At 71.0% G+C, this 56,176-nt stretch carries 47 protein-coding genes, 4 tRNA genes and 4 pseudogenes; 24 read left to right on the top strand and 31 right to left on the bottom strand.

Annotated elements, in window-relative coordinates; all coding sequences use genetic code 11:
- Positions 1-15 precede the first annotated feature (15 nt).
- The 4 genes from Tfont_RS08700 to Tfont_RS08685 are packed head-to-tail and all read left to right on the top strand — an operon-like array spanning position 16 to position 3,175.
- Positions 16-477 (top strand): DUF2069 domain-containing protein, encoded by a 462-nt coding sequence (locus Tfont_RS08700; protein WP_143969140.1) that lies wholly within the window; start codon positions 16-18, stop codon positions 475-477.
- Positions 477-1,928 (top strand): FAD-binding oxidoreductase, encoded by a 1,452-nt coding sequence (locus Tfont_RS08695; RefSeq protein WP_143969139.1) that lies wholly within the window; start codon positions 477-479, stop codon positions 1,926-1,928. The genes Tfont_RS08700 and Tfont_RS08695 overlap by 1 nt, the downstream gene beginning before the upstream one ends.
- Before the next feature lie 19 nt (positions 1,929-1,947).
- Positions 1,948-2,760 (top strand): thymidylate synthase, encoded by an 813-nt coding sequence (locus Tfont_RS08690; RefSeq protein ID WP_143969138.1) that lies wholly within the window; start codon positions 1,948-1,950, stop codon positions 2,758-2,760.
- A 16-nt stretch (positions 2,761-2,776) separates the two neighbouring features.
- On the top strand, positions 2,777-3,175 hold the full coding sequence (locus Tfont_RS08685) for a DMT family transporter (protein ID WP_143969137.1): 399 nt from the start codon (positions 2,777-2,779) through the stop codon (positions 3,173-3,175).
- Positions 3,176-3,316: 141 nt separating this feature from the next.
- Here Tfont_RS08685 and Tfont_RS15035 read toward each other — a convergent pair.
- Positions 3,317-3,583, bottom strand: a pseudogene (locus Tfont_RS15035) (calcium/sodium antiporter); the annotation flags it as partial.
- 130 nt (positions 3,584-3,713) lie between these two features.
- Between Tfont_RS15035 and Tfont_RS08675 the strand changes: the two are divergent.
- The 5 genes and pseudogenes from Tfont_RS08675 to Tfont_RS14760 form a co-directional block, all read left to right on the top strand.
- The gene (locus tag Tfont_RS08675; RefSeq protein WP_143969136.1) at positions 3,714-5,717 is read left to right on the top strand and encodes a helix-turn-helix domain-containing protein; all 2,004 of its coding nucleotides are present in this window, start codon (positions 3,714-3,716) and stop codon (positions 5,715-5,717) included.
- The gene (locus Tfont_RS08670) at positions 5,714-6,421 is read left to right on the top strand and encodes an AzlC family ABC transporter permease (protein WP_143969135.1); all 708 of its coding nucleotides are present in this window, start codon (positions 5,714-5,716) and stop codon (positions 6,419-6,421) included. The genes Tfont_RS08675 and Tfont_RS08670 overlap by 4 nt, the downstream gene beginning before the upstream one ends.
- Positions 6,414-6,755, top strand: a complete 342-nt coding sequence (locus Tfont_RS08665; RefSeq protein ID WP_185974504.1) for an AzlD domain-containing protein — start codon at positions 6,414-6,416, stop codon at positions 6,753-6,755. The genes Tfont_RS08670 and Tfont_RS08665 overlap by 8 nt, the downstream gene beginning before the upstream one ends.
- A gap of 179 nt (positions 6,756-6,934) precedes the next feature.
- Complete coding sequence (locus Tfont_RS14555) at positions 6,935-7,297, top strand: hypothetical protein (protein ID WP_221934282.1); 363 nt, start codon at positions 6,935-6,937, stop codon at positions 7,295-7,297.
- Positions 7,213-7,437, top strand: a pseudogene (locus Tfont_RS14760) (IS5/IS1182 family transposase); the annotation flags it as partial. The gene Tfont_RS14555 and the pseudogene Tfont_RS14760, both read left to right, overlap by 85 nt.
- 396 nt (positions 7,438-7,833) lie before the next feature.
- Here the strand turns inward: Tfont_RS14760 and dcd are convergent.
- From dcd to Tfont_RS08620, 8 genes are all read right to left on the bottom strand, one after another.
- Positions 7,834-8,400: a dCTP deaminase gene (gene dcd, locus Tfont_RS08655; RefSeq protein WP_143969133.1), complete on the bottom strand. Its 567-nt coding sequence runs from the start codon at positions 8,398-8,400 to the stop codon at positions 7,834-7,836.
- 134 nt (positions 8,401-8,534) lie between these two features.
- Entirely contained in the window at positions 8,535-9,599 is a 1,065-nt protein-coding gene (locus Tfont_RS08650; protein ID WP_143969132.1) for an adenosine deaminase, read from the bottom strand.
- A gap of 13 nt (positions 9,600-9,612) precedes the next feature.
- Positions 9,613-10,569: an aromatic ring-hydroxylating oxygenase subunit alpha gene (locus tag Tfont_RS08645; protein WP_058616445.1), complete on the bottom strand. Its 957-nt coding sequence runs from the start codon at positions 10,567-10,569 to the stop codon at positions 9,613-9,615.
- Entirely contained in the window at positions 10,569-11,729 is a 1,161-nt protein-coding gene (locus tag Tfont_RS08640; protein ID WP_143969131.1) for a BMP family ABC transporter substrate-binding protein, read from the bottom strand. The genes Tfont_RS08645 and Tfont_RS08640 overlap by 1 nt, the downstream gene beginning before the upstream one ends.
- A gap of 30 nt (positions 11,730-11,759) precedes the next feature.
- Entirely contained in the window at positions 11,760-12,680 is a 921-nt protein-coding gene (locus Tfont_RS08635; protein ID WP_068610308.1) for an ABC transporter permease, read from the bottom strand.
- Positions 12,680-13,735, bottom strand: a complete 1,056-nt coding sequence (locus tag Tfont_RS08630; RefSeq protein ID WP_143969130.1) for an ABC transporter permease — start codon at positions 13,733-13,735, stop codon at positions 12,680-12,682. Before Tfont_RS08630 ends, Tfont_RS08635 begins: the two co-directional genes overlap by 1 nt.
- Positions 13,722-15,251: an ABC transporter ATP-binding protein gene (locus tag Tfont_RS08625; RefSeq protein WP_143969129.1), complete on the bottom strand. Its 1,530-nt coding sequence runs from the start codon at positions 15,249-15,251 to the stop codon at positions 13,722-13,724. The genes Tfont_RS08630 and Tfont_RS08625 overlap by 14 nt, the downstream gene beginning before the upstream one ends.
- On the bottom strand, positions 15,248-16,270 hold the full coding sequence (locus Tfont_RS08620) for a LysR family transcriptional regulator (RefSeq protein WP_143969128.1): 1,023 nt from the start codon (positions 16,268-16,270) through the stop codon (positions 15,248-15,250). Before Tfont_RS08620 ends, Tfont_RS08625 begins: the two co-directional genes overlap by 4 nt.
- Before the next feature lie 71 nt (positions 16,271-16,341).
- Between Tfont_RS08620 and xdhA the strand changes: the two genes are divergently transcribed.
- Together xdhA and xdhB are read left to right on the top strand one after the other, a co-directional pair.
- Positions 16,342-17,952, top strand: coding sequence for a xanthine dehydrogenase small subunit (xdhA, locus tag Tfont_RS08615; RefSeq protein WP_143969127.1), 1,611 nt, complete (start codon positions 16,342-16,344; stop codon positions 17,950-17,952).
- Positions 17,949-20,327: a xanthine dehydrogenase molybdopterin binding subunit gene (gene xdhB / locus Tfont_RS08610; RefSeq protein WP_068610317.1), complete on the top strand. Its 2,379-nt coding sequence runs from the start codon at positions 17,949-17,951 to the stop codon at positions 20,325-20,327. The genes xdhA and xdhB overlap by 4 nt, the downstream gene beginning before the upstream one ends.
- A 49-nt stretch (positions 20,328-20,376) precedes the next feature.
- Here the strand turns inward: xdhB and Tfont_RS08605 are convergent, their stop codons facing one another.
- Together Tfont_RS08605 and dinG are read right to left on the bottom strand one after the other, a co-directional pair.
- Complete coding sequence (locus Tfont_RS08605; RefSeq protein ID WP_143969126.1) at positions 20,377-21,690, bottom strand: glycerate kinase type-2 family protein; 1,314 nt, start codon at positions 21,688-21,690, stop codon at positions 20,377-20,379.
- Positions 21,687-23,843 (bottom strand): ATP-dependent DNA helicase DinG, encoded by a 2,157-nt coding sequence (gene dinG, locus Tfont_RS08600; protein ID WP_143969125.1) that lies wholly within the window; start codon positions 23,841-23,843, stop codon positions 21,687-21,689. The genes Tfont_RS08605 and dinG overlap by 4 nt, the downstream gene beginning before the upstream one ends.
- Positions 23,844-23,960: 117 nt before the next feature.
- On the opposite strand from dinG, the gene Tfont_RS08595 reads away from it, so the two are divergent.
- Positions 23,961-26,963, top strand: a complete 3,003-nt coding sequence (locus Tfont_RS08595; RefSeq protein ID WP_143969124.1) for an EAL domain-containing protein — start codon at positions 23,961-23,963, stop codon at positions 26,961-26,963.
- On the opposite strand, the gene Tfont_RS08590 is transcribed toward Tfont_RS08595, so the two are convergent.
- A complete protein-coding gene (locus Tfont_RS08590) occupies positions 26,939-27,670 on the bottom strand; it encodes an N-acyl amino acid synthase FeeM domain-containing protein (RefSeq protein ID WP_143969123.1) in 732 nt (243 codons plus the stop codon). The two genes, Tfont_RS08595 and Tfont_RS08590, sit on opposite strands and share 25 nt — an antisense overlap.
- 157 nt (positions 27,671-27,827) lie before the next feature.
- Between Tfont_RS08590 and Tfont_RS08585 the strand changes: the two genes are divergently transcribed.
- Both Tfont_RS08585 and Tfont_RS08580 read left to right on the top strand, forming a co-directional pair.
- Positions 27,828-27,915 (top strand) — tRNA-Ser (locus tag Tfont_RS08585).
- A gap of 118 nt (positions 27,916-28,033) precedes the next feature.
- Entirely contained in the window at positions 28,034-29,446 is a 1,413-nt protein-coding gene (locus Tfont_RS08580; RefSeq protein ID WP_185974503.1) for an RCC1 domain-containing protein, read from the top strand.
- A gap of 21 nt (positions 29,447-29,467) precedes the next feature.
- Here the strand turns inward: Tfont_RS08580 and Tfont_RS08575 are convergent, their stop codons facing one another.
- From Tfont_RS08575 to hrcA, 10 genes are all read right to left on the bottom strand, one after another.
- On the bottom strand, positions 29,468-30,676 hold the full coding sequence (locus tag Tfont_RS08575) for an ABC transporter permease (protein ID WP_068610345.1): 1,209 nt from the start codon (positions 30,674-30,676) through the stop codon (positions 29,468-29,470).
- 1 nt (position 30,677) lies between these two features.
- Positions 30,678-31,424: an ABC transporter ATP-binding protein gene (locus tag Tfont_RS08570; protein ID WP_143969121.1), complete on the bottom strand. Its 747-nt coding sequence runs from the start codon at positions 31,422-31,424 to the stop codon at positions 30,678-30,680.
- Positions 31,421-32,722: an efflux RND transporter periplasmic adaptor subunit gene (locus tag Tfont_RS08565; RefSeq protein ID WP_143969120.1), complete on the bottom strand. Its 1,302-nt coding sequence runs from the start codon at positions 32,720-32,722 to the stop codon at positions 31,421-31,423. Before Tfont_RS08565 ends, Tfont_RS08570 begins: the two co-directional genes overlap by 4 nt.
- 10 nt (positions 32,723-32,732) lie before the next feature.
- Positions 32,733-34,163: an efflux transporter outer membrane subunit gene (locus Tfont_RS08560; protein WP_185974502.1), complete on the bottom strand. Its 1,431-nt coding sequence runs from the start codon at positions 34,161-34,163 to the stop codon at positions 32,733-32,735.
- An 18-nt stretch (positions 34,164-34,181) separates the two neighbouring features.
- Complete coding sequence (gene guaD / locus Tfont_RS08555; RefSeq protein ID WP_143969118.1) at positions 34,182-35,549, bottom strand: guanine deaminase; 1,368 nt, start codon at positions 35,547-35,549, stop codon at positions 34,182-34,184.
- Between the two features lie 61 nt (positions 35,550-35,610).
- On the bottom strand, positions 35,611-36,501 hold the full coding sequence (locus tag Tfont_RS08550; protein WP_143969117.1) for a metal ABC transporter permease: 891 nt from the start codon (positions 36,499-36,501) through the stop codon (positions 35,611-35,613).
- Entirely contained in the window at positions 36,485-37,264 is a 780-nt protein-coding gene (aztA, locus tag Tfont_RS08545) for a zinc ABC transporter ATP-binding protein AztA (protein WP_143969116.1), read from the bottom strand. Before aztA ends, Tfont_RS08550 begins: the two co-directional genes overlap by 17 nt.
- Before the next feature lie 58 nt (positions 37,265-37,322).
- Positions 37,323-37,399, bottom strand: a tRNA-Arg gene (locus tag Tfont_RS08540).
- Between the two features lie 67 nt (positions 37,400-37,466).
- Positions 37,467-37,543: transfer RNA gene (locus Tfont_RS08535), tRNA-Ile, on the bottom strand.
- A 28-nt stretch (positions 37,544-37,571) separates the two neighbouring features.
- A complete protein-coding gene (gene hrcA, locus Tfont_RS08530) occupies positions 37,572-38,594 on the bottom strand; it encodes a heat-inducible transcriptional repressor HrcA (RefSeq protein ID WP_143969115.1) in 1,023 nt (340 codons plus the stop codon).
- Positions 38,595-38,630: 36 nt separating this feature from the next.
- On the opposite strand from hrcA, the gene Tfont_RS08525 reads away from it, so the two are divergent.
- The 3 genes and pseudogenes from Tfont_RS08525 to rapZ all read left to right on the top strand — a co-directional run.
- Entirely contained in the window at positions 38,631-39,563 is a 933-nt protein-coding gene (locus tag Tfont_RS08525; RefSeq protein ID WP_143969114.1) for an NAD kinase, read from the top strand.
- On the top strand, positions 39,560-41,206 hold the full coding sequence (recN, locus tag Tfont_RS08520) for a DNA repair protein RecN (RefSeq protein WP_143969113.1): 1,647 nt from the start codon (positions 39,560-39,562) through the stop codon (positions 41,204-41,206). The genes Tfont_RS08525 and recN overlap by 4 nt, the downstream gene beginning before the upstream one ends.
- A pseudogene (rapZ, locus tag Tfont_RS08515) lies at positions 41,203-42,066 on the top strand (RNase adapter RapZ); the annotation flags it as partial. The gene recN and the pseudogene rapZ, both read left to right, overlap by 4 nt.
- On the opposite strand, the gene mutY reads toward rapZ, so the two are convergent.
- The 3 genes from mutY to mutM form a co-directional block, all read right to left on the bottom strand.
- Entirely contained in the window at positions 42,051-43,178 is a 1,128-nt protein-coding gene (gene mutY, locus Tfont_RS08510; protein WP_143969111.1) for an A/G-specific adenine glycosylase, read from the bottom strand. The pseudogene rapZ and the gene mutY overlap by 16 nt on opposite strands.
- Positions 43,175-45,169, bottom strand: coding sequence for a dynamin family protein (locus tag Tfont_RS08505; RefSeq protein WP_143969110.1), 1,995 nt, complete (start codon positions 45,167-45,169; stop codon positions 43,175-43,177). Before Tfont_RS08505 ends, mutY begins: the two co-directional genes overlap by 4 nt.
- Before the next feature lie 95 nt (positions 45,170-45,264).
- Positions 45,265-46,077, bottom strand: coding sequence for a bifunctional DNA-formamidopyrimidine glycosylase/DNA-(apurinic or apyrimidinic site) lyase (mutM, locus tag Tfont_RS08500; RefSeq protein WP_143969109.1), 813 nt, complete (start codon positions 46,075-46,077; stop codon positions 45,265-45,267).
- 75 nt (positions 46,078-46,152) lie between these two features.
- On the opposite strand from mutM, the gene Tfont_RS08495 reads away from it, so the two are divergent.
- The 7 genes from Tfont_RS08495 to pth all read left to right on the top strand — a co-directional run bounded on the left by Tfont_RS08495 (position 46,153) and on the right by pth (position 51,653).
- Positions 46,153-47,586, top strand: coding sequence for a tetratricopeptide repeat protein (locus Tfont_RS08495; RefSeq protein ID WP_143969108.1), 1,434 nt, complete (start codon positions 46,153-46,155; stop codon positions 47,584-47,586).
- On the top strand, positions 47,583-48,077 hold the full coding sequence (locus tag Tfont_RS08490) for an outer membrane lipoprotein LolB (RefSeq protein WP_143969107.1): 495 nt from the start codon (positions 47,583-47,585) through the stop codon (positions 48,075-48,077). The genes Tfont_RS08495 and Tfont_RS08490 overlap by 4 nt, the downstream gene beginning before the upstream one ends.
- A gap of 3 nt (positions 48,078-48,080) precedes the next feature.
- Positions 48,081-48,977: a 4-(cytidine 5'-diphospho)-2-C-methyl-D-erythritol kinase gene (locus Tfont_RS08485; RefSeq protein ID WP_143969106.1), complete on the top strand. Its 897-nt coding sequence runs from the start codon at positions 48,081-48,083 to the stop codon at positions 48,975-48,977.
- Between the two features lie 64 nt (positions 48,978-49,041).
- Positions 49,042-49,118: transfer RNA gene (locus tag Tfont_RS08480), tRNA-Gln, on the top strand.
- A 26-nt stretch (positions 49,119-49,144) separates the two neighbouring features.
- Entirely contained in the window at positions 49,145-50,131 is a 987-nt protein-coding gene (locus Tfont_RS08475; protein WP_068610373.1) for a ribose-phosphate pyrophosphokinase, read from the top strand.
- 149 nt (positions 50,132-50,280) lie between these two features.
- Positions 50,281-50,907 (top strand): 50S ribosomal protein L25/general stress protein Ctc, encoded by a 627-nt coding sequence (locus tag Tfont_RS08470; RefSeq protein WP_068610374.1) that lies wholly within the window; start codon positions 50,281-50,283, stop codon positions 50,905-50,907.
- A 137-nt stretch (positions 50,908-51,044) separates the two neighbouring features.
- On the top strand, positions 51,045-51,653 hold the full coding sequence (gene pth / locus Tfont_RS08465; protein ID WP_068610376.1) for an aminoacyl-tRNA hydrolase: 609 nt from the start codon (positions 51,045-51,047) through the stop codon (positions 51,651-51,653).
- Here the strand turns inward: pth and Tfont_RS08460 are convergent.
- The 6 genes and pseudogenes from Tfont_RS08460 to Tfont_RS14755 all read right to left on the bottom strand — a co-directional run.
- Positions 51,650-51,934 (bottom strand): YfhL family 4Fe-4S dicluster ferredoxin, encoded by a 285-nt coding sequence (locus tag Tfont_RS08460; RefSeq protein WP_143969105.1) that lies wholly within the window; start codon positions 51,932-51,934, stop codon positions 51,650-51,652. The genes pth and Tfont_RS08460 overlap by 4 nt on opposite strands.
- Before the next feature lie 38 nt (positions 51,935-51,972).
- The gene (gene coaD, locus Tfont_RS08455; RefSeq protein WP_143969104.1) at positions 51,973-52,482 is read right to left on the bottom strand and encodes a pantetheine-phosphate adenylyltransferase; all 510 of its coding nucleotides are present in this window, start codon (positions 52,480-52,482) and stop codon (positions 51,973-51,975) included.
- Positions 52,479-53,147, bottom strand: a complete 669-nt coding sequence (gene rsmD / locus Tfont_RS08450) for a 16S rRNA (guanine(966)-N(2))-methyltransferase RsmD (protein WP_143969103.1) — start codon at positions 53,145-53,147, stop codon at positions 52,479-52,481. Before rsmD ends, coaD begins: the two co-directional genes overlap by 4 nt.
- Positions 53,087-54,427: a M16 family metallopeptidase gene (locus tag Tfont_RS08445; protein ID WP_143969102.1), complete on the bottom strand. Its 1,341-nt coding sequence runs from the start codon at positions 54,425-54,427 to the stop codon at positions 53,087-53,089. The genes rsmD and Tfont_RS08445 overlap by 61 nt, the downstream gene beginning before the upstream one ends.
- A complete protein-coding gene (locus Tfont_RS08440; RefSeq protein ID WP_143969101.1) occupies positions 54,424-55,866 on the bottom strand; it encodes a M16 family metallopeptidase in 1,443 nt (480 codons plus the stop codon). Before Tfont_RS08440 ends, Tfont_RS08445 begins: the two co-directional genes overlap by 4 nt.
- Positions 55,867-55,909: 43 nt before the next feature.
- Positions 55,910-56,176: pseudogene (locus tag Tfont_RS14755) on the bottom strand (hypothetical protein); the annotation flags it as partial.

Here is a 56,176-nt window from a genome sequence, read left to right as displayed (position 1 = left end):
CTATCATGCCAGCCGATGTCCGCGCCGTCCCCCTCCCCGTCCGCCCCCCTTGCCGGGCCCGCTGCGCCCACTGCATCCGCCGTGCCCGTTGCCCTGGCGCAGGCGCGCTGGACGCGGGCGCTGGCCGTGGCCTGTGTGCTGGGCCTGATCGTCCTGGGGCTGGCGTGGGAGCTGTGGCTGGCGCCGCTGCGCCCGGGCGGGTCGTGGTGGGCGCTCAAGGTCTTGCCGCTGGCCTTGCCCTTGCCCGGCCTGCTGCGCCACCGCATGTACACCTACCGCTGGCTCAGCCTGCTGGTGTGGCTGTACTTCACCGAAGGCATCGTGCGCGCCACCAGCGAAGGCGGGCTGTCGGCCGCACTGGCCTGGGGACAGGTCGTGTTGTGCATGGGGCTGTTTGCGGCCTGTGCCCTGCATGTGCGGCTGCGGTTGCGCGCCGCCCGCATCCCGCAACCTGCGGACAGCGACGGTTCCGAATGATGGACCTGCCAACCGCTCCTCTCGATCCACCCGCGCGGGCCGCCCTGCTGCGGGATCTGCACGCTGCCGTCGGCCCGGCGCACGTGCTCACCGCCGCCGACGCCGACCTGGAGCCGTGGGAGCGCGACTGGCGCCGCCGCCACCGGGGCCGGGCCCTCGCGGTGGTGCGCCCCGGCAGCACGGCGGAGGTGGCCGCCGTGGTGCGCGCCTGCGCCGCGCACGGCGCGCCGATCGTGCCGCAGGGCGGCAACACCGGGCTGGTGCTGGGCGGCGTGCCGGACGGCAGCGGCACGCAGGTGGTGCTGAGCACCGCGCGGCTCAACCGCATCCGCGCGCTGGACGAGAAAAACCTCACGCTGACGGTGGAGGCCGGCTGCGTGCTGCAGGCCGCGCAGCAGGCTGCCGAGGCCGCCGGGCTGTGGCTGCCGCTGAGCCTGGCGGCCGAGGGCAGCTGCACCGTCGGCGGCAACCTGGCCACCAACGCCGGCGGCACGCAGGTGCTGCGCTTCGGCAACGCGCGCGACCTGTGCCTGGGGCTGGAGGTCGTCACCGCCGACGGCCGCGTCTGGAACGGTCTGCGCGGCCTGCGCAAGGACAACACCGGCTACGACCTGCGCCACCTGTTCATCGGCAGCGAGGGGACGCTCGGCATCATCACCGCGGCGGTGCTCAAGCTCGTGCCGCGCCCGGCCGCGCAGCTGACCGCCTGGGCCGCGGTGCCGGACTTGGCCGCCGCAGTGGCGCTGCTGGGGGTGGCGCAGCGCGGGCTCGGGCCGGCGCTGACCGGCTTCGAGGTCATGAACCGCTTTGCGCTGGAGCTGGTGCGGCGCCACTTTCCGCAGCTGTCGGTGCCGCTGGCGGACGTGGCCCCCTACGCGGTGCTGCTGGAGACCAGCGACGCCGAGGGCGAGGCGCACGCGCGCGCGCGGCTGGAGGCCGTGCTGGGGCAAGCACTGGAGGACGGCTGCGCGGTGGACGCGGTGGTGGCCGAAAGCCTGGCGCAGGCGCGCACGCTGTGGCACATCCGCGAGAGCATCCCGCTGGCGCAGGCCGAGGAGGGGCTCAACGTCAAGCACGACATCAGCCTGCCGGTCTCGCGCATCCAGGCCTTCTGCGCCGAGGCGGAAAAGGCACTGGCGAACGCCGTGCCCGGCGTGCGGCTGGTCAACTTCGGCCACCTGGGCGACGGCAACCTGCACTTCAACGTGCAGTGCCCTGAGGGCGCGGATGCCGCCGCCTTCCTGCACGAACAGGAGGCGCGCATCCACACGGTGGTCTACGACGCGGTGCAGCGCCACGGCGGCTCGATCAGCGCCGAGCACGGCATCGGGGCGCTGAAGGCCGCCATCCTGCCGCGCTACCAGGACCCGGTGGCGCTGGACCTGATGCGCGCCGTCAAGCGCGCGCTGGACCCCGCCAACCGGCTCAACCCGGGCAAGCTGCTGGTCTGACGGCGGCGATAATCCGCCCATGACGCCGCGCCCCATCCGCCACCAGTACGAAGACTTCATGCGCCATGTGTATGAGCATGGCGTGGTCAAGGCCGACCGCACCGGCACCGGCACGCGCAGCGTGTTCGGCTACCAGATGCGCTTCGACCTATCGGAGGGCTTTCCGCTGGTCACCACCAAAAAGGTGCATCTCAAAAGCATCATTCTGGAGCTGCTGTGGTTTTTGCGCGGCGAGCGCAACGTGCGTTGGCTGCAAGAGCGCGGCGTGACCATCTGGGACGAGTGGGCGCGCGCCGACGGCGACCTGGGCCCCATCTACGGCGTGCAATGGCGCTCGTGGCCAAAACCCGACGGCGGCCACATCGACCAGATCAGCGAGGTGTTGCATACCCTGCGTACCAACCCCGACTCGCGACGCATCATCGTCAGCGCCTGGAACGTCGCCGACCTGCCCCAGATGGCGCTGGCGCCGTGCCATGCGTTGTTTCAGTTCTACGTGGCCGACGGCCGACTGTCGTGCCAGCTCTACCAGCGCAGCGCCGACGTCTTTCTGGGCGTGCCGTTCAACATCGCCAGCTATGCGCTGCTGACGCACATGGTGGCGCAGCAGTGCGATTTGGGCGTCGGCGACTTCATCTGGACCGGCGGCGATTGCCACATCTACCACAACCACGTGGAGCAGGTGCAGTTGCAACTGTCGCGCTCGCCCTACCCCTACCCAACGCTGCGCATCCGCCGCCGCCCGCCGACCCTGTTCGACTACGAATTCGACGACTTCGAATTCCTGGACTACCAGCACCACCCGGCCATCAAGGCGCCCGTGGCGGTGTGAGCCGCCCCTACCCGTGATGCTGTCGCGCGCCCAAGCCCTGGGACTGGTGCCCTTGACGCTGATGTGGGGCGTCAACTGGCCGGTCATGAAACTGTCGCTGCAGGAGCTCTCGCCCCTGTTCTTCCGCGCCGTGACGATGACCGGCGGCGCGCTGTGGCTGTTCGCGTTCTATCACTGGCGCGGTGTGCGCCTGCCGCCCCGGCGCAGCGAGTGGCGCAGCATCGTCACGCTGGCACTGCCCAACATGCTGGGCTGGCACACGCTGGCCATCTTTGGCGTGGCCGCCCTGGCGTCCGGGCGGGCGGCCATCCTGGGCTTTACCATGCCGGTGTGGACGGTGCTGCTGGGGGCACTGTTCTTCGGCCAGCCGCTGACGCGGCGCACCTCCGTGGCGGCGCTGGCGGTGGTGCGGTAGGCCAGCAGCACGCCGTCTTCCCAGCGCGCGATCTCCCGGCCGCTCATGAAGATGGGCAGGCAGGCCAGCAGCGTGGCCACCCACCATCACCCACAGATCGAAGTTCAGGACAGCTTCGGAAATGGGCAGGCCACGGGGCGCCACCACGCCGGCCAGGCCCAGGCAGACAAGGATGTTGAAGATGTTGCTGCCCACCAGGTTGTCCACGACCAGATCGATGGTGCCGTTGGCGGCTGCGCCCACCGACACCGCCATCTCCGGCGCACTGGTGCCGAGGGCCACGATGGTCAAGCCTACCACCAGGGGCGAGATCCCCCAGGACAGTGACGACCGCGCGGCGCCGCGCGTGAGGCCCTCAGCCCCTGCCACCAGGACGACCACGCCAACGATGAGCAAAACGATGGACATAGCGTGGACCTCCTTCCCCGGATGCAATGTGGCGCCATCGTGCCATAGAGGCACACCTGGCCGCAGACCGACAGAACGAACCGTTTGTTTGTTATAATGAACTCACATCGATATCTATCAGGAAAACCTCGTGAGCACCGTCTCAGCCATCGGCAGGAATCTGCTGCGATTTAGGGAACAGCGAGGGCTCACGCTGGCGGGCTTGTCCGAGCGCAGCGGGGTGGCGAAATCGACCTTGTCGCAGCTGGAAAACGGCGAGGGCAACCCCACGATCGAGACCCTGTGGGCTGTGGCTAACGCCCTGGGAGTGCCCTTCGGCCAGCTGGTCAACGAGGAACTGAGCGACGGCGGCGAGCTGTCGGACAAGGGGGTGATTGTTCGATTAATCGAAAAATCGACCGACGACCCCGAGATCGAGGTCTATCTGATCGAACTGCGGCCAGGCTGCCGCAAGGACTCCGCCCCGCATCCGGAAGGGGTGAAGGAACGCATCACGGTGCTGTCCGGGGCCATGCTGGTGGGGCAGGCCGACCGGCCGCGCATGGTGAGGGCTGGCGACACTCACACCTTCGACGCCGATGTGCCGCATGTGTACGCAGCCACCGAGCAAGGCGGGCGGGCCATGGTGGTGATCGTGTATCCGCCCAAGACGTATTCGGCCAGTGCCTCCACGCTCTACCTAGAGTGGCCCCAGGCCCCGAGCGCCTGGGAGGGAGTGCGCAGCGTGATGGAGCGCGCCCTGCTGGAGGTGTCCAACGGCCTGGGCGCGCGCATCCTGCGACTGCGCGGTGAGCCGCTCAATGGGCGTGACGGCCTGCTCAAGCTGCGCCAGATGCAGCACGAGGCCACCGCCGGTCCCTGGCGCTGGCCGGTGCTGTCGCTGGTGGAAGACGACGCCCAGGGGCCGTATGTCGCCGTGGTGCCCATGCCCCTGACCGGAGCCTTTGCCCAACCCGACCAGGCACCGCCCGCCTGGGCCAACGCCGACCTGCCGGCTGCCGCCATCCGCCTAGCCCGGCTGGCGGAATCGCCCTTCATCGAGCTGGGCGCGCCCGAAACGGCTGCGATCCAGGCTCATTTGGAGGGCCACAGCTGGGTGCTCAACAGCCTGGCCGCTGAGGTGCTGCTGCAGCGGGGGCGCATGTGCATGCCGCGGCAGCTGCATCACGTGCGCCCGGCGCCCGCAGCGGCGCAGCGCGGCGGCCGGGACGGGCCGTTCTCCAGCCGCATCGACGTGGAGCAGTACGATACCTTCGAGCTGCTGCACCCCGCCTACGCCCGCCAAGTAGTGGCCGCCGCCCAGGATATCGCAAGCTTCGCCGGACCGCAGCCCGCCTTGCAGGCCATCGACGTGGGCGCAGGGCCGGGTCTGCCGTTGCTGATGCTGCACGAGCTGCATCCGGGTTGCCGTTTCCTGGCCGTCGAACCCGACGAGGCGGCGTTTGTGTGCCTGCAGCGCAATGCCCACGGGGTTGAGGGCATCGAGCTGCATCACGGCGGCTTCCTGGAGCTCGACCTGCCGAGCGGCGAGACACCGCTCATCACCTCTTTCGGCGCCTCGCACCACTTCAACACAGCCTTCATGCTGCAAAAGGCCATGCAGCTGCTGCAGCCCGGCGGGCTGCTGGTGGTGGCCGACGAGTTCCTGCCCGAATTCGCCAGCGTGGATGAACGCAACCTCGCCCTGGTGCGCCACCACAGCGCCTACCTGCTGGCCAGCATGGCCTGGGTGGGTGAGCCGCCGGCCTCCGAAGGGGGGCTGGACCTCAGGCTCTACCGCGACTTGCGCCGCTCCATCATCATGGCCATGGTCGCGGCCACCGAGGGCAAATCGACCCAGGCGGTGAGCCTGTGCCGTAACCTGTATGCGCGCCTGTGCGAGTCCGGTTTGCGCGAGCGCCCTGCACATGAGATCGGGGCCTTCGTGCGCTTCTACTGGCTGGAGCTGCAGGCCATGGTAGCCGGCTTCGACTACGAGGTCGAGCGCAAGACCTTCCCGCGCCGCTTTGCCGGGCTGGCCGCGCTGGCCGGGCTGGAGTTGCGCCGCCATCGCCGGGTGTTTGCCACCACCGGCAGCGACGACTGGGGTGGGGGCACCCATGTCTTCACCTTTAGCAAGCCGGAGGGCGCATGACGCGGCAGGTGCTGCGCGGCCTGGGCGACAGCCTGGCCATTGCAGCGGGCTACGTGCCCGTGGCTTTTTCTTTCGGGCTGGCCGCCGTTCAGATGGGTTTGGGGGCTCCATGGGCCGTGGCCATCTCAGCCATCGTTTTTGCAGGGGCCAGCCAGTTCGTGCTGGTGTCCCTGCTCGCCGCCGGCGGCGGGCCGCTGACGGTGGTGCCCACCATCTGGCTGCTCAATGCCCGCCATCTGCTCTACGGTCGGGTGGTGGCCGAACAGCTCGCGCAGGCGCGCCCGGCCCGCGTGCGCCCGGCCCTGGCCTTTGGCCTGACCGACGAAGTCTTCGCCTGCGCGGCCGCGCGTTTGCCCACCCTGGCCCCGGCCCAGCGCGCGGGCTGGCTGGCTGGCCTGCAGGCCGGGGCTTATGGCGCGTGGATCGCTGGCACCTGGCTGGGGGCCGAGACCGGCGCCCAGCTGGTGGACCGGATCCCCCTGCTGCAGGAGGCTTTGCAGTTCGTGCTGCCGGCGCTCTTCCTGTCGCTGCTGCTGCAGATGGGGGTGCACGGACGTGGCCGGGCGCTGTGGGGGGCGGCGGGTGTCACGCTGCTGGGCCTGGCCCTGGGCCCGGCCCATGTGGCCATCCCGGCCGGCATGCTGGCCGGTGCGGCCCTCCAGTTGCTGCAGGCACACGTGGACGAGGACGGCGACGATGAGTGAAGCCGGCTGGATACAGCTGCTGACCGTGCTGGCCTGTGGGCTGGGCACCTTCCTGCTGCGCGCCTTGCCCTTCTGGTGGGGGCTGCGTCAAAGTACCGAGCGTTCGAACCTTATCCGCCGCTGGTCCTCGGCCATCGGCCCGGCCGCCATCGCCGCCCTGCTGGTGGCCTCGCTCTTCCCCCTGCTGTGGCCAGCCGCCGGCCCCACCCGCGCCCTGCCCACGGCCGTTGCCATCGCCGCCGTGATCCTCCTCCAGCGCCTGCGCGGGGGGCTGGCGGCCTCCACGCTGCTGGGCACGGGGGTGTATGCGTTGATGTTGTGGGTGAGCGGGTGACGCGTTGTACCCAGCCACCCCCTGATTTACTCTTGACTATTTGATTTATCTGTGGTTTTCGCGCTTTCTCGGCTCAAATATCTCCCCATTTCACATCCTCATATGCGCGAGCTCTGGGAGTTTTTGTCAAGTTTGCCTGCCCCGTCACCGACGATTTCTTCCGCTCTCGCATCGACCACATGATCGATCTGCGCCACCCGCTGGCGGTGCTGGCCTCTCGCATGCCCTGGCAGCAAATCGAAGGATCGGTGGCGCATCTGTTGTCGCGCAAGGCGCGCTCGGGCATCGCCATGCCCGATCTCGATCTGTTTAGTGAACAAGTCCAGCGCAGCGAACGCTTGAGCCACGCGGGGCGTCCTCGCGTGCCGCTGCGCATCATGATCAGCCTCCTGTATCTCAAGCACGCCCTCAACGAGTTGGACGAAGGGGTGGTCCAGCGCTGGCGCAATGCTGGCGCGACTGTATCAGCAAGGGCAAGGCCCGAACACCCGACGAATTCGGTGTCAAGGTGGGCATTGCCAGCACGCACAAGGGCAACCTGATCGTGGGCGCGCGGGCCTTCCATGGCCATCCGTATGACGGACACACCCTGCGCGAACAGCTCGAGCAGGCCACGATCCTGATGCAAGACTGTGCGGTCGAGCCCGCGACGGTGTTCGTCGATCGGGGCTACCGGGGGGTGGATGCGCTGCAACTCGGATGTGCGCATCGTGCACCGAGGCAAGACCCCACAGATCAGCAAGCAGGAGAGTAAGCTGCTCCGGCCACGAAAACATCGAGCCCATCCCCTCTTTTGCGCCTGTTGCGGCAGGCCGAGGCGGGGGTGGGGGCGATATCGCTCAGGCCAGGCTCGATGCACGCAAAACTGGGGCTCGGGTGAAAATTTCAGGGGCGACTGAGTGTACCTGGCTTATAACCTAGGCTCACAGCATCGGCGTAACTCTGCACCCGTGTACCGAGTCAACGAAAGCAGAGTTTTCAGACCCCTTCCTGTTTGCGGCTGATAACCGCCGTCTCGCGAGGGATTCGACCGAGAAATTCGTATCCGCGACCTGCCCGCCCCTGAACCGCGCGTTCCTCACGCCCGCGGCAGCGTCACGCCCCGCTGCCCCTGGTACTTGCCGCCGCGGTCGCGGTACGAGACGTCACAGACCTCGTCGCTCTCGAAAAACAGCACCTGCGCGCAGCCTTCGCCGGCGTAGATTTTCGCCGGCAGCGGAGTGGTGTTGGAAAACTCCAGCGTCACATAGCCTTCCCACTCGGGCTCGAAAGGCGTGACGTTGACGATGATGCCGCAGCGGGCGTAGGTGCTCTTGCCCAGACAGATGGTCAAGACGTTGCGCGGGATGCGGAAGTACTCCACCGTGCGCGCCAGCGCGAAGCTGTTGGGCGGGATGATGCAGTGGTCGCCGTGGAAATCGACGAAGCTCTTTTCGTCGAAGTTCTTCGGGTCCACCACCGTGCTGTGGATGTTGGTGAAGACCTTGAATTCGGGCGCGCAGCGGATGTCATAGCCGTAGCTGCTGGTGCCGTAGCTGATGACCTTGCGGCCCTCGACCTCGCGGATCTGGCCTGGCTCGAACGGCTCGATCATGCCGTATTCCTCCGCCATGCGGCGGATCCATTTGTCGCTCTTGAGGGTCATGGTGCGCAGGGGTGCCTGTGGGTGATCGGCGCATTGTACGAAGGCCGCTTCGCCCCCAGGCCTTGGCGCTCGGTCACGACAAGGCCGCTGGGGTCCAGGCCCTGGCTGACCACGAAGGGCCCGCCAGCGCGCCGTCAGGTCTGCGCCGCCGCGTCGGCGAACGCGCGCTCCAGGGCCGCCAGGTGCCGCGCGCGCGTGGCGTCGTCGAGGAACGCCGCCTCGAAGCCGTTGGCCAGCAACCGCCACGCCGCGCGCGCGTCCAGCCCCAGCGCCTGCACCGTCTGCACCAGGTTGTCGGCGACGTAGCCGCCGAAGTAGGCCGGATCGTCGGAGTTGACGGTGACGCACAGGCCAGCCTCCAGCAACGTGCGCAGGTTGTGCGACGCCAGGTCCGGAAACACGCACAGCCGCACGTTGGACAGCGGGCACACCGTCAGCGGCACGCGCTCGCGCGCCAGCCGCTGCAGCAGCGCCGCGTCGTGCACCGCCTGCACGCCGTGGTCGATGCGCTGCACCTGCAGCAGGTCCAGCGCCTGGCGGATGTAGTCGGGCGGCCCCTCCTCGCCGGCGTGCGCCACCCCGTGCAGCCCCAGCGCCCGGGCGCGCGCGAACACCCGCTGGAACTTGGCCGGCGGGTGGCCCAGTTCGCTCGAGTCCAGCCCCAGGCCGATGAAGTGCTCCCGCCACGGCAGCGCCGCCTCGAGCGTCGCCAGCGCCTCGTCCTCGCTCAGGTGGCGCAGCACGCACAGGATCCAGCGCACCGTCAGGCCCAGCTCCGTCTCGGCGCGCCGCTGCGCCGCCACCAGCCCCTCGAACACCGCCGCCAGCGGCACACCGCGCGCGGTGTGCGTCTGCGGGTCGAAGAAGCACTCCGCGTGCACGACGCCGTCCGCAGCCGCGCGCTGGAAGTACGCCCACGCGAGGTCGTGGAAGTCCTGCGCGTCGCGCAGCACGCCGGCGCCGGCGTAGTACAGATCCAGAAAGCTCTGCAGGCTGGTGAAGGCGTAAGCCGCGCGCACCGCCTCGACGTCGGCGTACGGCAGCGCTACGCCATGGCGGCGCGCCAGGGCCAGCATCATCTCCGGCTCCAGCGTGCCCTCGATGTGCAGGTGCAGCTCGGCCTTTGGCGCGCGCTTCAGCAGCTCGACGAGCCGCCCGGGGCCGATGCGCTCGAAAGCCAGGTCGGGTTCAGGGATCATCGCGCGCCCCTGTTCAGCAGACGCCGAAGGTGATGCCGGCCGCGCGCAGGTAGCGCCGGTAGGCGGCGCTCAGGCGGTCGGCGGCGCACATCGCCTCGCCGCCGAAGAGCGGCAGGCGCTTCGGAGTCTGGGACTCGAGGATCGGGCGGTCCTGCGCGAAGATGGCGCTCTGGAACTCGCGCAGCGCCGCGTCCGGGGTGGTGGTGTCGGTGGTGTGCTGCACGAACCAGACGCGGCAGGTTTCCGGCGTCGTCGGGCAGGCCCACATGACGTAGGCGTCGGCCGGGGCGTCGCCCTCGGGCTGCTTCTGCAGCAGCGCGGCGTAGGGACTGAGCACCTCGTAGCGGTAGCGCACCCAGGCGCCGCCCTGCGCGCGGGCAGTGGCGCGCGGCTGCCAGGCCGGGTAGTCCGGCACGACCGGGCGGCCGTCGGCGGTCAGCGTCACCTCGTACGGCGGCACCTCGGCGTGCGTCGGCGCGCCGAGCCAGCCTTCGTGCACGTAGGCAAAGTGCGCGGTGTCGAGGAAATTCTCGATCGCGCGCGGGGCGCTGGTGGCCACGTCGAACGGCCCGTGCACGACGCGCCGCGGCGGCAGAGGGGGCAGCGACGGCGGCGCGGGCGCGACGGGGGTGCCCAAGCACACCCACAGCAGCCCGTGCGCCTGCGCCACCGCATGGCGGCAGGCGGCGTGACCGTCCGGTGGCGCAAAGCCCGGCAGCGCCGGGATCGCGCGGCAGCGGCCGTCGCCGTCGAAGCGCCAGCCGTGGTACGGGCACCGCAGCTGCCCCTCCACCACCGCGCCGAGGGACAGGCGCGCGCCGCGGTGCGGGCAGCGGTCGGCGAACGCCTGCACCGCACCCGCGCCGTCGCGCCACAGCACGAGCGGCTCGTCCAGCAGCGTAACCGGCACCGGCGCCGCGCCGACGTCATCGGCCAGCGCCACCGGCCACCAGTGGTCGCGCTCGACCATCACTTGCCAGCCGGGATCTTGCCTTCCACGCCCTTGACGAAGAAGTTGACCTTGTCCTTCCAGTCCTGGTCGGCCTTGACGCCCTTGGCCAGCACTTCCTTGCCGGTGTTGTCGACGATCGGGCCGGTGAAGACCTCGAACTCGCCGCTCTTGAGGCCCGCTTTGACCTCTTCGACCTTCTTCTTGGCCGCCTCCGGCACCACGTCGGCGATCTTGATCAGGTCGTTGAGGCCTTCCTTGACACCCCAGACGGTGCGCTTGGTCTGCCACGTGCCGTCCAGCACCTCCTGCACGGCCTGGACGTAGTACGGACCCCAGTTGACGACCGCCGAGGCCAGGTGCGCCTTCGGACCGAAGCTGCTCATGTCGCTGTCCCAGCCGAAGGCGTACTTGCCGTTCTTCTCGGCGGTCTGCAGCACGGCGGTGGAGTCGGTGTTTTGCAGCAGCACGTCAGCGCCCTGGTTGATCAGGCTCTGCGCGGCCTCGGTCTCCTTCGGCGGGTCGAACCAGGAGTTGACCCACACGACCTTGAGCTTGATGTTGGGCTTGACGGTCTGCGCACCCAGCACGAAGGCGTTGATGTTGCGCAGCACCTCGGGGATGGGGAACGAGCCGACGAAGCCCAGCGTGCCGGTCTTGCTCATGTGCGCGGCGATGATGCCGGCCATGTAGGTGTCCTGGTAGAAGCTGGCGTCGTAGATGCGCATGTTCGGCGCGGTCTTGTAGCCGGTGGCGTGCTCGAATTTCACATCCGGAAACTCTTGCGCCACCTTCAGCATCGGCTCCATGTAGCCGAACGACGTCGCGAAGATGATCTTGTTGCCCTGCGCGGCCAGGTCGCGGATCACGCGCTCGGCGTCGGCGCCTTCCGGCACGCTCTCGACGAAGGTGGTCTGCACCTTGTCACCAAAGTGCGCCTCCACCGCCTTGCGGCCGAGGTCGTGCGCAAACGACCAGCCGGCATCGCCCACCGGACCGACGTAGACCCAGGCGGCCTTCAACGGCTCGGGCTTGGGCGCCTGCGTGGCCGGGGCGGGGGCCGGGGCGGGGGCGGCCTCCTCTTTCTTGCCGCAGCCCACGAGGGCGCTGCCCGCCACCAGCCCCAGCGCCGCGGCCTTGGCCGCGGTCTTGAGCCATTCGCGCTTGTTCGCATCGATCATGGAAGTACTCCTGTGTGAAAAAGGGGGATGTTACGACCCGGGATAAAACGGCTTGCCCAGGGACTGGGGCATGTGGGTGCGGATCCACAGCGGGCTGCGGGAAATCAGCACCAGCACCACGATGGTGGCCAGGTAGGGCATCATGGTCAGGAACTGGCTGGGCACCTGAACCCCCATGCCTTGCAGGTGAAACTGCAGCATCGTCACGCCGCCAAACAGATACGCACCAAGCAAAACCCGTGCCGGCCGCCAGGTGGCAAAAGTGGTCAGCGCCAGCGCGATCCAGCCCTTGCCGGCGATCATGCCTTCGACCCACAGCGGCGTGTAGACGGTGGACACATAGGCCCCGGCCAACCCGCACAGCGCGCCCCCGACCACCACCGCCAGCAGCCGAATGCGGCGCACCGGGTAGCCCAGGGCGTGGGCGGACTCCGGGTTCTCGCCCACGCTGCGCAGCACCAGTCCGGTGCGTGTGCGGTCAAAAAACCACACCAACCCTATCGCCAGCGCAACCGCCGCATACACCAGCGCATGCTGGCGAAACAGCGCGGCGCCCAGAAAGGGCAGATCCCCCAGCAGGGGTACATGGGGCGCGACCAGCTCCGGCAGCTTGTACTGGGTGTAGGGCTGCCCCCCGAAAGCGGACAGCCCGGCGCCAAACAGGCTGAGCGCCAGCCCGGTGGCGTACTGGTTGGTGTTGAGGTAGATGACCAGCCAACCGAAGACCAGCGACAGCAGCGCCGCCACCCCCATGCCGGCCAGAAAGCCCAGCGGATGCGCCCCAAAGTGCACCACCGCCGCAAAACCGGCCAGCGCGCCGCACAGCATCAGCCCCTCGGCGCCCAGGTTGACGACGCCCACCTTCTCGTTGATCAGCAGCCCCAGCGCCGCGATGGCCAGCACCGTGCCGGCGTTGAGCGAGGCCGCAATCAGCAGGGCAACGGACTCCATCAGCCCTTCCTCCAGCGCAGACGATAGTGGATGAGCGTGTCACAGGCCAGCAGCGCAAACAGCAACAGGCCCTGGAACACCCCAGTGATGGACTTGGGCAGCCCCAGGCGGGACTGGGCCAGTTCGCCACCGATGTAGAACATGCTCATGAGGAGGGCCGAGCCGACGATGCCCACGGGGTGCAAGCGCCCGACGAAGGCCACGATGATGGCCGCAAACCCGTAGCCCACCGGCACGTGGGGCGTGAGCTGGCCCACCGGACCGGCCACCTCCAACGCCCCGGCCAGACCCGCCAGCGCCCCGGTGACGCCCATGGCCACCCACAGCGCCGTGCGCGACGAAAACCCCGCATAGCGGGCGGCCGCCGGCGCCAGCCCGCCGACCTGCTGCGCAAAACCCGCGCGCGTGCGGAACAAAAAGAGCCAGACCGCCACCACCGCCCCCAGGCCCAGCAGCAATCCCAGGTGGACGCGCAGCCCCTCGAACAGCCGCGGCACCTGTGCCGTGGCGTCGAAGCGCTGTGTCTGCGGGAAGTTGAAGCCCATCGGATCCTTCCACGGGCCATAAACCAGGTAGTTGAGCACCTGCACGGCCACATAGACCAGCATCAGGCTGACCAGGATCTCGTTGGCGTTGAAGCGGTCGCGCAGCAGCGCCGTGAGGCTGGCCCACGTCAGCCCGCCCGCCACGCCCGCCAGCAGCACCAGGGGCCAGACCGCAAAACCCGCCCCCTGCAAGGCCAGGGCCGTGCCGCTGGCGCACACCGCGCCGATGACGAACTGCCCCTCGGCCCCGATGTTCCACACATTGGAGCGAAAACCGATCGCCAGGCCCAGGCCGATCAGCAGCAGGGGCGTGGCCTTGAGCAGCAGCTCGCTCCAGGCGCGGGCGTTGCGCACCGGCTCCCAGAAAAAGACGCGCAGACCGGCCACCGGGTCCTTGCCCAGCGCGGCAAACAGGGCCATGCCAATCAGCACGGTCAACGCAATGGCCAGCAGCGGCGAGGCGTAGCTCCACGCCGCCGAGGGCTGGGGGCGCATCTCAAGCCGCAGCATGGCGCGCCTCCTCGGCCTGGGGCCACAAGCCGGACATCCACTCGCCGATGCGCTCCACGCTGGCCTCGGCCACCGGCACCGAGGGCGAGAGCCGGCCGCGGGCGATCACATACAGCCGGTCGCACAGCTCGAACAGCTCGTCCAGCTCCTCGCTGACGACCAGGACCGCGCAGCCCGCCTCGCGCAGGGCGACGATTTCGCCGCGAATCTGCGCGGCCGCCCCCACGTCCACCCCCCAGGTGGGCTGCGAGACGATGAGCACCGAGGGGCGGGCCTCGATCTCGCGCCCGACGATGAACTTTTGCAGATTGCCCCCCGACAGCGACTTGGCCGCGGCATCCGGCCCCGCGGCCTTGACCCCGTAACGCGCGATGATGTCGTTGGCCTGGGCCCGCAGCGCCCCCAGGCGCAGCCAGCCGCCGCGCCCCACGGCGTCGCGGCGCGTCAGCAGCAGGTTGTGCGCCAGCCCCAGCGTGGGGACGGCCCCGCGGCCCAGGCGCTCCTCCGGCACGAAGTGCAGGCCCTGCCGGCGCCGCCGCCCCGGACCGGCGCGGGCGATGTCGCGCCCCGCCAGCCGGACCGAGCCCGCGGGGGCCGACGTCGTTTCGCCCGACAGCGCATAGAGCAGCTCGCGCTGGCCGTTGCCCGACACCCCCGCGATACCGACGATCTCGCCCGCGCGCACCTGCAGGGCGATGTCGTGCAAATCGGTGCCGAACGGCTCGCCGCTGGGCAGCGTCAGGCCGCGCACGTCCAGCACCACATCCCCGCTGGGCGCGCGGTGGGGCGGCAGGGTGGGCGGCTCGCTGCCGATCATCAGGCGCGACAGGTCCGCGTTGCTGGCCTGCCGCGGATCGCACACGCCGGTCACGCGCCCGCCGCGCATCACCGTGCAGGTGTCGCACAGGGCGCGAATCTCGTGCAGCTTGTGGCTGATGTAGAGGATGCTGCAGCCCTCGGCGGCCAGTTGGCGCAGCACGACGAACAGGCGCTCGACCGCCTGCGGCGTGAGCACCGAGGTCGGCTCGTCCAGGATCAACAGTTGCGGCTGGGTCAGCAGCGCGCGCACGATCTCCACCCGCTGGCGCTCGCCCACGGACAGTGTGTGCACGGGCCGGCGCGGATCGATCTCCAGACCGTACTCGTGGGCCTTCATCTCGATCGATTCGGTCACCTCGCGCAGCGACAGCGTGGCGTCCAGGCCGAGCCAGACGTTCTCGGCCACGGTCAGCGTCTCGAACAGGCTGAAGTGCTGGAACACCATGCTGATGCCCAGCGCACGCGCCTCCTGCGGATTGCGCACATGCACCGGACGGCCGTTGAAGAGCATCGCGCCGTCGTCGGGTTTGACGGCCCCGTAGATGATCTTCATCAGGGTGGATTTGCCGGCGCCGTTTTCGCCCAGCACGGCGTGGATGCTGCCCGGCAGCACCTCCAGCGAGACGCCGTCGTTGGCCACCACGCCGGGGTAGCGCTTGGTGATGTGGTGCAGTTGCAATCGGGGCGGAGGGCTCATGGCGCGGGGTCGGTGCCGATCATGGGCGCGCGGGCCGGATCGCGGCGGCGCGAAGGTGCGGATGGTAACGGGGTTTGGCCGTCGGGCGGCGGATCGGCCAAGCCCGCGGCCACTTCGCGGATGGTCTGGCGCAGCCACTGGGCGGCGGGCGAACCGTGCGTGCGGTCGTGCCAGAGCTGGTAGTACAGCAGGCGCGGAAAGGCCAGCGGGGGCTCGACGATGGCCACCGGCAGCGCCTGCAAAAACCGCTGGCAGTACTGCCGCCCGGTGGTCAGCACCAGCAGACTCTGGCTGACCATGGCCGGAATCAGTCCGAAGTGCGGGCAGCGCACGACGATGTTGCGCGTCAGCCCCTGCCGGGCCAGGTGCTCGTCGATGGCGCCGCGCGCGCCAGGGGCCAGCGGCGTGGGGGCCACGTGGTCGGCCTGGAGCCAGTCTTCCAAGGTCCAGCCCCGGCGCAGGGCCGGATGGCGGGTGGACACCAGGCAAACCACCTCGTCCCCAAACAAACGCCCCTGGTGCAGATCGTCCGGCACCGCGGGCCAGTTGCCGATCACCACGTCAACCTCGCCCAGCGCGAGGCGCTGCCGGTAGTCGGTGCTGCCGGCCAGGGGCTGGATGTCCAGCCGGGCCAGCGGCGCCGCGGCCTTGACGCGCGCGACCAGCCGCGGCAAAAACCAGGGGTCCAGATAGTCGCTCGCCGCCACCGCGAAGGTGTGCGGGCTGCTGGCCGGATCGAAGGCGCGCGCGCCGCCGAGCATGGTCTCGGCCTGGCGCAGGATTTCGGCAGCGGGGGCGATCATGCGCTGGGCGACCGCCGTGGGCACCATGGCCGCACCGGTGCGCACGAGCAGCGGATCGCCGGTGAGCCGCCGCAGGCGGCGCAGCGCGGCACTGACCGCCGGCTGGTGCATCCCCAGCCGGACGGCGGCCCGCGTGACACTGCGTTCGGTCAACACCGTGTGCAACACCCGTATCAAATGGATGTCGATGCTGTCCCAGGGAACCGGTCGTGACATACTGCATCGATTATGCCTTGCATAATCCCGACGGCATGACGGGGCTCGCCCGTGCGCGTACTCTGTCGGCCATGAGCACCGACACCGCCGCCCCCGCGGGCGCCCACGGGGCGCCGCCCAGTCCCCCGCCGCCCCTGCGCCTGGTGCACCGGGGGCGGGTCCGCCAGCTCGACGCCGTGCCGGCCGACCGCACGCTGCTGACCCTGCTGCGCGAGGACCTGGGGCTGACCAGCGTCAAAGAAGGCTGCGCCAGCGGCGACTGCGGAGCCTGCACCGTGGCCGTGGCCGACCACGGACCGGACGGCGCACTGCGCTGGCGCGCGCTCAACAGTTGCATTCGGCTGGCCCATGCGGCCAACGGCTGTGCCGTCTGGACCGCCGAGGATCTGACGCAGGATCCGCTGATCGCGCGCACCGGCCCCCTGCACCCCGTGCAGCAGGCACTGGTGGACGCCCACGGCTCGCAGTGCGGTTTTTGCACGCCCGGCTTCGTGATGAGCCTGTTCGTGCTGTACCAAGGACGCCCCGCGGGCACCCCGGTGACCCGCGACGAGGCGGTGGAGGCCCTGTCGGGCAACCTGTGCCGTTGCACCGGCTACCGGCCCATCCTGGACGCCGCCCAAGCCATGACCGCGCTGCCCCCCGCCACCGTGGACACGGCCGCGCTGCACACCCTGCTGGCGGCCGCGCAGCCGGCGGCGCAGCCCCCCGCCCCCCTGCCCGACACGGCGGCCCCGGCCTACCTGGCGCCGCGCGATCTGGACAGCTTGCTGGCCGCGCGGGCACGCTGGCCCCACGTCCCCGTGGTGGCCGGCGGCACCGATGCCGGCCTGTGGATCACCAAGCAGCACCGCCGTCTGACCCAGGTGCTGGATGTGTCGCGCTGCGCCGCGCTGCAGCGCATCGATACGCAGGACGGCCCGCATGGGCGCACGCTGCGCATCGGCGCGGCGGCGACGCTGCACGACGCCTTTGCCGCCCTGCAGGCCCACTGGCCGAGCCTGCGCGACTTTTTCGGCCGCTTTGCGGGCCAACCCATCCGCCACGGGGGCACCCTGGGGGGCAATGTCGCCAACGGCTCGCCCATTGGGGATTCGATGCCGCTGCTGATCGCCCTGGGCGCCTCCGTGGTGCTGCTGCGCCACGGAGCGCGCGGCCCGGAAGAACGCCGGCTGCCGCTGGAGGATTTCTACCGCGGTTACCGGCAAACCGCGCTGGCCGCGGACGAGCTGGTGGGCTACCTGGACATCCCGCTCGGCAACGGCACCGCGTGGCCCGAGGTGCATGCGCACAAGGTGTCCAAGCGTTTCGAGGACGACATCTCCGCCGTCTGTTTGGCGCTGGCGCTCTGGCGCGATACGGAGGGCCGGGTGGTGCAGGCCCGCATCGGCGCCGGCGGCGTGGCCCCCGTGCCGACGCGCGCACGCGCTGCCGAAGCCGCGCTGCGCGGCCAGCTCTGGCAGGCCGACACCGTGCGCGCCGCGATGGACGCGCTGCAATCGGAGTTTGCACCGCTGAGCGACGGGCGGGCCAGCGCGGCGTACCGTCGCGCCGTGCTCGGCAACCTGCTGTGGCGCACCTGGCTGGCCACGGCGGCGGCGCCGGATGCGCCCCCGGTGCGGCTGGATGAACACGCCCCGTGGCAGGCACTGCTGCAGACCACGGCGGAGGAGCGCGCATGAACGCCGCCCTGCCCCTCGATACCGGGACCGGGCCCGCCTGCGGGTCCCCCATCGCCCACGAGAGCGCCCACGCCCAAGTGGCCGGCCGCGCGCCCTATGTGGACGACCTGCCCGAGCCGCGCGGCACCCTCCACGCGGCCCCCATCCTGTCGCCGGTGGCGCATGGGCGGCTGCGCGGCCTGGACGTGTCGGCCGCCCTCGCCCTGCCCGGGGTGCGCGCCGTGGTGACGGCCCAGGACATTCCGGGCGATCCGGTGCTCGCGGCCTTCGCGCACGACGAGCCGGTCTTGGCCCGCGACACGGTGCAGCACGTGGGCCAGGTGATCGGGCTGGTGGTGGCGGACGATGTGCGCACGGCCCGCGCGGCAGCCCGCGCGGTGCGAGCGGACATCGAGCCGCTGCCCGCGGTGCTGGACCCGCGCACCGCCCATGCGCAAGGGGCGTATGTGCTGCCGCCGGTGCATGTGCGGCGCGGGGACGCGGCTGCCGCCATCGCACAGGCGCCGCACCGACTGCAGGGGGCCTTTGCGGTCGGTGGGCAGGAACACTACTACCTGGAGGGCCAGATCGCGCTGGCCATCCCGCAGGAGCAGGACCAGTGGACCGTGCTGTCAAGCACCCAGCACCCGGGCGAAGTGCAGCACTGGGTGGCGCATGCGCTGGGCCTGGCCACCCACCGTGTGCGGGTGGAGTGCCGGCGCATGGGCGGGGGCTTTGGCGGCAAGGAAACGCAGGCGGGCCATGTCGCGGTCTGGGCGGCGCTCGCGGCGCACAAGGTCGGCGCCCCCGTCAAACTGCGGCTGGACCGCGACGACGACATGCTGATCACCGGCAAACGCCACCCCTTTGCCTACGACTACGCAGTGGGCTTCGACGACGGTGGCCGCATCCTGGGGTTGGAGCTGTCGATGTACGTGGACTGCGGCTTCTCGGCCGACCTGTCCGGACCGGTGGCCGACCGGGCCGTCTTTCACAGCGACAACGCCTACTTCGTCCCTCATGTGGCGCTGCACAGCTACCGCTGCCGCACCCACAAGCAAAGCGCCACGGCCTTTCGCGGATTTGGCGGCCCGCAGGGCATGATCGCCATCGAGACGCTGATCGGTGACATCGCGCGCCACCTGGGCCTGGACCCCCTAGAGGTGCGCCACCGCAACCTGTACGACGACGCCCCCGCGCCGACGTGGACCGTGCCGCTTCCGGCCGGCAGCACCCCCCTGCCCCCGCGGCGCGACACCACGCCCTACCAGATGCGGGTGGAGGACAACATCCTGCGGCCGCTGATCGACACGCTGGCCGAGCGCTGCCGCTACGCCCAGCGGCGCGCCGCCATCGCCGAGTGGAACGCGCGCAGCCCCGTGCTGCAGCGGGGCCTGGCGCTCACGCCGGTCAAGTTTGGGATCAGCTTCACGGCGACGCTGTTCAATCAGGCCGGCGCGCTGGTGCATGTGTACACGGACGGCAGCGTGCTGGTCAACCACGGCGGCACCGAGATGGGCCAAGGCCTGCACACCAAGGTGGCCCAGATCGTGGCGGACGAACTGGGGGTGCCGGTGGCACGCGTGCAGGTCAGCGCCAGCGACACCGCGCGCGTGCCCAACGCCAGCGCCACCGCGGCCTCCAGCGGCACCGACCTCAACGGCCGCGCGGCGCAATACGCCGCCGCCAGCGTGCGCCAGAATTTGGCCGCTTTCGTCTGCGGGCTGGACGGCTGCGGCGCGGGGGAAATCCGCTTCGAAGGCGGCTGGGTCCTCTCGCCCAAGGCGCGCCGGCGCTTCGACGATGTGGTGCGCGAGGCCTACGCCAACCGCATCCAGCTCTGGAGCGACGGCTTTTACCGCACGCCCAAGATCCACTACGACAAGACCACGCTGACGGGGCGGCCCTTTTATTACTTCGCCTACGGGGCGGCGTGCACCGAGGTGGCCATCGACCCCCTGACCGGCGAGCTGCGGGTGCTGGCCGTGGATGTGTTGCACGACGTGGGCCGCAGCATCAACCCGGCGATCGACGTCGGGCAGATCGAAGGGGGCTTTGTGCAGGGCATGGGTTGGCTGACCACCGAAGAGCTGGTCTGGCGCGACGACGGGCGCCTGTGGACCACCGGGGCCAGCACCTACAAAATCCCCGCCGCCGGCGACCTGCCGCCGCACTGGCGCATCGACCTCTGGCCCGAGCCGAACCGCGAAGACAACGTGTTTGGCAGCAAGGCGGTGGGCGAGCCGCCGTTCATGCTGGCCATCAGCGTGTGGGAGGCGGTGCGCGACGCGGTGGCCAGCGCGCGGCGCCGCGCCGGCCTGCCGGCCGATGGCCCGCTGCCGCTGGACGCCCCCGCCACGCCGGAGCGGATCTGGCGCGCCTGCCAGGCAGGGTAGCGAGCGGCCAGTCGGGCGGGCGTTCGGCGGCGTCACGGCGGGCGCCCCATCAGCGCAGCCACAGCGCGCGAAAGTCGTTGACGTTGGTGTGCGTGGGCCCGGTGACGAGCAGGTCACCCAGCGCGGCAAAAAAACCGTAGCTGTCGTGCCGGTCCAGGTGATCGCGCGCCGACAGACCCAGCGCCCGGGCGCGCGCCAGCGTGTCCGGGGTGACGAAGGCGCCAGCGTTGTCTTCGGTGCCATCGATGCCGTCCGTGTCTGCCGCCAGCGCCCATACCCCCGGGGCGCCGTCCAGCGCCAACGCCAGGCCAAGGGCGAATTCGGCCGCCCGCCCGCCGCGCGGGCGCTGGCCCGGTGCTTGTGCCGGGGCGCGCACCGTCACCGTGGTTTCGCCGCCCGACAGGATCACACACGGCGGACGCAAGGGCCCGTGCCCCTGCAGGGCATAGCGGGCCAGCGCGGCGTGCACCCGAGCGACCTCGCGCGATTCGCCCTCCAGCGCATCGCCCAGCACATAGGCACGCAGCCCCAGGCGCTCGACCTCGGCGGCGGCGGCCTGCAAGGCCGCGTGCGGCGTGGCGATCAGGCGCACCGTGCACATGGCCCAGCGCGGATGGTCGGGCTTGGGTGTCTCGTGCCGCCCCGCGGCCAGATCCGCCCGCACGGCGGGCGGCAGCGCGATGCCGTAGCGGTCCAGCACCGCCAGCGCGTCGGCGTCGGTGCTGGCATCGGCCACCGTCGGGCCGCTTGCGATCACGGCGGGGTCGTCCCCCGGCACATCGCTGATGGCCAGCGTCCAGACGGGGGCCGGCGCCGCGGCCAGCGCCAGCCGCCCGCCCTGGATGCGGGAGAGGTGCTTGCGCACGACGTTCATCTCGTGGATCGACGCGCCACTGGCCAGCAGCGCCCGGGTGATGGCCTGTAACCCGGGCAGATCCAGGCCCGGCACCGGCAGGCCCAGCAGGGCCGAGCCCCCGCCGGAGATGAGCGCGATCACGAGGTCGTCGGGCCCCAGCCCCTGGACGGAAGCCAGCAGCCGTTGCGCCGCGTGCACCCCGGCCGCGTCGGGCACGGGGTGCGCAGCCTCCAGCACGTCGATGCGCGGCGGCACGCCCGGGGGCCGCGGAGGCGTGTGGCCGTAGCGCGTGACCACGCAGCCGCTCAACGGGGCCTGCGCGGGCCAGGCCGCCTCCAGGGCGTGGGCCATGGCGCCCGCGGCCTTGCCGGCCCCGACGACGACCGTGCGCCCGCGCGGCGGAGGTGGCAGGTGGGCGGCCAGTTGGCGGGCAGGCTGGGCGCGCTCGACGGCCGTGCGGTACAGGTGGGTCAGCCACTCACGGGGGGTGTCGGGGGTGGGGGTCATGGCGCCTCCAGTCGGCGGGTGAAGGGTGGCAGCCCCTGGAGGATGAGGCGGCCATACCCGGTGGACAGCAGCCGGGGGTCGTAGCACACGATGCGGGCCCGATCGTCCTCGGTGCGGATGGCGCGCCCCACCCACTGCAGCAGCCGTGTGGCGGTGGCGGGCACGACCAGATCCAGAAACGGGTCGCGCCCCCGGCCGCGCAGCCACTCGGCGCGGGCCTCGCCCACCGGATCATCCGGCGGCGCAAAGGGCAGCTTGGTGATGAACAGGTCCTCGCACAGGCGGCCCGGCAGGTCCAACCCCTCGCCAAAGGACTGCAGGCCGAACAGGATGGACGGCTCGCCCGCGGCCACCCGCTCGCGGTGGCGCGCCAGCAGACGGGACCGCGGCAGCGTGCCCTGCACCAGCACGCGATCGCGCCACTCGGCGGGCAGCGCCGCAGCCAACCGTTGCATGTGTGCGCGGGCGGTGAACAGCACCAGCGCCCCATGCCGCACGGACGGCAGATCGCGCAGCAGCGCGGCCTGCACGGCCTCCTGGTAGGCGGCCGCATCGCGGGGGTCCACCGACACGCCGCCCAGCACCAGCGCCCCCTGCTCGGCATAGTCGAAGGGGCTGGCCACGGCCAGGGTCTCGACGTCGGGATCGTCCGCCAGCCCGGCCTCGCGCAGAAAAAAGTCGAACTGCCCGCACGGGGTCAGCGTGGCCGAGGTCAGCACCGCGCCGCGCACCCCGCTCCACAGCCGGGTCCGCAGCAGCCCGCCCGGCTGGATGGGGCTGGCATGGGCCTGCACCCGCACCGTGTCGCCGGCCGCCCCGGCGCCGGGGGCCGACAGCGTGAACCACTTGGCCAGGGGCGCTTCACCCTCGGGGGGCTCGTGCAGCAACCAGCGCACGGTGTCGTGGGCGGCCTCGAGCCTCGGGGCCAAGGTGCCGAGCTGCGCGTACAACTGGGAGAGCCGCCGCGCCTCGTCCGGCCGCTCGCGCAGCGCCGCACGCAGCGCGGCACTGACGGCGCGCAACGCATCCAAAAAGGCCGCGCTGGCCTGGGCCGCCTCCTGCAGCGGGACATCGAAGCCGTCGGGCAGGCGGCCACGCGGCAAGCGCACGCACAGGGGCTGTCCGTCGCCGACCACCTCGCGCAACCGCGCGCCCCAGGTCTGCACCGCCAGCCGGGCCACCTCCTGCAGCGCCTGGCGCAGCCGCGCGGCGGCGGGCGGCACATCCGCCAGGGCATTCAGCTCCACCTCCTGCCCCGCCTTGAGCGCCCGGCTGGCGAGCTGATCGATCCATGCCAGCCGCGTCAAACCCGCCCGGCAACCAAACTGCTCCAGCGCGATGGCCGGCAGGTGGTGCGCCTCGTCCAGCACCAGCAGGCACTGATCCAGCTCCGGCAACTGGCGCGAGCCCAGCGTGGACAACAGCAGATCGTGGTTGACGACGATGACCTGCGCGCCCACCAGCGCCTTGCGCTGCTCGAAATAGACGCACCCCCCGTACAGCGGACAATGGCGCGCCGTGCACGACGCCGCCTCGGCAGCGATGGCCGACCACCAGGCGGGCTCCGGCGGCTCCGGCAGGCTGTCCCGATCGCCATCCCAGCGGCCGTGGGCCAGATCGTGCGCCCGGGCACGCAGCCACGCCAGCCGCTCACCGCTGGGGGCGCCCGCCGCGGGGACTTCGTCAACGTCCGCCAGGTCGGGCTCGGCGTGCGGATCGGCCAGCCAGCGCTCGAGCTTGAGCCGGCACACATAGCGGCCGCGCCCCTTGGCCAGCGCGTAGCGAAAACCCACCGGCAGCCGCTGCGCCAAGGCCGGCAGGTCCTGGTGCACGAGCTGCTCCTGCAAGGCCACAGTGGCCGTGGACACCACGAGCCGCGTTTGCTTGGCCACGGCCGCCACGATGGCCGGTGCCAGATACGCCAGCGATTTGCCGACCCCGGTGCCGGCCTGGATCACCGCCACGCGGCGCGTGACGGGGGCCGCCTCATCGTCCGGCTTGCCCAGGGTCACGGGGGCCAATGTGCAGGCCACATGCCGCGCCATCTCCCGCTGCCCCGGACGCGGCCGCAAACCGTCTTGGCCCGCGATCAGGTCGTCGAACGCTTCCAGCGCCTGGGCGGCCAGGTCCTCCGTTGCCTCCGTCGTGTTCATGGAGGCCGAGTGTGACACACGCACCGGGTTTCACCCCCATAATCCGCGTCATCGGAGAGGGCGACGCCCCACGGATCAGGGAGAACACTTCACACACTGCCGCTCCCCCGCCTGTCCATGACCTCCGGCCCGTCGTCGCCCGCTGCCCCGTCCGGCGCCACCGCGCGGATCGAGCACGGCCTGCAGTTTCTGGCCGCCTACCTGGTCCCCGTGCTGGCCGCGCTGCTGTCGGTGTGGGCATTGTGGTCCTGGCCCGACGAATACCCCGTGGGCGACGGTCGCCCGCTGGCGTTTACGGCCATGGCGGTGGACACGCCCCGATCCCCCGCCGAGGTTCTGGACGGCCTGGCCCGCCACACCCCACGCACCGAGTGGGACACCCACCTGTCCGAACACCCGTTGTGGGTGAGCCTGCGGCTGGCGCCACCGGACCGCGCGCCGGGGCGTGTGATCGACTTTCCGTCCCGCCACGCGACTGCCATGCGGTGCTGGGACGGCGATGGGCTGCAACCGCTGGGCCAGATCGACCGCAGCGCGGGCCCGGGCGGCGACGGGGCCCTGCGCCCCTCGCGCACCGGCTTCGTCCTGACCATGCCGCAACTGCCGGCCCATGTGCTGTGCGAGGCCCGCTTCACCGGCCCCGCCCGCTTCAGCGCGATCGGCCGCAGCACGGCGGATCTGGCCGTCCTGGAGCGACAGTTCCACCGGGATGCAGGCTGGCTCGACGGGGGGCTGCTGCTGCTGGCGCTGTTCACGCTCGTCGCCGGCATCATCAACCGGGAACGCAACTACCTGATCTTTGCCGCATGGCTGGTCATCAACCAGCGCATGGCAGCCCTGTCGGGCGGATGGGACTACCAGTGGCTCGGGTATCTGGTACCGGCGGATTGGCTGACGCCGCTGCGACAGATGACCGTCGCCCTGTATTCCACCGTGACGGTCGTGTTGTTCCGCTTCTTGTTCGGCACCGATCTCGAGCGGACCGGCACGCTGGCGTGGGTGCGCGGAGTATTGTGGGCGTGCCTGCCCGTGCTGGTCGGCGGACTCGTTCTGCCATTCGCCCTGTTTTTGCCGTTCATTTGGGTGGCAACCGCGCTCGGGGTGTGTGTGCTGGGCTACGCGCTGGCCGTCATCCTCGTGCGGACTCGATCGCCGGTGGCCATGTGGTATGCGGCCTCCATGGCCATCGCGCTGGGAGCCAGCCTCTACGAGGTGATCGCCGCGGCGCTCGGCCTCAAGGGCCTGATCGGCGCCGTCAACAGCATGACGGCGGCGTTGGCGTCCAGCCTGCTGGCGTCCCTGGCGATCGCCGAGCAGTTTCGGCAGGAGCATCTGCAACGGCTGGCCCTGCAGGCCGAGTTGCAGCACACCTTCGACTTTTTGCCCATCGGACTGTTCACCCTGGACACGCAGGGCCAGTTCATCAGCGCCAACCCGGCGGCACACGCCCTTGTCGGCCCGGGCCTGGACGTGGGCCGCACCCGCTGGGACAATCTGTTCCCCGCCCACGACTGGGCGCAGCTCCAGCACGGCGATGGCGCGGAGCCCTGCGTGGAGTTCGAAACCAGTCTGGCGCGCGAAGACGGCATGACGCGCCGCTTTCTGGTCCGTGCCGCGCGCGCCGGCGACAAGATCGAAGGCACGCTGCAAGACATCACCGACAAAGTGCGGGCGCACGAGCATCTGCAGTTCCTGGCCGATCACGACCCGCTGACCAAGGTGATGAACCGGCGGGGGGTGGAAGCCTGCCTCAGCCGGGGCCTGCAGCGGCTGCGGCGCGGCAAGCCCCTGGCCGTCGCCTATCTGGACCTCGATCGCTTCAAACTGATCAACGACCTGTACGGCCACGTAGCGGGCGACGCCGTGCTGCAACAGGTGTGCGAGCGCGCGCAGGAGCCGCTGTCGCCCCATATGTACCTGGGCCGCATCGGCGGCGACGAGTTTTTGCTGGTGATGCTGGACACCCCCTTGCACCGCGCCGAAACCGTCTGCCGCGACGTTCTCCTGCGCCTGATGCACGAGCCGTTCACCGTCGGTGACCGCGCCTTTCAGGTGCGCGGATCGATCGGCCTGATCGAGGTCTCACCCGGCGCCTCCCCCAAGGACGTGGTGGCCACGGCCGACCGCGCCTGCCGCGAGGCCAAGCGCGCCCACGCCAGCGGGCTGGTGGTGTACGAGCACGGCTCGCGCGCCTTTCGCGACCACGAGGCCGAAATGCAACTGGTCGAGCGCCTGGCGGCCGGGCAGAACATCGAGGGTCTGTTCCTCGAGATGCAGCCCATCGTCTCGCTGCGGCACCCGCACCAGTCGCTCAACTTCGAGGTGCTGCTGCGCATGCACGACGAACACGGCAGCCGCGTGCCCACCGAGCGGCTGATCCGCGCCGGCGAGAACGCCGGCCGCATGAGCGTCATCGACCGCTGGGTCGTGGAATCCACGCTGCGCTGGCTGACGGAGCACGAGGCCCGGCTGCCGCAGAACCAGTTCGTCTGCCTCAACCTCAGTGGCGCGTCGCTCAACGACGAGCGCTTCATCGAGGACATGTACGACACGCTGGAGCGCCACCGCGGCGTCGCGCACCGGCTGTGCTTCGAGGTGACCGAGAGCGTCGCGCTCAACGACATCGCCAACACGCGCCGCTTCATCGACCGCGTGCGCAGCCACGGCGCCAAGGTGGCGCTGGACGACTTTGGCGCGGGCTACACCTCGTTCTCGTACCTGAAGGATCTGCCGGCCGACATCCTCAAAATCGACGGCAGCTTCATCGTCAACATGAACCGCCACCCCGCCAACGTCGCGATCGTCGAGGCGATCGTGAGTCTGGCGCAAAACCTGGGCATGAAGACCATCGCCGAATGGGCCGAGGACTTCGAGACGGTCGAAACCCTGGCCGAAATCGGGGTGGACTTCGTGCAGGGCTACGCGCTGTCGCGCCCCGTGGCGGCGCAGCAGATTCTGGCGGCCCAGTCGGGGGCGGACTTCATCGCCGACGCCCGCCTGGGCGACTACCTCAACAGCCTGCCGCCGGACGACGACCTGGCCAACGTCGATTGGGTGCTGGGGCACCCCGAACCGGACACGACGCGCCAGCCCGGTCAATCGAGGTCGATGTCCGGGTGATCGGTGTTGAACCAGAAGTCGTACAGCGGATGCTCGGCGCCGTCGTCGCGCGCCGTCGCGATCTGGCAGTACATGACGCGATGGGGCAGGTTGAACGCGTACGCCAAAGGAACGAAACCCTGGCCAGGATAAATATCTCGGAACATCAGGCGAGCATATTGTCTGTCCAGCGGCGTGCGCGCCGCCACAAGCACGAAGCGCACCCCTTCGCGCAGGCACCAGAAGTAGGCGGCCTTGAGCATCACCGTCTTGACCACCCGGCTGTGCACGGCCTGGGCGACCGCCAAGCGGGTGACCTCGGCACAGGGGGCGCCGGCCATCCAGTCGGGCAAGTCGAACGACTGCTCCAGCGCCAGCGGCTGGTAGCGATTGGTCTGGATGCGCGGGGTCCCCAGCGCCGAGCCGTCCACCTTGGACTCGGCGAGCAGCACCGCCACACCCGGGGCATGGTCCATGGGCTCGGGGCTGCGCAGCCCCTGCGTGATTGCGGCGGGCAAGTGGCGCGCGTAGGCCGCGTGCCGCACATCGACGGCCTTTTGCAAGTCCTGCGCGGCGTGCGCCACGCGGACGGTAAACGGCAGCCGTTCGACCTGACGCGCCGCGGACGCCGCGCCGGGCACCTCCCATGACAGGGACGATGGCACGGCATACCAGCCGTCGACGGCGGCGCGGGCGCGGGGGCCAGACGCAAGGGTGGGCGTGAGCATCGTGCGATCCTCCGGGGCGAGCGCCCCACGTGTCGAGACGCTTTTCACTGTAGGCACCGCCCAACGCCCCTGTAGTCGGCAACGCGCCGTTTTGCGTGTCAGCGGTTTTCCGACACGGCCGTCGGCGGCACGCCCCGCTTACAATCCCGACCGCGCCGGAAGCGTGGCAGAGTGGTCGATTGCACCGGTCTTGAAAACCGGCAACGGGCAACCGTTCGTGAGTTCGAATCTCACCGCTTCCGCCAGGAGCCTCTCCAGAACCGGGGCGGAATGTCCCGCAATTTGCGCCTTCACCCCGGTGCAGACGCGCTACAGTCCCGGCAGAGAACATCCCGCGGACCGACGTTTCTGGAGAACCCACCCGTGAACCGACGCGATTGCCTGCTGCATCTGACCGCTGCCCTGGGCGCCCCCGTGGCGGCGGGGCTGACCGCCTGCGGTGGCGGCAGCGACACCCCGACGACCACCACGCCCACGCTGATCGACATCACGGTCACCCCTGCGGCGCCGACCATCGCCGTGGGCACGACCCAAACCTTCAGCGCCACGGGTCGATATTCCGACGGCTCGTCCGCCCCGCTGGACAAGGGCGTGACCTGGACCAGCAGCAGCACGACCGTGGCCACCATCGTGGCGAGCACCGGGGTGGCCACCGGCGTGGCGGTCGGTGATACCGACATCACCGCGACCGTGGGCACCGTCAGCGGCAAGACGCGCCTGTCGGTGAAGGCCGGCTACCAACAGATCGCTGCCGGTGGCGCCCACGCGGTCGCGCTCAAAGCCGACGGCACGCTGTGGGCATGGGGAGAAAACCGCTTTGGGCAGTTGGGGGATGGCTCTCTGGTCGACCGCCTGACCCCCGTGCTGATCGGGACTGCCAAGAACTGGACCCAGGTCGCCGCTGGCGAGGCCCACACGCTGGCCATCCGCAGCGACGGCACGCTGTGGGCCTGGGGCTCCAACCTCAACGGGCAGCTGGGCGATGGCACGCAAACCGACCGCGCCACGCCGGTCAAGATAGGCACCGCCACCAACTGGGTGGCGGTGGCCGCCGGCGCCCGCCACTCACTCGGCATCCAGAAGGACGGCACGCTGTGGGCCTGGGGCCGCAACTTCGAGGGGCAGCTCGGTGACGGCAAGGACGCCGATCTGCTGGTCCCCACCAAAATCGGCACCGACAAGGACTGGATACTGGCGGTGGCGGGGGCCTACCACACCGTCGCCCGCAAAACCTCCGGGCGGATCTTCGTGTGGGGGTCCAACGAATTCGGGCAACTGGGGCTGGACAACAAAGGCGCCAACGTCCGCACGCCCACGCCCATGGATACCACCACCTGGCTGGCCATGGCCGCCGGGGAGCGCCACACCCTGGCCATCCGGTCCGATGGCACGCTGTTTTCCTGGGGTGACAACGGCTCCGGGCAATTGGGCACGCCAGGTGGCAGCCGGATTTTTGCCGCGCCGGTGGACGACTCCATGGATTGGGTGGCCATCGCGGCGGGCAGTCGGCATTCGCTGGCGGTCAAGAAAGATGGCTCGCTGTGGGCCTGGGGGGACAACGTGCTCGGCCAACTGGGTGACGGCACCACGGCGTCGCAGCGCGCGACCCCGACACGCATTGGCGACGCCACCGACTGGCTGCGCATTCGCGCCGGGGCCGAGGCGTCGTACAGCATCCGCACCGACGGTACGCTGTGGTCGTGGGGGCGCAACCACAAGGGGCAGCTGGGCCTGGGCGATCTGATCACCCGACGGGCCCCCGAGCGCGTGGCCTGACCGCCCACCCACGGGGGGCGCTCACTCGTGGCGCAGCGCCTCGATGGGGTCGAGGCGCGCCGCCCGCCGCGCGGGCACGTAGCCAAACACCACCCCGATCGCCGCCGAGAAGGCAAACGCCACCAGGTTGATCGCCGGGTCGAACACGAAGGGCACGGACATCGCCCGGCTGATGACCACGCTGGCCCCCAGGGCAAGCGCCAACCCCGCCACCCCGCCCAGGGCGGCCAGCACGACCGCCTCGATCAAAAACTGCCCCATCACCTCGCGCTCCAGCGCCCCGATGGCCAGCCGCAGACCGATCTCGCGCGTGCGCTCGGTCACGCTGACCAGCATGATGTTCATGATGCCGATGCCGCCCACGAGCAGGCTGACCGCCGCGACGGCCCCCAGCAGCATCGTCATCACGCGCGTGGTGCCGGACATGGTCTCGGCCAATTGCTGGGTGTCCAGGATGTTGAAGTTGTCCTCTTCGCCTTCGGGGATGCCGCGCCGCTCGCGTAGGATCTCGCGGATGCCGGCCTTGACGGCCTGGGCATCGGCACCGTCCAGCATGGAGACGTGCAGCGTAAAAACCCGCGTGTGCCCGACCACGCGTCGGTGCAGGGTGTTGATGGGCATGAGCACGACATCGTCCTGATCCTGCCCGAACGCGCCCTGCCCCTTCGGCGCGAGCACGCCCACCACCTCGCAGGGGATTTGGCGCACGCGCAACGTATCCCCGACGGCCGGATTGGGGCCGTAGAGCTCGCGGCGCACCGTCTCGCCGATGATGCAGACCGCCGCCCCGATGCGGTACTCGTCGTCGCTGAACGGCCGGCCATCGGCCAGGGTCCAGTTGTTGGTCAACATCCAGTCGGGCGAGCCGCCAATCAGGCTGCTCGTCCAGTTGCGGCCATTGGCCACCACGGTGCCGCTGCTGCGCGCCTCGGCGGCCACCGCCAGCACCCCGGGCGTCTGCGCGGCGATCACCTGGGCGTCGGTCAGCTTGAACGAGGGCGCCCCAAAGCCAAAGCCCCCCGGCCCCAGGCGCTGCCCGGGGCGCACCTGCAACAGGTTGGTGCCCAGGCTGGCGATCTGCTGCTGGATGGCCAGGGTGGCCCCGTTGCCCACCGTCACCATGGTCACCACCGCCGCCACGCCGATCACCACCCCCAGCACGGTCAAAAACGAGCGCATCAGGTTGCGGCGGATGGAGCGCAGCGCCAGCACCAGCGTGTTGAGCCACATGTCAGCCCCCTTCCCGCTCGGTCACGGTGCCCTCCGCCGGGGCCAGCGCCGGCGGAGGCGCCTCCTCGCGTTCGATCACACCATCGCGAAAATGCAGCACCCGGCGGGCGTAGGCGGCGATCTCGGCCTCGTGCGTGACCATCAGCACGGTGATGCCGCGCTGCTCGTTGAGCTGGCGGATCAGGGCCATGATCTCGTGGCTGCGGCGCGAGTCCAGGTTGCCCGTGGGCTCGTCGGCCAGCAGCACCCGCGGCTGGGTGACGATGGCGCGCGCGATCGCCACGCGCTGCTGCTGCCCGCCCGACAACTCGGCGGGGGTGTGGTGCTCCCAGCCCGTCAAGCCGACGTCTGCCAGCGCCGCGCGGGCCGCGCGGTGGCGCTCGGCCGCGCGCTCGCCCCGGTAGACCAGGGGCAGTTCCACGTTCTCCTGCGCGGTGGTGCGCGGCAACAAATGAAAACCTTGGAACACGAAGCCAAAGTAGCGCCGCCGCAGCCGGGCCCGCTCGTCCCGGGCCAGGGTCTGCACCGGCACGTCCAGAAACCGGTACTCCCCGCTGCTGGGGGTGTCGAGCAGGCCCAGCACATTCATCGCCGTGGATTTGCCCGATCCGCTCGGCCCCATGATGGCGACGAAGTCACCGGCGCACACCTCCAGATCCACGCCGCGCAGGGCCTGGAAGGCGGCCGCGCCCTGACCGTAGGTCTTGGTCACGCCGCGCAGCCGGATGAGCGGGACGGCGGCATTCATGGCGCGCGACCGTTGCTACGCTGCTCGACGATCACCGGCAGCCCCTCGCTCAGACCTTCGCCGCTCACCTCGGACTGGCGGCCGTCGCTGATGCCGACGGTGACGGGGATGGCCTGGGGCTGTCCATCGCGCAACACCCAGATCTGGCGCGGGCCAGCGCGCATGTCCACGCGGGCGGTCTTGCGGCCGGCGGTGGGGGGCTTGGGCATCAACAGTCCCGCCAGTCCGCCGCCAGACGCCTGCGGCGCCGAATCGCTGGGGGTGAAGCGCAGCGCGGTGTTGGGCACCAGCAGCACGCCCTTGCGCTCCACCGCGCGGATGTTGGCGGTGGCCGTCATCCCGGGCCGCAGCGACAGATCCTGGTTGTCCACGTCCAGCGTGGCCGTGTAGGTGATGACGTTGTCGGTCTTGGTCGCGCCAAAGGCCACGCGCCCGACCGTCGCCGGGTAACGCCGGCGCGGGTAGGCGCTGACCGTGAAGCTGGCGGCCTGCCCCTCGTGCACCACGCCGACGTCGGCCTCGTCCACGGCGACATCGAGCTTGAGTTGCCGCAGATCGCGCGCGATGGTCAACAGCGTCACCGCCTGCAGCGACGCGGCCACCGCATTGCCCGGATCGACGTTGCGCGACAGCACCACCCCGTCGATGGGCGAGCGAATCGAGGCCTTGGCCAAGTTGGTCTCGTTGGTGGACAGCGTGGCGCGCGCCTGCTCCACCGCCGCGCGGGCCGTCGCCTGCCCGGCCTGCGCCCGCTCCAGCGCCGCACGGGCCGCGTCCAGCTCGGCCGCCGACGGCACCTTGCCGCCCGACAGGCGCGCGACTTCCTCCAGCCGCCCCAACTGGATCTGCGCCTCGCGCGCCGACGCATCGGCCTGCGCCACCTGGGCCAGCGCCGCGGCCACCGCCGCCCGGGCGCTGTTGACCTGGTCCTGCAGCTTGGCCGTGTCGAGCACGACCAGCACCTGCCCGCGGGTCACGCGGTCGTTGACGTCGACCAGCACCTCGCGCACGGTGCCGGACAGCTCGCTGCCGATGTTGACCGACCGCACCGGCTGCAGCGTGCCGTTGGCCGAGACGGTCAGGGTCAGATCGCCCCGTTTGATCGGCTCGGTCACGTACACGGGCTGGGCCTGACGCGCGCTGCGCGCCTGCCAGGCCTGCCAGCCAAAGGCGGCCGCCACCACGAGCACCAACAACACCCACCACAGCGGGCGCCGCCACCAGCGGGGGGGACGATCATCGCCCAGCAGCGCATCGACGGCGGCGGGCGAGGCAGACTTGCGTCGGAACGGGTTCATCGCAGAAACGTCAGGGTTGAACGGTGGCAGCAAGCGGACCGGGGCCGGCATCGGTCGGGGACCAGCCGCCCCCAAGCGCCTTCACCAAGCGGACATGATCCACGGCCCAGGCGGCGCGGGCCGCGGCCAAATCGCCCTGCAACGCCAGCAAGGTCCGCTGGGCGTCGAGCAAGGCACGGTAGTCGATCAAGCCGGCGGCGTAGCGCTGAGTGGCCAGTTGTTCGGCCTGCCGGGCGGCCGCGACGGCGTCCTGCAGGCGCAGCAGCCGCTCCCGGTCCCCCGCCAGCGCGACCAAGGCATTTTCGACGTCGCGCAAGGCCTCCAGCAAGGTGGCGGCCAGGGCCGCGCGGGCCTGCTCCGCCGCGGCTGCCTGGGCACGCGCCTGGGCCTGTGCGGCGCCGCCGTCGAACACGGTCGCGGCCAGATTGAGTGCCAGCGCGCGCGTCAGCGCGGTCACATCGAACAGGTCCGACACCCGGGGGGCGGCCAAGCTCAAACTGCCGCCCAGGCGCAGGGTGGGCCAGCGCGCCGCCTCGGCCTGGTCGGCGCGCGCAAAAGCGGCCTGCAACCGGGCCTGTGCCGCCGCCACGTCCGGGCGCTGGCGCAGCACGTCGGCCGGCAGCGGCAGCGTCCAGGCGGTCGGGGGCGCCGGGGCGGCTGCGGGTGGATCGGGCAGCTCGGCCCCCGGCGCACGCCCGGTGAGCACCGCCAGCGCATGCATCGACTGGCGAACCGAAACCTCCAGCACCGGCAGGCTGGCGCGGGTCTGCTCGACCGCCGCGCGCGCCGTCTCCAGGTCCAGCGCCGAGGCCAGCCCCGCCTGCACGCGCCACTGGGTCAGCTCCAGGCTGTCGAGCTGTGCGGCCAGGCTCTGCTGAGCCACCCGCAGCCGCTCGCGCGCGCCCCAGCCCTCGAAATAGGTGGCGGCCACCTCCGCCGCCAGGGTCAGGCGCACCAGCCCCAGATTGGCCTCGCTGGCAGCCACGTCGGCATCACCCGCCCGCAGGGCCGCCGCGCGCCGGCCAAACCAGTCCACCTCCCAGCCGGCGTCCAGCCCGGCCCGCACGGTGGTCCCGGCAGGGGCGGAGCCAACCCGGCCGCGTTGGACGGCCGCGCTGGCATCGACCGCCGGCCCGGTCGCCGCACGCGCCACGTCACGCAGCGCGCGCGCCTGCGCGACGGCCGCCGCCGCACCGGCCAGGTCGGGGTTGGCCGCCAGCGCGGCTTCCACCAGCTCGGTCAGCCCGGGGTCGCCAAACGCGGTCCACCACCGCTGCAGGGGCACGGCCCCGTCCACCTCGGGCGTGCGGTCAGCCGCGCTCCAGCGCTGCAGGGTCAGCGGCAGTTCCGCGGCCGGGCGGGGTGGCGACACGCTGCCGCAGCCGGCCAGCACCAGAACCAACGCCCCGACCGCAGCCCGGGCCGTCACCGGGACAGACATCCAGTTTCGATCCATGATTCAGCGCAATGGTGGGGGCCCGGCATGAACGGCGGATGCACCGCCGGTAAAGATCTGTGTACCGGCCCCCTGGGCCACGACCACCTCGGTCACCGCGCGGTCGTCGGCCAGCATGATGAGCGCGAACAGCCATTCGGCCAGTGACTCGGCCTGCGCCGTGCGGCGCGCCAGCAGCGGGGTCGCCGCGGGGTCGAGGACGACGAAATCCGCCTCACTGCCGGGCGCGAGCGACCCCACCACGCCCCCCAGCCCCAGCGCCCGCGCCGCGCCCGCCGTGTGCTGCCACCACAGATCGAACGGGCTCAGGCTCACCCCCGTTTTGGGCCGACCATCGCCCCGCACCGCCGCCCGGCCGACCGTGTAGGCCGCCCGCATGGTGGCGAAGGGGCTGAAGCTCATGCCCCCGCCCACATCGCTGGCCAAGCCCAGGCGCACCCCGCCCGCGCGCGCAGTGGCGTAGTCGAAAAAACCGCTGCCCAAAAACAGATTGCTCGTCGGCGACACCGCGATGGCCGCACCGCTTTGGGCCAGCGCCCGCTGGTCGTCCGCGTCCAAATAAATGCCATGGGCGTACACCGCGCGCTCGCGCAGCAGGCCAAAGCGCTCATAGACGGCCAGGTAGCTGCGGTCGTGGGGATACAGCTCGCGCACCCAGCGCACCTCGTCCACGTTCTCGGCCACATGGGACTGGATCCAGACGTCCGGGTAGCGGGTCGCAAGTTCACCGGCGCCGCGCATCTGGGCATCGCTGCAGCTCGGCGCAAAGCGCGGGGTGATGGCATAACCCAGCCGGGCGCGGCCGTGCCAGCGGATGATCAAGGCTTCGGTGTCGCGCAAGGACTGCTCGGTGCGGTCGCGCACACCGTCTGGGCTGTGCCGGTCCTGCAGCACTTTGCCGGCGATGCAGCGCAGCCCGCGCGCTTCGGCCTCGGCCATCAGCGCGTCGACCGAACCGGGGTGAGAGGTGGCGAAGGTCAGCGCCGTCGTGACCCCTTGGCGCAGCAACTCATCGCAAAAAAAACGGGCCACGGCGCGGGCATGGGCCGGGTCGGCAAAGCGCGACTCGTGCGGAAAGGTGTACTGCGCCAGCCAGGGCAACAACCCCTCGGCGGGCGAGCCGATCACATCGGTCTGCGGGTAGTGGATGTGCAGATCGATGAAGCCGGGCGCGATCAGCCGGCCGCGGCGCTCGGTGAGCGGAACGTCCGGATACGCCGCCCGCAGCGTGTCGAAGGCGCCCACGGCAACGACCCGGCGTACGCCGTCGGCGCCAGCGGCCGTGACCAGCAGGCCGTCGGCTTCGTACCGGGGATGGGGCTCGTCCGCGTGCGGATCGAACCAGAGCAGGGAGGCACGCCACGCTTGCATGGGATGCTAGCTTAGCGGCTTCGCGCGACGCGGCGGTGACACGCCGCGCTTGACCCCAGGTTTACCCCTTGAGATGCCGGTGCGGCACCCGCCGCTGGCGCCACCAGCCGTAGCGGCCGACCAGCATCGACACCGCATACCACCCCCCCAGCAGCAACACGATGGCCGGGCTGGTGGGCCAGTCCGTCACATACGACCACCACAATCCCAAAAGGGACCCCACCGCCGCGGTCGCCACGGCCGCCACCAGCATCGGCTGCAGGCGCCGAAACCAGAACCGCGCGCTGGCCGCCGGCAGCACCATCATGCCCACCGCCATCAGCGTGCCCAGAGCGTGGAACGCCGCCACCAGATTGATCACCACCAGCGCCAAAAACCCGTGGTGCGCCACGGCCCCCCACGGGCTGATCCCACGCAGAAATGCCGGATCCACGCACTCCATCACCAAGGGCCGCCACAGCAGCGCCAAGCCCATGACGGTGAGGAGCGCCACGGCGCCGAGCAGCGTCAGCACCGACCCTTCCAGCGCCAGCACCGAGCCGAACAGCACATGCAGCAAATCCACCTGGCTGCCGCGCACCGAAAGAATCAGCACCCCCAGCGCAAGTGAGACGAGGTAGAACCCCGCCAGGGCGGCGTCCTCGCGCATCACCGTGTGCCGCGCGACCACCCCGGCCGCCGCCGCCACGACGAGGCCGCCCAGCACCCCACCCAGCGTCATGGCGGGCAGCGACAAGCCAGCCAACCAATACCCGATGGCCGCGCCGGGCAGGATGGCGTGCGCCATCGAGTCCCCCATCAGGCTCATACGGCGCAACATCAGAAACACGCCCACCGGGGCCGACCCGAGCGCCAGCAGCAGGCAGCCCAGCGCGGCACGGCGCATGAAGTCGAACTCCAGCCCCGAGGCCGTGCCCAGCCACGTCAGCAACGCGTCAATGCCGGTGCCCATGCGGTGCCTCCCCGGCTGTGGCCGCCTCGTCGATGTCGCACAGCTCGGCCCGTTCGTCGAAGGCCTCCTGCAGCCGGCGGGCGCGCAACAGATGGGCGTCGGTCAGCACCTGCGCGGTCGGGCCATGGGCGACCAGCTCGCGTGCCAGCAGCGTCGCCGTCGGGAAAACCGCCCGCACCAGCTCCAGATCGTGCAGCACGGCCACCACGGTGCGCCCCTCCTCGTGCCAGCGCCGCAGCACGCACACCAAGTCCTCGAGCGTACGGGCATCGACGCCAGTGAAGGGCTCGTCCAGCAGCACGACCGGGGCGTCCTGCAGCATCAGGCGGGCAAACAGCGCCCGCTGAAACTGCCCGCCCGACAGGGTGTCGAGCGTGCGCGACTCGAAGCCCTGCAAGCCCACCGCCGCGATGGCCGTCTGTACCCGCTCGCGCTGCGCACGCGAGGGCCGACCCAACGGGCCCAGCTCGTGCCACAGGCCCATCGCGACCAATTCCGCCACGGTGACGGGGAAAGACCGATCCACCTCGCTGATCTGCGGCAGGTACGCCACCCCGCTCGGGCACAGCCCCCGCACCTCGCCGTGCATGGGGCGCAGCCGCCCGGCCACGCACTTGAGCAGGGTGGATTTGCCGGCCCCGTTGGGACCGACGACCGCGGCCAGCTCGCCACGCCGCCAGCGCAGGCTGACATGGTGCACGGCCGGATGGCGCTCGTAGCCGGCGGTCAGGTCCAGCAGTTCGATGTCGGCCGGATCGGGCATGCGATGTCCAGGGCTCAGACAGAAAAAAGGCCAGTCGCTGGGACTGGCCTTTGGTGTATGGCGCGGCTGGCAGGATTCGAACCCACGACCCCTTGGTTCGTAGCCAAGTACTCTATCCAACTGAGCTACAGCCGCTTGCTGAAGCCGAAAGTATACACAAATTTTTGGCCCTTTCGGCTGCCGTCGCGAATTTTCGGCGGCTTGGTAGGGCGTGCAGGGCTCGAACCTGCGACCAAGGGATTATGAGTCCCCTGCTCTAACCGACTGAGCTAACGCCCCAGCCAGCGCGGGATTGTAGCGGTCCCCTTCACTCCGGCCGGGTCTGGCTCAGGGCGTTGCCCACCAGCTTGGCCGTGATGTCGACGATCTGGATCATGCGGTCGTAGGGCATGCGCTGCGGGCCGATGACGCCCAGCGTACCCACCACCTGGCCGTCCACCTCGTACGGCGCGCTGACCACGGACAACTCCTCGTACGGCACCACCTGGCTGTCGCCGCCGATGAAAATCCGCACGCCGTCGGCCTGACTGGAGATGTCGAGCAGGCGCATCACCTGGGTTTTTTGCTCGAACAGATCGAACAGCTTGCGCAGGTTGCCCATGTCGCGGGCAAAGTCGTCTACCGCCAGCAGGTTGCGCTCGCCGGCGATGACCACTTCGTCGGCCTCGGCCGCCTCGCTGCCGGCTTCGACGGCCTTGACCATCAGGCCCGCGATCTCGCCGCGCAGGGCATCCACCTCGTGGCGCAAGCGCTCGCGCACCGCGTCCAAGGTCAGTCCCGCGTAGTGGGCATTCAGAAAGTTGGCCGCTGACTGCAACTGGTCCTGCGTGAACTCGTTGTGCGGATGCAGGATGCGGTTTTGCACATCCCCGTCTGGCGACACCAGAATGACCAGGACCCGCCGCTCCGACAGCCGCAGGAACTCGATGTGCCGAAACACCACCGGCCGGCGCGGCACCTGCACCACCCCCACGAAGTGCGAGAGCTGCGACAACAATTGCGCGGCCTGGCTGAGCACCTGCCGGGGCTGATCGGCCGCCAGCGCCGGTGTCGGCAGGGCGTCGATGGCGGACAGCTCGCCGCGCCGTACGGTCAGCATCGTGTCCACGAAGTAGCGATACCCGCGCGGCGTGGGGATGCGCCCGGCCGAGGTGTGCGGACTGGCCACCAGACCCAGGTCCTCCAGGTCGCTCATCACGTTGCGGATGGTGGCCGGCGACAGATCCAGCCCGGCCGCCTTGGACAGCGTGCGCGAGCCCACCGGCTGGCCGTCGGCTATGTAGCGCTCGACCAACGCCTTGAGCAGCAATCTGGAACGTTCGTCTAACATCATCCCACCGTCAGAAAGCCATGTTGTAATTTGAGCATGAATCGGCCCCCCGTGCTGCCCCCGTCGCCCGCGCCGCATGCCGAGCGCGACCTTCCGCTGCGGTTTCGGCGGGTGGCGCTGGTGGGCAAATACCACGCGAGCGGCAGCCGCGACGCGCTCGAGCGGGTCGTGCACTTTCTGCACGAGCAGGGCTGCGAAGTGACGCTGGAACGCGAGACGGCGCACCACATGGGGCCGCTGGGCGACGGGACGCTGGACGTCGCCGGCATCGGCGCCCACTGCGACCTGGCCCTGGTGGTCGGCGGCGACGGCACGATGCTGGGCATCGGTCGCCAGCTCGGGCCGTGCGGCGTGCCGCTCATCGGCATCAACCAGGGGCGCCTGGGCTTCATCACCGACATCCCGTTCGACCGCTTTGCCGACATTTTGCGCCCGATGCTGCGCGGCGCCTACGAGGAAGAGCACCGCGCCCTGATGCAGGCCGGCGTCTGGCGCGATGGCGATTGCGTGTTTCAGACCATCGCCATGAACGACGTGGTGGTCAACCGGGGCGGCGCCCCCAGCATGGTGGAGCTGCGCGTGGAGGTGGATGGGCACTTCGTCGCCAACCAGCGCGCCGACGGGCTGATCATCGCCTCGCCCACGGGCTCCACCGCCTATGCCCTGTCGGCGGGCGGGCCGCTCATCCACCCGGCCATCGCCGGATGGGTCATGGTGCCGATCGCCCCCCACACGCTATCCAACCGCCCCATCGTGCTGCCCAGCGACGGCGAGATCGCCATCGAGGTCGTGGCCGGACGCGAGCCGAGCGCCCACTTCGACATGCAGACCTTCACCAGCCTGCTGCCGGGCGACCGGATCGCGGTGCGCCGCTCGGCCCACACGCTGCGGCTGCTGCACCCGGTGGGCTGGAGCTATTTCGACACCCTGCGGCGCAAGCTGCACTGGAACGAAGGGGTGGTGGCATGAGCTGGCTGCGGCTGGCGGTTCGCGACTTCGTCATCGTCCGCGCCCTGGAGGTGGAGCTGGGGCCCGGCTTCACCGCCCTCACCGGCGAGACCGGGGCGGGCAAGTCCATCCTGATCGACGCCCTGCAACTGCTGCTGGGGGGCCGGGCCGAGGCCCAGGTGGTGCGCGAGGGGGCCAGCCGCGCCGAGGTGGCCGGCGAATTCGACGCCCCGCCCGCCGCCGCAGACTGGTTGGCGGAACAGGGGTTCGACGCCGTGCCGGGCGAGCCCGTGCTGCTGCGCCGCACGGTCGATGCGCAGGGCCGCAGCCGGGGCTGGATCAACGGCAGCCCGGCCACCGCGGCGCAGTTGCGGGCCTTGGGCGAGCACCTGGTGGACATCCACGGCCAGCATGCCTGGCAAAGCCTGACCCGCCCCGACGCCGTGCGCGATCTGCTCGACCGCTACGCCCGGCTGGACACATCGGCGCTGCGCGCCGCATGGGCGGCGTGGCGCGCGGCCGTCGCCGCGCTGGAGTCGGCCGAGACCACCCAGGCTACCCGCGAGGTGGAACGCGAGCGCCTGCAATGGCAGGTGGACGAGGTCGGCCGCCTGGCCCCCGGCGCGGACGAATGGGACGACCTCAACCGCCAGCACACGCGGCTGGCGCACGCGCAAACGCTGATCGACGCCGCGCAGGCCGCCCTCGATGCGCTGGACGGCGATGACGTCAACGCCTCGCGGCTGATCGGGCAGGCCATCCACGCGCTGCGGGACCAACAGCACATCGAGCCGCGCTATGGCGCCATCGCCGATGTGCTGCAGCAGGCTCTGGCGCAGATCGACGACGCCTGCCACGACCTGCAACACCACGCCCACCGCACCGAGCTGGACCCGGCCGCGCTGGCGGCCCTGGACGAGCGCCTGTCGCGCTGGATGGCACTGGCGCGCCGCCACCGCTGCCCGCCGCAGGAATTGCCGCAACGCTGGCAGGACTGGCAGGCGCGGCTGCGGGCACTGGACGAAGCCGCCGATCTGGACGCCCTGCGCGCCCGGGCGGAGCGCGCGCGGCAGGCCTTTCTGGCCGAGGCGCAGGCCGTCTCGCGCCAGCGCCAGCCCGCGGCCGAACGGCTGAGCGCCGCCATCACCGAGGCCATGCAAGGCCTGGGCATGGCCGGCGGCCGGTTCGAAGTCCGCCTGGAGCCGCTGCCCGAGCCGCAAGCCTCGGGGCTGGAGCGTGTCGACTTTCTGGTCGCAGGCCACCCCGGGGTCACGCCGCGCCCGGTGGGCAAGGTGGCCTCCGGCGGTGAGCTGTCGCGCATCGCGCTGGCCATCGCCGTCGTGACCAGCCAATTGGGCGAAGCCCCGACGCTGATCTTCGACGAGGTGGACAGCGGGATCGGTGGCACGGTCGCCCACACGGTGGGGCGGCTCATGCGCCGGCTGGGCGCCGACCGGCAGGTGCTGGCCGTGACCCACCTGCCCCAGGTGGCCGCGTGCGCACACCACCACCTGCAAGTCAGCAAGGCACGGCAGGGCGATGCCACCGTCAGTCAGGTCACGCCCCTGGAGGGCGAGGCGCGCGTCGAGGAGCTGGCGCGCATGCTCGGCGGCCACGGTTCCGACACGTCGCGGGCCCACGCCCGGGAGCTGTTGCAGGCATGACGACCGCCGCCCCGCACGTGGTGTTGATCACCGGCATGTCCGGTTCGGGCAAGTCGGTCGCCTTGCATGCCCTGGAGGACTCCGGCTTTTACTGCGTGGACAACCTGCCGCCCGAGTTGCTGGAGGCGTTCATCGATGTCGAGCGGGAGCACCAGGTCGACCGGGTGGCGGTGGCGATCGACGTGCGCAGCGCGGCGTCGCTGCCCGGCCTGCCGCAGCGGCTGGCGGCCCTGCGGCAGAGCGATGTCGCATTGACCGTGCTGTTCCTCGACGCGACGGACGACGTGCTGGTGCGCCGCTACTCCGAAACCCGGCGCATGCACCCGCTGTCCGTGCGCGGCAGCACCGACCAGCGCCGCGCCCTGGTCGATGCCCTGGCGCTGGAGCGAGAGCTGCTCGCCGCGCTGCGCGAGGAGGCGCTGGTGATCGACACGAGCCAGCTCAAGGCCGCCCAGTTGCGCACCGAGGTCAAGGCCCTGCTGCTGCGCGCGCCTGCCCCCTTGTCCCTGGTGTTCGAGTCGTTCGCGTTCAAGCGTGGCATCCCCATGGACGCGGACTATGTGTTCGATGTGCGCATGCTGCCCAACCCGCATTACGAACCGGCACTGCGCCCGCTGACGGGGCTGGACGCCCCGGTGGCCGCCTATCTGGACGCCGAGCCCGACGTCGCCGCCATGCAGGCGCAGATCACCGCCTTTCTGGAACACTGGCTGCCCGGGATGGTGCGCGACCACCGCAGCTATGTCACGGTCGCCATCGGCTGCACCGGTGGCCAGCACCGCTCGGTCTATCTGGTGGAGCGGCTGGCCGCCCACTTCGCCGCGACCTGGTCGGTGCAGCGCCGTCACCGGGAGCTGGATATTCGGCTGTCCGACGCCAAGTTTTGGAGCCAGACGCGCACCGGCGCCGGCAGCCCGAGCGCCAACGCCTCGGACGGCGGGCACCAGGCGCCCTGATCGGGCTCCACCCCCGGGGCCGAGGGCGCGGTGCTGGCGTCGGACCCGCCCGGCAGGCGGCACACCACCGGCTGCAACCGCAGATCCCGGTGCGTCAGGGCGTGCGTAAACGCCGCGGGCCAGTCCGCCCGCACGCCGGGATGGTCCTGCAGCCAGCTGGCAAGCCCCTCCGCCGCGGCCAGCACGGGCGGCGCCCACAGCCCTGCCCAGATGCCGCGTGGAGGGCGGCGCTGCAGCCACCAGGCCCCGTCCGCCCGCTGGTACAGCGGCAGGCACCAGGCCTCGGTGCGCCGGGCCGCCCGCGGCGCGCGGCGCGGCCAGGCGGTGGGGTCGCCGCTGGCCCGGCCCGCGCACAGCGCGGCCACGGGGCAGGCGTCACACCGCGGCCGGCTGCGGGTGCAGACGGTCGCGCCCAGGTCCATCAGCCCCTGGGTGTAGGCGGCCATGTCGTCCGGCGCGGCCTCCGGCGGCACCAGCGCCTGGGCCGCGGCCCACAGGCCCCGTTGCGCGGCCGCGCGGGCCGGGTCGCCGGCATCGGCCAGCACCCGGGACAACACCCGCCGCACATTGCCATCCAGGATGGAGCGGCGTTCACCAAAGCAAAACGCCGCAATCGCCGCGGCGGTCGAAGCACCTATGCCGGGCAAGGTCGCCAAGGCCTCGGCGCCGGCGGGGAAGCGCCCACCATACTGCGCGACCACCACCCGCGCGCAGGCATGCAGATGGCGCGCCCGGCTGTAGTAGCCCAGCCCGCTCCACAGGGCCAGCACCTCGTCCAACGAGGCATCGGCCAACGCCTGCACGGTGGGAAAACGCTGCAAAAACCGCGCGTAGTAACCGAGCACGGTGCGCACTTGCGTCTGCTGCAGCATGATCTCGGACAGCCAGACCCGGTACGGGTCGCGCGTGCCCTGCCAGGGCAGGTCGTGCCGGCCATGCGCCCGTTGCCATGCGACCACCCGCGCAAAAAACTCCGCCCGCACCGCCGCGGGGATGTCGGCCACCCCCGTGTTCATGGCTGATCGGAATGTCCGGGGGCAGCGGGCTCAGGGGCCGACTGGGGGGAGCTATCGGGGCTATCGGGACTATCGGGGCGGTTCGGACGGTCGGGGCGGTCCAGCAACCGCCGCAACGCCTCCACATCCCGCGCCGCGCCCTCGCGCTGGGCCTGCAGCTCGGCCAGGCGCTCGTCCAGCCCGCCCGCCGCCGCTTCGATGCGGTGCACGGCCTCCAGCCGGCGGGCAAAATGGCGCCGCCGTTCGCGCAACTGCGCGTCGAGCTGCGCCGCGGCCGCCTTGTTCCACGATTCCACCTCGGCGCTCGCGGCATCGAACACCGCCTTCAGCCGCCCCACGACGGCCTTGGCCAGCCGGTCCGCATACTCCGCCTGGGCCAGCCGCAGCACATTCGTCAGCCCCAGGTACTGCAGGTGGCTGCGTTCGATGTCGCGCAGCTCGGCCGCAAAGGGCGACAGATCCAGCCCGCCGGGCAGTTGCAGGGCAAAGCCATACTCGGCGTTCAGGCTGCGGAACGACGCCTGCAGCATGGCCTGCACCTCGTCCGCCTTGCGCCGCGCCTCGTCCAGCGTGGCGTGCAGGCGGGCAAAAGCGTCCGTGTAGGTGCGCCGGATGCCCAGCTTGACCCCCGGCTGGCGCAACGCCGCGGCCAGCGACGCCACCCCGGCTTGCAGCGACTGGCTGCCCAGCAAACCAAACAGCTCGCGCAGCAGCTTCAGGTGCACGCTGCGCAGCGCCTGGATGCGCATGCCACCGGCGTCGAAGTCGCGCTGCTCCTGCTCGATGCGGCGGCGCATCTGGGCGATCACCGCCGTGTTCTTGCCGCGCAGCCCGTCCAGCTCGTCGATCTGGTCCTGCCATTCGCGCTCGCGCAGCCGCCAGCGTTGCTCGATCTCCGCCACCACGGCGGCCAAGGCCGCGTCCACCCGGCCGCCCAGGTCGTCGCGCCGGCGTTGCAGCACGGCATCGGTCAGCGCCTGCTCCAGATCGGGCAGGCGGCTGTCGGCCAGCAGCGCTGCGTCCCCGCGCACCTTGGCCACCAGGCCTTTCTGCGCCGATACCGCGATCACCTGCGCCGGCTCCACGCCCAACACCTGTGCCGTCGTGGCGCGCTGGCGTTCGATCTGGGCGTCGATCTCGGCTGGCGTGCTCAGACCGTCCCACAACACGTCGATCTTGTTGAGCACCACCAGCCGGGCGTCCACGCCCTCGGCCGCAGGCGCCAGATGCTCGCGCCACATCGCCAGATCCGACTTGCTCACCCCCGCATCGGCCGCCAGCACGAACACCACCGCCTGCGCCAGCGGCAACAGGCCCACCGTCAGCTCGGGCTCCGCGCCGATGGCGTTGAGCCCGGGCGTGTCCAGCACCACCAGCCCCTGCTTGAGCAGCGGATGCGCCATGTTGATGAGCGCATGGCGCCAGCGCGGCACCTCCACCAGCCCATCGGCCCCGGGCAGCGGGTTGTCCTCGGGGCTGTCGTCGTGCCAGAAGCCCAGCGCCCGGGCCTGCTCGACCGGCACGCGCTGCACCTCGGCCACCTTCTCGATGGCGCGCGCGAGCTGCTCCGGGTCCTGCACATCCAGGTCGATGCGCTCCCAGCGCTCGGGGGCGCTGCGCCACTCCAGCAGCGACTGCGGCTGCAGCCGGGTCTCGATGGGCAGCAGGCGCAGGCAAGGCGGCAGTTCGGGGTCGTAGCCCAGCTCGGTGGGGCACATCGTCGTGCGCCCCGCGCTCGCGGGCATGATGCGGCGCCCGTAGCCGGCAAAAAACACGGCGTTGATGAGCTCCGACTTGCCGCGCGAAAACTCCGCGACGAAGGCCACCATCACCTTGTCCGTCTGCAACTGGCGCTGCAGGCGCTCCAGCCGCTCGTGCAGCCCGGCGTCGAGCAGATCGCGCGCCGCCAGCGCATCGGCCAGGGTGCGCAAGCGCTGCGCCTGCTCGCGGCGCCAGGCGCTGTGGGCGTCGAAATCGTGGGCAAACGACATGAGCGGTGGCGGCGGATCCGTCGGTCGGGCCACTATACACCCCGCCAGCCGCGCCGAGCGCCCCCGGCGCAGGCCCGCCGCTCAGCGGCGGCCGCTCAGCGAGCCTGGCAGCGCGGGCAGTAATAGGTGGAGCGCTGGCCCTGGCGAATCAGGCGGATCGGCGTGCCGCAAACCCGGCACGGCTGGCCGGCGCGGTCGTACACCCACATCTCGAGCTGAAAGTAGCCGCCCTGCCCATCGACGCGAAAGTCCCGCAGGGTGCTGCCCCCGACGGCCAGCGCGCGCTGCAACACCTGGCGTATGGCGGCATGCAACCGCGCCACGCGCGGCCGGCTCAGGCGCATGGCCGGCGTCGTGGGCCGAATGCCCGCCAGAAAGAGCGCCTCGCTCGCATAAATGTTGCCGACCCCGACCACGACGTCGCCCGCCAGCAGCACGGTTTTGATCGGGGCGCGCCGGCCGCGCAGCGCGGCGTGGAAGCGGATCGGGTCGAAGGCGACCTCCAACGGCTCCACCCCCAGGTCGCCCAGCAGTCGCTGCGCCACCGCATCGTCCTCGCCGCGCGCGTGGACCACGGCGCCAAAGCGGCGCGGATCGTGCAGCCGCAGTGTGCCGCGATCGGTGTGCAGATCCACATGGTCGTGGCGCCCCGGTGGCGGCAGCGCCTCGCCCATCGTCAGGCTGCCCGACATGCCCAGGTGCAGCAGCAGCAAGCCCTCGTCCAGATCCAGCAGCAGATATTTGCCCCGCCGCCGCACCGCCCGCACCTGGCGCCCCACCAGCGCCTGCGGCGCCACCCCCAGCGGCCAGCGCAACGGCTGCCCCAACCGCACGGCTTCGATGCGCGCGCCGACCAGCCGGTCGGCGATGCGCAGCCGGGTGACTTCGACTTCGGGCAACTCGGGCATGGGAATCGACGCGCCAGGGCATGAACGGACGCGCTGGATTATGATCAATCGGGCATTCCCCGTAACGGAACCTCCATGCCGCGCCTGCGCCCCCTGCTCGTCACCCCCTGGCTGCTCGGCTGCCTGTGGCACGCCCCGGCAGCGCTGGGGCAGACGGCCCCCACCCAGCCGAACCCGCCCGCGGCCCAGACCCCGCAACCCTCGGCGCTCGACGCCGAGCTGTTCTATCAGCTTCTGCTGGGCGAGCTGCAGCGCCGCACCGACCCGGGCGCGGCGTATTCCCTCATCCTCGATGCGGCCAAGCGCACGCGCCAACCGGAGCTGTTCCAGCGCGCCATCGAAATCGCCCTGCAAGGCCGCGCCCCGCAGGCCGCGCTGACCGCCGCGCGGGACTGGTCGGCCGCGCTGCCCAGCGACGACGAAGCGCGCCGCACCGAACTGCAACTGCTGATCGGCCTGCAGCGCGTGCGCGACATGGGTCCGCTGCTGCGCGACTGGATCCGCGCCGCCCCCGCCGCGCGCCGGCCCGGGCTGATTGCGCTGGTGCCCACGGCGCTGGCCCGCGCCACGGACAAAACCGAAGCCGTGGCCGCCGCCCGCGTGGCGCTCGAGCCCTCCCTGCGGGCCCCAGACACCGCTGCCGCGGCCTGGGCGGCACTCGGGCGCGTGCAGCGCCAGGCCGGACAGGACGCCGACGCCCTGCAGTCCGCACGCCAGGCGGTGCGCGCCGATCCCCGCTCCGCGCCCGCGGCGCTGCTGGCGCTGGAGCTGCTGGACGCCTGGCCGGCCGATGCCGAATCCCTCCTTCAGCGCCATCTGCTGGCCACGCGGGACGCGCCGGACGCCGACCCCGCCGTGCGCATCGCCTACGCCCGGGCGCTGGCGGAGCGTGGCCGGCTGCCCGAAGGCCGCGCCCTGCTGCAGCCGGCACCGCCTCTGGATGCCGAGGGCCAGCGCCGCCTGCGCGTGGCCGAAGCCCGCCTGCTGCGCGACCACGACCATGCGCAGGAGGCCTACGACCTCCTGAACCAGGCGCTGCAGACGGCCCCGGCCGACACCGATCTGATGTACGAGCAGGCCATGGCCGCCGAGCGGCTGGGGCGGCTGGCCGAGATGGAGCGCCTGCTGCGCGAGCTGATCCAGCGCCAGCCGGACGACCCCCACGCCTACAACGCCCTGGGCTACGCGCTGGCCGACCGGGGCGAGCGCCTGCCCGAGGCCAAGGCGCTGATCCAGGAAGCCTTGCGCCGCGCCCCGGACGATGCCTACATCATCGACAGCCTGGGCTGGGTGGAGTTTCGCCTGGGCAACCTGAGCGAAGCGCGCCGGCTACTCGCCGACGCGCTGCAACGCCGCCCCGATGCCGAAATCGCCGCCCATCTGGGCGAAGTGCTCTGGGTGCTGGGCGAGTCCGATTTGGCCCGCGCGGTCTGGCGCCAGGGGCTCGAACTCGACCGCCGCAACCGAACGCTCACCGAGACGCTGCGGCGCCTCGGTGTCGAGCCGTGAGGCCGCGCAGCGGGACCCGGCGGCGGGCGGTGGCGCTCGCGCTCGTCGCCGGGGTGCTGCTCGCCGGATGCGCCACGCCGCCCGCGCCGACGCCCGCGGCATGGAGCGGGCGGCTCGCCCTCACCCTGGCGACGGAGCCCCCCCAGCGCTGGAGCGCCAGCTTCGAGCTGGACGGCACGCCCGCCCAAGGCGTGCTGCGCCTGTACACCCCCCTGGGGCAAACCGTGGCCACGATCCGCTGGGACGGCGCAGGCGCCTGGCTGGACCGCGGCGCTGCCCCCCCTCGCCGTTACGACAGCCTGGAGACCCTGACCGCCGACTTGACCGGCGCGCCGCTGCCCGTCGCGGCCCTGTTTGCCTGGCTTGGCGGCACGGCCCAGGACGTCCCCGGCTGGGAGGTGGACCTGACGGAGCAGCCGCAAGGCCGCCTGCGCGCGCGCCGCGCCACCCCACCGCCCGCCGCCGATCTGCGCCTGCTCTGGCAACCCTGATCCATGCAACGACTGCTCGACGTTCCCGCCCCCGCCAAGATCAATCTGTTTCTGCACGTCACGGGCCGCCGCGCCGACGGCTACCACGAGCTGCAATCGGTCTTTCGGCTGGTGGATTGGGCCGATACGCTGCACCTGGAGACGCGGCGCGATGGCCGCCTGTCGCGCGAAGACCTGCGCCCCGCCGGCGACGCCTCGCCCCCCCTGCCCGAGGACGACCTGTGCCTGCGCGCCGCGCGCGCCCTGCAGGCGGCCAGCGGCTGCTCCCTGGGCGCGCACATCGTGCTGGACAAGCGCATCCCGCAGCAGGCCGGCTTGGGCGGCGGATCCAGCGACGCGGCCAGCACCCTGATGGCCCTCAACCGCCTGTGGGGGCTGGACTGGCCGCGCGACGCGCTGATCCGCCTGGGCACCCGACTGGGGGCCGACGTGCCGTTTTTTCTGGGGGGGCGCAACGCCTGGGTCGAAGGCATCGGGGACCGGCTCACGCCCGTGGACCTGCCCACAGCCCGCTATGCGATCGTCAAGCCGGCCGCGGGCACCGCGACCGCCGCGATTTATACCGCCAGCGACCTGGAGCGGGCCACGCCATTGGCTATAATGCGCGACTTCGTTGCCGGCATCGCTGCCGATCCCATTCGACCGTGGGGCCGCAACGACCTGCAACCCGTGGCCATGCGCCTGTGCCCCGACGTCGCCGCAGCCCTCGAGCGGCTGACCCGTCTGGGACTGCAGCCCCGCATGACCGGCTCGGGCAGTGCCGTGTTCGCGGTGCTGCCCGGCGACGCCGAAGCGGCCGCCGTGCAAACGGCGGACTGGCCGAACGGCTGGCAGATGCGGATCTGCCACGGTTTGCCGGAACACCCGCTGGTTGGGTGGCAAAAAGACGCTATAATATGAGTCTTGTTGCTGCAGACGCCAGCAACGCTGCATACGGTGCATCGCGTCAGCGGTGAACCTGTGTAGGGGAGTCGCCAAGTTGGTTAAGGCATCGGATTTTGATTCCGACATGCGAGGGTTCGAATCCTTCCTCCCCTGCCAAATTCCTTCCCAGTGCCGGTAACACCATGGAACGCTCGACGCCAGCGCACGCCCCGGATTTCATGCTCTTCACCGGCAATGCCAACCCGGCACTGGCCGCTGAAATCGCCCGCCATCTGGGCACCAGCCTGGGGGCGGCCCACGTCGGCCGCTTCTCCGATGGCGAGGTGACGGTCGAAATCGGGCAAAACGTCCGCGCCCGCGACATCTTCGTCATCCAGCCCACCTGCGCGCCGACCAACGAGAACCTGATGGAACTCGTCATCATGGTCGATGCGCTCAAACGCGCGTCGGCCGCGCGCATCTCGGCGGTGATCCCGTACTTTGGCTATGCGCGCCAGGACCGCCGCCCGCGCTCCAGCCGCGTGCCCATCAGCGCCAAGGTCGTGGCCAACATGCTGCAGGTGGTCGGCGTCGAGCGCGTGCTGACCATGGACCTGCACGCCGACCAGATCCAGGGCTTTTTCGACATCCCGGTCGACAACATCTACGCCTCGCCGGTCCTGCTGGGCGATCTGCGGCAGAAGAACTACCCCAACCTGCTCGTCGTCTCGCCGGACGTCGGCGGTGTGGTGCGCGCGCGCGCGCTGGCCAAGCAGCTCGACTGCGACATGGCCATCATCGACAAGCGCCGCCCCAAGCCCAATGTGTCCGAGGTCATGCACGTCATCGGCGACATCGAGGGCCGCCACTGCGTGATCATGGACGACATGGTGGACACCGCGGGCACGCTGGTCAAGGCGGCCGAGGTGCTCAAGGAGCGCGGGGCCGAAAAGGTGTTTGCCTACGTGACGCACCCCATCCTGTCCGGCCCGGCCGTGGAGCGCGTCGCCAAGGGCGATGCGCTGGACGAACTGGTGGTCACCAACACCATCCCGCTGAGCGAGGCGGCCCGCGCCTGCGGCAAGATCCGCCAGCTCACCGTGGCCCCGCTGTTCGCCGAAACCATCGCCCGCATCGCCAATGGCGAGTCGGTGATGAGCCTGTTCGCCGAATCGGAAAACCAGGGCTGAGCGGGGCTTTCCCGCGCCAGCCCACAGGGCATGCCGGCGCCCCGCCCGATGGGTGATCGGGGCACCGGATTTCGCGCCACCCGCCCGGGTGGCATTGTCGTGAGAACGGGGCGCGCTGGTCGCGGCCGCCCCCAGATTGGAGTCAGAGCATGAAATTCACCGCTTTCGAGCGCCAGACGCAGGGCACGGGTGCGAGCCGCCGCCTGCGCAACACCGGCAAGACGCCCGGCATCGTCTATGGCGGCAACGCCGCCCCGCAAGCCATCGAGCTGGACCACAACGCCCTGTGGCAGGCCATCCAGAAAGAGGCCTTCCACTCCTCCGTGCTGGAGATGGAACTCGGCGGCCAGGTCACCAAGGTCGTTCTGCGCGACGTGCAATACCACCCCTACAAGCCGCAAGTGCTGCATGTGGACTTCCAGCGCGTGGACGAGAACACCCGCCTGCGCAAGAAGGTGCCGCTGCACTTCGTCAACGCCGACAACAGCCCGGCGGTCAAGGCCGACAAGTGCCTGATCAACCACGTCGTCACCGAGCTGGAGATCGAGTGCCTGGCCACCCAGCTGCCCGACTTCATCGAGGTCGACCTGGGCAACCTGCACAAGGGCCAGAGCCTGCACGCCAACGACCTGAAGCTGGCCGCGGGCATCAAGATCGTCACCCATGGCAAGCCCAACCCGACCATCGCCACCGTCGTCGAGCCGGTGGAAGAAGTCGTGACGGCGCCCACCGCCGCCGCGGCCGACGACAAGAAGGGCAAGAAGGGCAAGAAGTGAGGCCCCGGGGCCGCACCCCGGCCCCACTCGCCGCCCCCCAGCGGCTGCCGACGGCGGCCGCCCCACCGAGGCCCGCACCGCGCGGGCCTTCGGTTTTGGTGCCATGATCGCCACCCCGCACACGAGGGCACGCAACGATGTTCAAGCTGCTGGTGGGTCTGGGCAACCCCGGACCGGAGTACGAGGACACGCGTCACAACGCCGGCTGGTGGTGGATCGACCGTGTCGCGCAGGACCTGCGGGTGACCCTGCACCCGGAGCGCGCCTATTTCGGCCTGGCCGGCCGCACCACCGTGGACGGCCACCCGCTGTGGCTGCTCAAGCCCACCACCTACATGAACCGCTCGGGCCAGTCCGTCGCCGCGCTGGCGCGGTTTTTCAAGATCGCCCCGGGCGAGATCCTGGTCGCGCACGACGAACTGGACCTGCCACCGGGGGACGCCCGGCTCAAACACGGCGGCGGCCACGCCGGCCACAACGGCCTGCGCGACATCCATGCGCAATTGGGCAGCGCCGACTACTGGCGGCTGCGCCTGGGCATCGGCCACCCGGGCGTGAAGGCCGAAGTCGCCCACTGGGTGCTGCGCAAGCCGCCGGCGGACCAGCGCCTGGCCATCGATCAGGCGGTGGAGCGTGCCGCGCGGGCCCTGCCGCTGCTGCTGGCCGGCGAGACTGCAAAGGCGACCGCCGCCATCCACACCAGCCAGCCGCCGCGGCCCAAGCCGCCGCGCCCTGACACGGTTTAGGCCGCGGACACCCGCTGGGCGCCCGGCGCTGCCTTGGCGGCCTGCAGCCGCCGGTATTTTTGCCACAACGTCTCGCGGTCCTCGGCATGATCCGGGTTGACCGGAATGCAACTGACCGGACAGACCTGCACACATTGGGGCTCGTCGAAGTGGCCGACGCATTCCGTGCAGCGCCCCGGATCGATGACGTAGTGGTCCTCCCCCATCGAGATGGCCTGGTTGGGGCATTCGGGCTCGCAGACGTCGCAGTTGATGCACTCGTCGGTGATCATCAAGGCCATGGTCGGGTCCCTTGGGCAGCCTGTCGGAGCGGGCGGGGTCAGCGCTGGGGCGCCGGCAGTGCGGCAGCCAGCCGCTGCGCCACGCCCGGGTTGACCATCTGCGCCACATCCCCGCCCAGCTTGGCGATTTCGCGCACGAGGGTACTGGAAATGCACTGCACCGGCGGCTGCGGCAGCAAAAACACCGTCTGCACCGTGGGCAAGAGCTTGGCGTTCATGGCGGCCATCTGCGCCTCGTAATCGAAGTCGGTGACGTTGCGGATGCCGCGCACCACGGCCACCGCCCCGTGCTCCCGGCAAAAATCCATGATCAGCCCCTCGAACGGCAGCACCTGCACGCCGGGGCAATCGGCCAGGGCATCGGCCACCATCGCCAGCCGGTCCGCCAGCGGAAACAGGGTTTTTTTGTGGTGGGCGACCGCCACCGCGACAATCAGCCGGTCGAACAGGCCGGCCGCGCGGCGGATCACATCCTCGTGACCCAGGGTGATGGGGTCGAAGGTGCCGCTGTAGACGGCGGTGCGCAGCACAGGGGTTGGGGCGTTCATGGGGCCGGATTATCCGCCGCCTGCAGCAGGTGGGCGTGCACGGCCCCGGCCCGCAGGTGGCGGTGCAAGTGCCAGCCCAGCGCCGCCACCTCATCCGGCGCCCAGGCGCGCGGGGCTTCCAGATACACCAGCCCCCCTGGGCGCAACAGCCGCGCGGCCGCCTGCAGCGCCGCGGCATACACGCGCTCGCCGCCATGGCGGGCATCGTCGAAGGGGGGGTCCAGAAACACCACGTCCCAGACCCCGGCGGGCAAAGCCGCCAGCGCGGCCAGCGCGTCGCCGCCCACGATGCGCACCCCCTGCGCCCCAAGCCGCGCCGCGTTCGCCCGCAGCGCGGCCAGCAAGGCGGGGACGCGCTCGATCAGCACCACCTCGGCCGCGCCGCGCGAGGCGGCCTCGAACCCCAGCGCGCCGCTGCCGGCAAACGCATCGACGCAGCGGCAGCCCGTCAGGTCTTGCCCCAGCCAGTTGAACAGCGTCTCGCGCACGCGGTCGGGGGTGGGGCGCAACCCCGGCGCCTGTCCGACCGGCAGGCGCGAGCGCCGCCAGCGTCCCCCAATGATGCGCACCTCGCCGCTGGGCGCCGGCCCCCGGGGGCGCGCCGTCACGGCTGGCCCCCGACCACGACGGTCACCAGCCGTTCGGGGTCGATCACGCGGCGCCATGCGCGCATCAGGGTGTCCCGGTCGATCGCCGCCAGCCGCGCGGTCCAGGTGTCCAGCTCGTCCAGCGGAAGATCCGACCAGGCCAGCGCCGCCACCTGATCGAGCACCTTGCGGTTGCTGTCCAAGCGCAGGGCAAAGCCCTGGATCAGCGATGTTTTGGCCGCCGCGATTTCGTCGTCCGTCGGCCCCTCGGCGGTGAAGCGGCGCAGCGATTCCCGCACCAGGGAGACGGCCAGATCGGCCTGGTCCGGGCGCGTCTGCAGCATCACGGTAAAGGCCCCGGCATGCCGGCCGGCCAGAAAGTGGCTGTAGACACCGTAGGTCAGGCCGCGCTGCTCGCGGATCTCGCGCATCAGCCGGGAGGTGAACCCGCCCCCGCCGAAGATGTGGTTGGCCAGCAGCAGCGGCAGGTAGTCGGGATCCCGGCGGGCGATCCCCGGCCGCCCGATCAGGATCTGTGCCTGCGCCGCCCCCGGGAACGGCAGGCGCAGGTCTTGCGCACGCTCCAGCGGCGCGACCTCGGGCACGGCGGGCAGTGGCGCACAGCCGTGCGCGGCCCACCCGGCCAACAGGCGGTTGGCGATCGACTCGGCCTGCTCACGGCCGATCGGCCCGACCAGCGTGACGCGCGCGTCGCAGGCACGGGTGTGGCGGCGATAAAAGTCCTGCAGCGCCGCCCGGTCGATGGCGGCCCAGGTGTCGGGGGTGGCGTCCACCCCGTACGGGTGCCCCCGGTAGACCGCCTCGGCATAGCGCAGGCGCGCCAGGGTATCGGGTTGGGCCTGCGCCTCGCGCCAGGCGGCGACCAGGCGATCGCGCTCCCGCGCCCAGACCGCGGCATCGAAGGCCGGGGCGGCCAGTTGGCGGGCCGCCAACGCCACGGCCCGCTCCAGCAGATCCGGCCGGGTGAGCGTGCGCAGCGACACGCTGAAGCGATCCAGCGTGGCCACGGCGCTCCACTGCGCCCCCAGGTCGGCCCAAGCCTCGGTCAGGGCGTTCTCGTCCAACGCCGGCTGACCGTCGCGGGCTTCGATGCCCCGCCCCAGCATCAGGGCCGTCGCCGCGGCCAAGCCGGCTTGGCCGGCCGGATCGCGGCGGCTGCCCCCATCGGCCTCGAGGCGCACATCCAGCATGGGCAGGGCGTCGCTGCGCACCCAATAGACCCGCGCGCCATTGGGCAGGGTCCAGTGCTCGATGGGCAGCGCCGCCAGCACCGGCAGCGACAGGCACACCGCCAGCCCCACGATCAGCCCCCGCAGGGCGGCCAGCGCGCGCCTCATGATCCGCCCTCCGGCCGCAGCACGCCGACGGTGAGCTGGTCGTCCTGAAAGTAGCGCCGGGCGACGCGCTGCACATCTTCGGCGCTGACGGCCTGCAGCCGCTCCAGCAGCCGGGCGCCCGCGTCCAGCGGCCAGCCCAGCACCCAGTGCATACCCAGCTCGCGCGCCTGGGCAAACGTGGAGTCCAGCTTGTACACCTCGCTGGCCATCCACTGGTTTTTGATGCGCTGCAGCTCCGCGGGCGTGACGCCCTCGCGGGCGATGCGCCCGATCTCGGCTTTGAGGGTGGCCTCCACCGCTTCCACGGCCACCCCTGCCCGGGGCGTCGCGCTGAGCAAAAACAGCTCCGGCCCGCGCCCGGCCAGCCCGTAGGACGCACCGACCGAATCGGCCAGCCGCTCACCCCCCTGCCCTTGCACCAGGGCACGCTCCAAGCGCGCGGCGCTGTGCCCGTCCAGCGCCCCGGCAAGCAGCACCAAGGCCAGCGCATCGCGCGCGTCGGCATCGTCGGCGTCCGGGTGGGACAGGCGCGGCACGCGCCAGCCCATCAGCACGGTGGGCTGCTGGGTGCGACCACGCCACTCCAGCCGGCGCGGACCGCGCTGGGCGGGCTCGGCGTCGGTCTGCCGGGGCGGCACGGCGCGCGCCGGCAGCCGCCCAAAGGTGTCCTGCGCCCACTGCCGCACCTGCTCGGGGTCCACATCGCCCACGACCACGAGGGCGGCGTTGGCCGGCACATACCAGCGGCGGTAAAAGTCGCGCACCGTCTCGGGCTCCAGGGTCTGCAAGCGGCCCATCCAGCCGATGACGGGGCGGCGGTAGGGGTGAACGGTCCACGCCATGGCCATGAACTGTTCGTACAGCTGGGACTGCGGCTCGTCCTCGATGCGCTGGCGGCGCTCTTCCTGGATCACCGCCCGCTCGCGCAAAAAGGCGTCATCGCTCCAGGTGTTGTGGGCAAAGCGGTCGGCTTCCAGACGCATCGCCTCGGGCAGCCGCTCGGCGGGCAACTGCACATGGTAGGCCGTCATGTCGCGCGAGGTGAAGGCATTCTCCTGCCCGCCCAGCGCCGCGATGCGGCGCGAGAACTCGCCCTCCGGCACGGTGGGGGTGCCCTTGAACATCATGTGCTCGAGCACATGGGCCACGCCCGATTCGCGGTCCGTCTCGTCCACGGCCCCGACCCGCAGCCACAGCATCTGCACCGCCGTGGGCGAGCGCCGGTCGGGCTGCACGATGACGGTCATGCCATTGGCCAGTTGAAAGGTCTGCGCGCGCGACGCCGCCGTCGCCGCCGGGGTGGCGGCCTGCACCGCCGACGCCAGCGCGCCCGCCACCCACAGCGCGGCGCAGACAGCCCCCAGCCGCCGCCAGACGGCGCGCACGCAGCGCACGGTGCACCCAAGGCGGGCGCGATCGATCGAAAGATACGCTTTCATAGAATGTCGTCGATTCTAGGCAGCATCCCTATGTTCAGCTTTCTCAAGAAAAAGTTCTTCGGCAGCCGCGAGGAGGAGCCCGCGCCCTCTGCCGCGCCGGAGCCCGCCCCCCCGCCGGCCGCCGTGGCTGCCGAAGCATCGGCCGAACCATCGGCCGAGCCAGCAGGCGAACCCGCGGCCATGACGCCGCCGCCAGCAGGACGGTCGCACCGTGGTGGGCCAGGTGCCAGGTCAGCTTGCCGATGGTGGTGGTCTTGCCCGCGCCGTTGACGCCGGCCACCATCCACACGGTCGGGCCGTCGGGCTGGGC

The organism is Tepidimonas fonticaldi, assembly GCF_007556755.1.
GTDB classification, from domain to species: domain Bacteria; phylum Pseudomonadota; class Gammaproteobacteria; order Burkholderiales; family Burkholderiaceae_C; genus Tepidimonas; species Tepidimonas fonticaldi.
Note: the sequence above shows the minus strand (reverse complement) of the source record. Positions and strands in the feature narration are given on the sequence as shown.

Excerpts from the sequence above, each read along its gene's own strand:
- Tfont_RS08630 (WP_143969130.1), bottom strand. The coding sequence starts at position 13,735 with ATGCTGCGGCTTGAGATGCGCCCCCAGCCCTCGGCGGCGTGGAGCTAC.
- Tfont_RS08575 (WP_068610345.1), bottom strand. The coding sequence starts at position 30,676 with ATGTGGCTCAACACGCTGGTGCTGGCGCTGCGCTCCATCCGCCGCAAC.
- pth (WP_068610376.1), top strand. The coding sequence starts at position 51,045 with ATGTTCAAGCTGCTGGTGGGTCTGGGCAACCCCGGACCGGAGTACGAG.
- Tfont_RS08570 (WP_143969121.1), bottom strand. The coding sequence starts at position 31,424 with ATGAATGCCGCCGTCCCGCTCATCCGGCTGCGCGGCGTGACCAAGACC.
- Tfont_RS08670 (WP_143969135.1), top strand. The coding sequence starts at position 5,714 with ATGACGCGGCAGGTGCTGCGCGGCCTGGGCGACAGCCTGGCCATTGCA.
- Tfont_RS08625 (WP_143969129.1), bottom strand. The coding sequence starts at position 15,251 with ATGAGCCCTCCGCCCCGATTGCAACTGCACCACATCACCAAGCGCTAC.
- Tfont_RS08560 (WP_185974502.1), bottom strand. The coding sequence starts at position 34,163 with ATGTCTGTCCCGGTGACGGCCCGGGCTGCGGTCGGGGCGTTGGTTCTG.
- Tfont_RS08445 (WP_143969102.1), bottom strand. The coding sequence starts at position 54,427 with ATGAGGCGCGCGCTGGCCGCCCTGCGGGGGCTGATCGTGGGGCTGGCG.
- Tfont_RS08620 (WP_143969128.1), bottom strand. The coding sequence starts at position 16,270 with ATGTCACGACCGGTTCCCTGGGACAGCATCGACATCCATTTGATACGG.
- Tfont_RS08640 (WP_143969131.1), bottom strand. The coding sequence starts at position 11,729 with ATGATCGATGCGAACAAGCGCGAATGGCTCAAGACCGCGGCCAAGGCC.
- rsmD (WP_143969103.1), bottom strand. The coding sequence starts at position 53,147 with ATGGCGCCGCGTGATCGACCCCGAACGGCTGGTGACCGTCGTGGTCGG.
- Tfont_RS08460 (WP_143969105.1), bottom strand. The coding sequence starts at position 51,934 with ATGGCCTTGATGATCACCGACGAGTGCATCAACTGCGACGTCTGCGAG.
- Tfont_RS08605 (WP_143969126.1), bottom strand. The coding sequence starts at position 21,690 with ATGACCCCCACCCCCGACACCCCCCGTGAGTGGCTGACCCACCTGTAC.
- Tfont_RS08525 (WP_143969114.1), top strand. The coding sequence starts at position 38,631 with ATGAATCGGCCCCCCGTGCTGCCCCCGTCGCCCGCGCCGCATGCCGAG.
- hrcA (WP_143969115.1), bottom strand. The coding sequence starts at position 38,594 with ATGTTAGACGAACGTTCCAGATTGCTGCTCAAGGCGTTGGTCGAGCGC.
- Tfont_RS08700 (WP_143969140.1), top strand. The coding sequence starts at position 16 with ATGTCCGCGCCGTCCCCCTCCCCGTCCGCCCCCCTTGCCGGGCCCGCT.
- Tfont_RS08645 (WP_058616445.1), bottom strand. The coding sequence starts at position 10,569 with ATGGTCGAGCGCGACCACTGGTGGCCGGTGGCGCTGGCCGATGACGTC.
- Tfont_RS08590 (WP_143969123.1), bottom strand. The coding sequence starts at position 27,670 with ATGCTCACGCCCACCCTTGCGTCTGGCCCCCGCGCCCGCGCCGCCGTC.
- Tfont_RS08470 (WP_068610374.1), top strand. The coding sequence starts at position 50,281 with ATGAAATTCACCGCTTTCGAGCGCCAGACGCAGGGCACGGGTGCGAGC.
- xdhA (WP_143969127.1), top strand. The coding sequence starts at position 16,342 with ATGAGCACCGACACCGCCGCCCCCGCGGGCGCCCACGGGGCGCCGCCC.
- xdhB (WP_068610317.1), top strand. The coding sequence starts at position 17,949 with ATGAACGCCGCCCTGCCCCTCGATACCGGGACCGGGCCCGCCTGCGGG.
- mutY (WP_143969111.1), bottom strand. The coding sequence starts at position 43,178 with ATGAACACGGGGGTGGCCGACATCCCCGCGGCGGTGCGGGCGGAGTTT.
- Tfont_RS08440 (WP_143969101.1), bottom strand. The coding sequence starts at position 55,866 with ATGAAAGCGTATCTTTCGATCGATCGCGCCCGCCTTGGGTGCACCGTG.
- mutM (WP_143969109.1), bottom strand. The coding sequence starts at position 46,077 with ATGCCCGAGTTGCCCGAAGTCGAAGTCACCCGGCTGCGCATCGCCGAC.
- Tfont_RS08665 (WP_185974504.1), top strand. The coding sequence starts at position 6,414 with ATGAGTGAAGCCGGCTGGATACAGCTGCTGACCGTGCTGGCCTGTGGG.
- Tfont_RS08695 (WP_143969139.1), top strand. The coding sequence starts at position 477 with ATGGACCTGCCAACCGCTCCTCTCGATCCACCCGCGCGGGCCGCCCTG.
- Tfont_RS14555 (WP_221934282.1), top strand. The coding sequence starts at position 6,935 with ATGATCGATCTGCGCCACCCGCTGGCGGTGCTGGCCTCTCGCATGCCC.
- Tfont_RS08650 (WP_143969132.1), bottom strand. The coding sequence starts at position 9,599 with ATGATCCCTGAACCCGACCTGGCTTTCGAGCGCATCGGCCCCGGGCGG.
- coaD (WP_143969104.1), bottom strand. The coding sequence starts at position 52,482 with ATGAACGCCCCAACCCCTGTGCTGCGCACCGCCGTCTACAGCGGCACC.
- Tfont_RS08505 (WP_143969110.1), bottom strand. The coding sequence starts at position 45,169 with ATGTCGTTTGCCCACGATTTCGACGCCCACAGCGCCTGGCGCCGCGAG.
- Tfont_RS08635 (WP_068610308.1), bottom strand. The coding sequence starts at position 12,680 with ATGGAGTCCGTTGCCCTGCTGATTGCGGCCTCGCTCAACGCCGGCACG.
- dcd (WP_143969133.1), bottom strand. The coding sequence starts at position 8,400 with ATGACCCTCAAGAGCGACAAATGGATCCGCCGCATGGCGGAGGAATAC.
- Tfont_RS08475 (WP_068610373.1), top strand. The coding sequence starts at position 49,145 with ATGGAACGCTCGACGCCAGCGCACGCCCCGGATTTCATGCTCTTCACC.
- Tfont_RS08550 (WP_143969117.1), bottom strand. The coding sequence starts at position 36,501 with ATGGGCACCGGCATTGACGCGTTGCTGACGTGGCTGGGCACGGCCTCG.
- Tfont_RS08565 (WP_143969120.1), bottom strand. The coding sequence starts at position 32,722 with ATGAACCCGTTCCGACGCAAGTCTGCCTCGCCCGCCGCCGTCGATGCG.
- Tfont_RS08495 (WP_143969108.1), top strand. The coding sequence starts at position 46,153 with ATGCCGCGCCTGCGCCCCCTGCTCGTCACCCCCTGGCTGCTCGGCTGC.
- dinG (WP_143969125.1), bottom strand. The coding sequence starts at position 23,843 with ATGAACACGACGGAGGCAACGGAGGACCTGGCCGCCCAGGCGCTGGAA.
- aztA (WP_143969116.1), bottom strand. The coding sequence starts at position 37,264 with ATGCCCGATCCGGCCGACATCGAACTGCTGGACCTGACCGCCGGCTAC.
- Tfont_RS08685 (WP_143969137.1), top strand. The coding sequence starts at position 2,777 with ATGCTGTCGCGCGCCCAAGCCCTGGGACTGGTGCCCTTGACGCTGATG.
- Tfont_RS08690 (WP_143969138.1), top strand. The coding sequence starts at position 1,948 with ATGACGCCGCGCCCCATCCGCCACCAGTACGAAGACTTCATGCGCCAT.
- Tfont_RS08595 (WP_143969124.1), top strand. The coding sequence starts at position 23,961 with ATGACCTCCGGCCCGTCGTCGCCCGCTGCCCCGTCCGGCGCCACCGCG.
- Tfont_RS08485 (WP_143969106.1), top strand. The coding sequence starts at position 48,081 with ATGCAACGACTGCTCGACGTTCCCGCCCCCGCCAAGATCAATCTGTTT.
- recN (WP_143969113.1), top strand. The coding sequence starts at position 39,560 with ATGAGCTGGCTGCGGCTGGCGGTTCGCGACTTCGTCATCGTCCGCGCC.
- guaD (WP_143969118.1), bottom strand. The coding sequence starts at position 35,549 with ATGCAAGCGTGGCGTGCCTCCCTGCTCTGGTTCGATCCGCACGCGGAC.